The 57,671-nt window shown below is 57.5% G+C and carries 46 protein-coding genes (2 of these 46 only partly in view); 23 read left to right on the top strand and 23 right to left on the bottom strand.

The features are described 5' to 3' along the window. The 6 genes from QRN55_RS21015 to QRN55_RS20990 form a co-directional block, all read right to left on the bottom strand. Window positions 1–362, bottom strand: partial view of a bifunctional diguanylate cyclase/phosphodiesterase gene (locus QRN55_RS21015; RefSeq protein ID WP_284778176.1) — the start only. It extends 1,978 nt beyond the left edge of the window; the window shows 362 of its 2,340 coding nt (coding positions 1–362); its start codon is at window positions 360–362; its stop codon lies off the left edge, out of view. Between the two features lie 158 nt (window positions 363–520). Then, window positions 521–856, bottom strand: coding sequence for a hypothetical protein (locus QRN55_RS21010; RefSeq protein WP_112501494.1), 336 nt, complete (start codon window positions 854–856; stop codon window positions 521–523). Between the two features lie 121 nt (window positions 857–977). Further along, a complete protein-coding gene (locus QRN55_RS21005; RefSeq protein ID WP_284778175.1) occupies window positions 978–2,588 on the bottom strand; it encodes an ABC transporter ATP-binding protein in 1,611 nt (536 codons plus the stop codon). Window position 2,589: 1 nt separating this feature from the next. Further along, the gene (locus QRN55_RS21000) at window positions 2,590–3,720 is read right to left on the bottom strand and encodes an ABC transporter permease (protein ID WP_284778174.1); all 1,131 of its coding nucleotides are present in this window, start codon (window positions 3,718–3,720) and stop codon (window positions 2,590–2,592) included. Next, window positions 3,713–4,636 (bottom strand): oligopeptide ABC transporter permease OppB, encoded by a 924-nt coding sequence (gene oppB, locus QRN55_RS20995; RefSeq protein WP_112501497.1) that lies wholly within the window; start codon window positions 4,634–4,636, stop codon window positions 3,713–3,715. The genes QRN55_RS21000 and oppB overlap by 8 nt, the downstream gene beginning before the upstream one ends. 146 nt (window positions 4,637–4,782) lie before the next feature. After that, the gene (locus QRN55_RS20990) at window positions 4,783–6,381 is read right to left on the bottom strand and encodes a peptide ABC transporter substrate-binding protein (RefSeq protein ID WP_284778173.1); all 1,599 of its coding nucleotides are present in this window, start codon (window positions 6,379–6,381) and stop codon (window positions 4,783–4,785) included. Between the two features lie 213 nt (window positions 6,382–6,594). Here QRN55_RS20990 and QRN55_RS20985 point away from each other — a divergent pair, with 213 nt between their 5' ends. From QRN55_RS20985 to QRN55_RS20950, 8 genes are all read left to right on the top strand, one after another. After that, complete coding sequence (locus tag QRN55_RS20985) at window positions 6,595–7,374, top strand: DeoR/GlpR family DNA-binding transcription regulator (RefSeq protein ID WP_284778172.1); 780 nt, start codon at window positions 6,595–6,597, stop codon at window positions 7,372–7,374. A gap of 103 nt (window positions 7,375–7,477) precedes the next feature. Then, on the top strand, window positions 7,478–8,986 hold the full coding sequence (glpD, locus tag QRN55_RS20980; protein WP_284778171.1) for a glycerol-3-phosphate dehydrogenase: 1,509 nt from the start codon (window positions 7,478–7,480) through the stop codon (window positions 8,984–8,986). Between the two features lie 72 nt (window positions 8,987–9,058). Then, window positions 9,059–10,141, top strand: coding sequence for an ABC transporter ATP-binding protein (locus QRN55_RS20975; RefSeq protein ID WP_284778170.1), 1,083 nt, complete (start codon window positions 9,059–9,061; stop codon window positions 10,139–10,141). A gap of 12 nt (window positions 10,142–10,153) precedes the next feature. After that, on the top strand, window positions 10,154–11,224 hold the full coding sequence (locus tag QRN55_RS20970; protein ID WP_284778169.1) for an ABC transporter ATP-binding protein: 1,071 nt from the start codon (window positions 10,154–10,156) through the stop codon (window positions 11,222–11,224). Between the two features lie 3 nt (window positions 11,225–11,227). Beyond that, window positions 11,228–12,094, top strand: coding sequence for a carbohydrate ABC transporter permease (locus QRN55_RS20965; RefSeq protein WP_284778168.1), 867 nt, complete (start codon window positions 11,228–11,230; stop codon window positions 12,092–12,094). 14 nt (window positions 12,095–12,108) lie between these two features. Continuing rightward, window positions 12,109–12,927: a carbohydrate ABC transporter permease gene (locus QRN55_RS20960; RefSeq protein ID WP_284778167.1), complete on the top strand. Its 819-nt coding sequence runs from the start codon at window positions 12,109–12,111 to the stop codon at window positions 12,925–12,927. 15 nt (window positions 12,928–12,942) lie between these two features. Continuing rightward, window positions 12,943–13,224 (top strand): DUF2160 domain-containing protein, encoded by a 282-nt coding sequence (locus QRN55_RS20955; protein WP_045229359.1) that lies wholly within the window; start codon window positions 12,943–12,945, stop codon window positions 13,222–13,224. A gap of 78 nt (window positions 13,225–13,302) precedes the next feature. After that, window positions 13,303–15,024 carry an ABC transporter substrate-binding protein gene (locus tag QRN55_RS20950; RefSeq protein WP_284778166.1) on the top strand — a complete coding sequence of 574 codons (1,722 nt, stop codon included), beginning with the start codon at window positions 13,303–13,305 and terminating at the stop codon, window positions 15,022–15,024. A gap of 295 nt (window positions 15,025–15,319) precedes the next feature. On the opposite strand, the gene fba is transcribed toward QRN55_RS20950, so the two are convergent. Further along, window positions 15,320–16,384 carry a class II fructose-bisphosphate aldolase gene (gene fba, locus QRN55_RS20945; RefSeq protein ID WP_284778165.1) on the bottom strand — a complete coding sequence of 355 codons (1,065 nt, stop codon included), beginning with the start codon at window positions 16,382–16,384 and terminating at the stop codon, window positions 15,320–15,322. A 366-nt stretch (window positions 16,385–16,750) separates the two neighbouring features. On the opposite strand from fba, the gene QRN55_RS20940 reads away from it, so the two are divergent. Further along, window positions 16,751–17,773, top strand: coding sequence for an LLM class flavin-dependent oxidoreductase (locus QRN55_RS20940; protein WP_284778164.1), 1,023 nt, complete (start codon window positions 16,751–16,753; stop codon window positions 17,771–17,773). A 45-nt stretch (window positions 17,774–17,818) separates the two neighbouring features. Here the strand turns inward: QRN55_RS20940 and QRN55_RS20935 are convergent, their stop codons facing one another. Continuing rightward, on the bottom strand, window positions 17,819–19,633 hold the full coding sequence (locus tag QRN55_RS20935) for an ABC transporter ATP-binding protein (protein WP_284778163.1): 1,815 nt from the start codon (window positions 19,631–19,633) through the stop codon (window positions 17,819–17,821). A 516-nt stretch (window positions 19,634–20,149) separates the two neighbouring features. Here QRN55_RS20935 and QRN55_RS20930 point away from each other — a divergent pair. Beyond that, on the top strand, window positions 20,150–20,809 hold the full coding sequence (locus tag QRN55_RS20930; RefSeq protein ID WP_111841392.1) for a peroxiredoxin: 660 nt from the start codon (window positions 20,150–20,152) through the stop codon (window positions 20,807–20,809). 418 nt (window positions 20,810–21,227) lie between these two features. On the opposite strand, the gene iolB is transcribed toward QRN55_RS20930, so the two are convergent. From iolB to QRN55_RS20905, 5 genes are all read right to left on the bottom strand, one after another. Continuing rightward, complete coding sequence (gene iolB, locus QRN55_RS20925; protein WP_284778162.1) at window positions 21,228–22,037, bottom strand: 5-deoxy-glucuronate isomerase; 810 nt, start codon at window positions 22,035–22,037, stop codon at window positions 21,228–21,230. 15 nt (window positions 22,038–22,052) lie between these two features. Continuing rightward, a complete protein-coding gene (gene iolE / locus QRN55_RS20920; protein ID WP_284778161.1) occupies window positions 22,053–22,952 on the bottom strand; it encodes a myo-inosose-2 dehydratase in 900 nt (299 codons plus the stop codon). Window position 22,953: 1 nt separating this feature from the next. Beyond that, window positions 22,954–24,777: a 3D-(3,5/4)-trihydroxycyclohexane-1,2-dione acylhydrolase (decyclizing) gene (gene iolD / locus QRN55_RS20915; protein WP_284778160.1), complete on the bottom strand. Its 1,824-nt coding sequence runs from the start codon at window positions 24,775–24,777 to the stop codon at window positions 22,954–22,956. Further along, window positions 24,774–26,696: a bifunctional 5-dehydro-2-deoxygluconokinase/5-dehydro-2-deoxyphosphogluconate aldolase gene (locus QRN55_RS20910; protein ID WP_284778159.1), complete on the bottom strand. Its 1,923-nt coding sequence runs from the start codon at window positions 26,694–26,696 to the stop codon at window positions 24,774–24,776. The genes iolD and QRN55_RS20910 overlap by 4 nt, the downstream gene beginning before the upstream one ends. A 118-nt stretch (window positions 26,697–26,814) precedes the next feature. Then, the gene (locus QRN55_RS20905) at window positions 26,815–27,630 is read right to left on the bottom strand and encodes a MurR/RpiR family transcriptional regulator (protein ID WP_284778158.1); all 816 of its coding nucleotides are present in this window, start codon (window positions 27,628–27,630) and stop codon (window positions 26,815–26,817) included. Between the two features lie 148 nt (window positions 27,631–27,778). Between QRN55_RS20905 and QRN55_RS20900 the strand changes: the two genes are divergently transcribed. Next, window positions 27,779–29,401 (top strand): ABC-F family ATP-binding cassette domain-containing protein, encoded by a 1,623-nt coding sequence (locus QRN55_RS20900; protein ID WP_284778157.1) that lies wholly within the window; start codon window positions 27,779–27,781, stop codon window positions 29,399–29,401. Between the two features lie 41 nt (window positions 29,402–29,442). Beyond that, on the top strand, window positions 29,443–30,612 hold the full coding sequence (locus tag QRN55_RS20895; RefSeq protein WP_284778156.1) for an acetyl-CoA acetyltransferase: 1,170 nt from the start codon (window positions 29,443–29,445) through the stop codon (window positions 30,610–30,612). A 75-nt stretch (window positions 30,613–30,687) separates the two neighbouring features. On the opposite strand, the gene QRN55_RS20890 is transcribed toward QRN55_RS20895, so the two are convergent. From QRN55_RS20890 to QRN55_RS20880, 3 genes are all read right to left on the bottom strand, one after another. After that, the gene (locus QRN55_RS20890; protein WP_111841399.1) at window positions 30,688–30,921 is read right to left on the bottom strand and encodes a DUF2171 domain-containing protein; all 234 of its coding nucleotides are present in this window, start codon (window positions 30,919–30,921) and stop codon (window positions 30,688–30,690) included. A 107-nt stretch (window positions 30,922–31,028) separates the two neighbouring features. Further along, window positions 31,029–32,774 (bottom strand): methyl-accepting chemotaxis protein, encoded by a 1,746-nt coding sequence (locus QRN55_RS20885; protein WP_284778154.1) that lies wholly within the window; start codon window positions 32,772–32,774, stop codon window positions 31,029–31,031. Between the two features lie 162 nt (window positions 32,775–32,936). Further along, window positions 32,937–33,713: a helix-turn-helix transcriptional regulator gene (locus tag QRN55_RS20880; RefSeq protein ID WP_502871357.1), complete on the bottom strand. Its 777-nt coding sequence runs from the start codon at window positions 33,711–33,713 to the stop codon at window positions 32,937–32,939. Between the two features lie 853 nt (window positions 33,714–34,566). On the opposite strand from QRN55_RS20880, the gene QRN55_RS20875 reads away from it, so the two are divergent. The 5 genes from QRN55_RS20875 to QRN55_RS20855 all read left to right on the top strand — a co-directional run bounded on the left by QRN55_RS20875 (window position 34,567) and on the right by QRN55_RS20855 (window position 41,883). Next, a complete protein-coding gene (locus tag QRN55_RS20875) occupies window positions 34,567–35,547 on the top strand; it encodes a fibrinogen-binding protein (RefSeq protein WP_284778153.1) in 981 nt (326 codons plus the stop codon). Between the two features lie 160 nt (window positions 35,548–35,707). Then, window positions 35,708–37,726 (top strand): hypothetical protein, encoded by a 2,019-nt coding sequence (locus tag QRN55_RS20870; RefSeq protein WP_284778152.1) that lies wholly within the window; start codon window positions 35,708–35,710, stop codon window positions 37,724–37,726. Between the two features lie 24 nt (window positions 37,727–37,750). Continuing rightward, window positions 37,751–39,928, top strand: a complete 2,178-nt coding sequence (locus QRN55_RS20865) for a type I secretion system permease/ATPase (RefSeq protein ID WP_111841405.1) — start codon at window positions 37,751–37,753, stop codon at window positions 39,926–39,928. A 5-nt stretch (window positions 39,929–39,933) separates the two neighbouring features. Beyond that, entirely contained in the window at window positions 39,934–41,286 is a 1,353-nt protein-coding gene (locus QRN55_RS20860) for an HlyD family type I secretion periplasmic adaptor subunit (RefSeq protein ID WP_284778151.1), read from the top strand. A gap of 105 nt (window positions 41,287–41,391) precedes the next feature. Beyond that, window positions 41,392–41,883 (top strand): hypothetical protein, encoded by a 492-nt coding sequence (locus QRN55_RS20855; RefSeq protein ID WP_284778150.1) that lies wholly within the window; start codon window positions 41,392–41,394, stop codon window positions 41,881–41,883. Here QRN55_RS20855 and alkB read toward each other — a convergent pair. Together alkB and QRN55_RS20845 are read right to left on the bottom strand one after the other, a co-directional pair. Beyond that, window positions 41,878–42,522, bottom strand: coding sequence for a DNA oxidative demethylase AlkB (alkB, locus tag QRN55_RS20850; RefSeq protein WP_284778201.1), 645 nt, complete (start codon window positions 42,520–42,522; stop codon window positions 41,878–41,880). The genes QRN55_RS20855 and alkB overlap by 6 nt on opposite strands. Further along, window positions 42,522–43,160, bottom strand: a complete 639-nt coding sequence (locus tag QRN55_RS20845) for a hypothetical protein (RefSeq protein WP_284778149.1) — start codon at window positions 43,158–43,160, stop codon at window positions 42,522–42,524. The genes alkB and QRN55_RS20845 overlap by 1 nt, the downstream gene beginning before the upstream one ends. A gap of 172 nt (window positions 43,161–43,332) precedes the next feature. Between QRN55_RS20845 and QRN55_RS20840 the strand changes: the two genes are divergently transcribed. Further along, complete coding sequence (locus tag QRN55_RS20840; RefSeq protein ID WP_284778148.1) at window positions 43,333–44,067, top strand: metallophosphoesterase; 735 nt, start codon at window positions 43,333–43,335, stop codon at window positions 44,065–44,067. Window positions 44,068–44,273: 206 nt separating this feature from the next. Here QRN55_RS20840 and QRN55_RS20835 read toward each other — a convergent pair whose 3' ends face one another. After that, window positions 44,274–46,094, bottom strand: coding sequence for an IlvD/Edd family dehydratase (locus tag QRN55_RS20835; protein ID WP_284778147.1), 1,821 nt, complete (start codon window positions 46,092–46,094; stop codon window positions 44,274–44,276). A 493-nt stretch (window positions 46,095–46,587) separates the two neighbouring features. Here QRN55_RS20835 and ytfQ point away from each other — a divergent pair, with 493 nt between their 5' ends. From ytfQ to QRN55_RS20810, 5 genes are all read left to right on the top strand, one after another. Continuing rightward, a complete protein-coding gene (gene ytfQ, locus QRN55_RS20830; protein ID WP_284778146.1) occupies window positions 46,588–47,547 on the top strand; it encodes a galactofuranose ABC transporter, galactofuranose-binding protein YtfQ in 960 nt (319 codons plus the stop codon). Window positions 47,548–47,614: 67 nt separating this feature from the next. Next, window positions 47,615–49,138, top strand: coding sequence for a sugar ABC transporter ATP-binding protein (locus QRN55_RS20825; protein ID WP_284778145.1), 1,524 nt, complete (start codon window positions 47,615–47,617; stop codon window positions 49,136–49,138). Next, window positions 49,138–50,181 (top strand): ABC transporter permease, encoded by a 1,044-nt coding sequence (locus tag QRN55_RS20820; RefSeq protein ID WP_284778144.1) that lies wholly within the window; start codon window positions 49,138–49,140, stop codon window positions 50,179–50,181. The genes QRN55_RS20825 and QRN55_RS20820 overlap by 1 nt, the downstream gene beginning before the upstream one ends. Then, entirely contained in the window at window positions 50,178–51,158 is a 981-nt protein-coding gene (yjfF, locus tag QRN55_RS20815; RefSeq protein WP_284778143.1) for a galactofuranose ABC transporter, permease protein YjfF, read from the top strand. The genes QRN55_RS20820 and yjfF overlap by 4 nt, the downstream gene beginning before the upstream one ends. Window positions 51,159–51,176: 18 nt before the next feature. Then, entirely contained in the window at window positions 51,177–51,908 is a 732-nt protein-coding gene (locus tag QRN55_RS20810) for a FadR/GntR family transcriptional regulator (protein ID WP_045229338.1), read from the top strand. Between the two features lie 23 nt (window positions 51,909–51,931). On the opposite strand, the gene QRN55_RS20805 is transcribed toward QRN55_RS20810, so the two are convergent. From QRN55_RS20805 to QRN55_RS20790, 4 genes are all read right to left on the bottom strand, one after another. Continuing rightward, on the bottom strand, window positions 51,932–55,189 hold the full coding sequence (locus tag QRN55_RS20805; protein WP_284778142.1) for an error-prone DNA polymerase: 3,258 nt from the start codon (window positions 55,187–55,189) through the stop codon (window positions 51,932–51,934). Next, on the bottom strand, window positions 55,186–56,703 hold the full coding sequence (locus QRN55_RS20800) for a Y-family DNA polymerase (protein ID WP_284778141.1): 1,518 nt from the start codon (window positions 56,701–56,703) through the stop codon (window positions 55,186–55,188). Before QRN55_RS20800 ends, QRN55_RS20805 begins: the two co-directional genes overlap by 4 nt. Further along, entirely contained in the window at window positions 56,618–57,379 is a 762-nt protein-coding gene (locus tag QRN55_RS20795; RefSeq protein WP_111841415.1) for an ImuA family protein, read from the bottom strand. Before QRN55_RS20795 ends, QRN55_RS20800 begins: the two co-directional genes overlap by 86 nt. 129 nt (window positions 57,380–57,508) lie before the next feature. After that, a protein-coding gene (locus tag QRN55_RS20790) for an O-antigen ligase family protein (RefSeq protein WP_284778140.1) crosses the window boundary here: on the bottom strand, window positions 57,509–57,671 show its final stretch. The gene runs 1,109 nt beyond the window's last position; 163 of the gene's 1,272 nt are visible here — the last part of the coding sequence; the start codon falls outside the window, past its right edge; the stop codon is at window positions 57,509–57,511.

The following is a 57,671-nucleotide window of genomic DNA, read 5'->3' as shown; positions in this document are numbered from 1 at the left end:
ACGGCGACAGTGATGGCAATGCCGGAGAGGACGACGGCGCCGGTTTTTTCCCAAAGGAATTGCAGGCTGAGCCAGAAGCCGAAAACGGCGACGATGGCAGACAGCGCCGTGAACGGAAAATCGAAACCGATGGGAACGCTGCCCTGATAGGCAAGCATGGCAATGAAATGCGTTGCCCAGACACTGAGACCGGATGCAAAGGCGGCCACAACGACCCAATAGGGCCTGCGCTTCAGGGGGCTCTCATCCGCTCGAAGAAGAAGGTGGTAGAAGGATAGCATTCCGAGAAGTGCAATCACGGCAGCCAGAACGACAATCCGTCGATCATGTTGTAACGCAACACATTCAAGTACGGCGAACACTGCGGAATACCCCCAAATAAAGTGCAACCATTATGCTTATTAGTACATTTAAATTTAGAAATTACTAATCCAAATTGTAGTGGATGGCCTAAACGCAAAGAAACTCGCTAAACGCGAGTTTCAATTTAGTGCAACTTATTTTCTGAAAGGTTTACTTCTCAGATTTCCGGGCAGCCACGTTCGTTTGCGAACGTAATGGTGTCGGAACCACGGCGTGTGTAGCCTTCGACAACGATGCGGCGCGGCGTTGCGCGAACGATCTGCGGATCACGAAGGCCGGAAGCGCGGGCTGCTGCACGGGCTTCGCGCTCGCTGCAACCACGCATTGGCGGGCCTCTACGGTCCATATCACGGTCGCGATCACGGATTACTGGACGCACGCCATCACGACCGATTCTCAATTCCATATCCTGCGCACTGGCAGTGCCTGTCATCGCAAAGCCCGAAACAGCCATAGTGACAGCGAGTCCAGCAATCTGAATAACCTTGAACATATTCCCTCCACGGTGCCTTACCGGCACACATCTATTTTCACGAAGTCATAACGCAGATGTGAGGGCCTTGTTCCCCTGCCGGTCACGGATAAGCGCCCGACCATGATGGCCGGGCTACGTTTTATGCAGCCACGTCTGCCGTGAAGGCGGACTGGATCAGCGTCTTGGTATAATCGGCTGTCGGATTGTTGAAGATCGCGTCGGTAGCGCCCTCCTCCATGATTTTCCCATCCTTCATGACAATGACGTAATCAGAGATCGCCTTGATGACTGAAAGGTCATGGCTGATGAAGATGTAGGACAGCCCATGCGTCTTTTGCAGCTCTCGCAGCAGATCGATGACCTGCCCCTGAACCGAACGGTCGAGCGCTGATGTCGGCTCATCGAGAACGACGACATCTGGCTTGAGAATGATCGCACGTGCGATGGCGATGCGTTGGCGCTGGCCACCGGAGAACTCGTGCGGATAGCGGTTGCGGGCAGCGGGATCGAGCCCGACTTCCGTCAGCGCCTCGATGGCGCGCGTGTCACGCTGCGCCCGGCTCAGTTCCGGTGCATGCACGAACAGGCCTTCGGTGATGATCTCTCCGACCGTCTGGCGCGGCGACAGCGAGCCGTAGGGGTCCTGAAACACCAGCTGAAGCTGACGACGCATGGGTCGCATGGCTTTTCTGCCGAGACTGGAAATATCCGTCTTGCCGAAGAACAAACGTCCGGTAGACGGCGTCAGCCGCAGAAGCGCACGACCCAGCGTGGATTTGCCCGAGCCGGATTCCCCGACGATACCAATCGTCTGGCCCTGGCGCAGATTGACATTGACGCCATCGACCGCGCGAAACGCGGTGGCTTTCGTGAACAGGCCACCCGGTATCTCGTAATCCACCGTCACGTTCTGGCCGGACAAAACCGTTGGCGCTTCCGGGCCGACAGGTGGCTTGTGACCGCTGGGCTCGGCATCCAGCAGCATTTTGGTGTAATCAGCCTGCGGACGCTCGAAGATGTCTTCCGTCGTTCCTGTCTCCACGATCTCACCGCGACGCATGACGGCAACGCGGTCGGCAAAGTGCCTGACGACGCCCAGATCGTGGGTGATTAGCACGATGGCCATGCCGAAACGCTGTTGCAGGGATTTCAGCAGATCGAGAATCTGGGCCTGAATGGTGACGTCGAGCGCGGTTGTCGGCTCGTCGGCAATCAAAAGGTCCGGCTCGTTGGCAAGCGCCATGGCAATCATCACGCGCTGGCGCTGGCCGCCGGAAAGCTCGTGCGGATAGCTGTCTATGCGCCTGCCCGGATCGGGAATGCCGACAAGCTGCATCAGTTCCAGAACCCGGGTTCTCGCCTCTGCCTTGGTGCATCCGCGGTGGTGAATGATGGGTTCGGCGATCTGCTTGCCGATCTTGTAGAGCGGATCCAGCGAGGTCATCGGTTCCTGAAAGATCATGGTGATCTTAGCGCCCCTGATGGCGTTCAGCTCATCGACCGGCAGTCCGATCAATTCACGTCCACGATATTTGGCTGAGCCCTGAACCTGGCCATTGGCGGCCAGCAGGCCCATGATGCCCATCATGGTCTGGCTTTTGCCGGAACCGGATTCCCCGACTACGGCCAGTGTTTCACCCGGCTTCACATCGAGATCGATGCCTTTCACGGCGCTCACGGCACCATCCGGCGTCGTGAAATCGACTTTAAGTCCACGCACGGAAAGAATGGTTTCAGATGTCGTATTCATATCAACGATCCTTGGGATCGAGCGCGTCACGCAACCCGTCACCCACAAAGTTCAAAGAAAACAGCGTCAGCACGAAGAATGTCGCCGGGAATATCAGCAGCCACGGGGCCGACTGCATATTGCTGGCACCTTCGGAAATCAGCGCGCCCCAGCTGGTCAAAGGTGCCTGAACACCGAGGCCTAGGAAGGACAGGAAGCTTTCCAGCAGGATGACCTTCGGCACCACGACGGTCACAAACACGACGACCGGACCGATGGTGTTGGGGATGATGTGACGGCGGATGATCTGCCAGTCCGTGAGGCCCAGCGCCTGTGCGGCCCCCACGAACTCGCGTCGCTTCAAAGCCAACGTCTGTCCACGCACGATACGCGCCATGTCCAGCCATTCCACCGCTCCGATGACGAGGAAGATGAGAATGAAACTTCGCCCAAAGAACACGACGAGCACGACGACGAGAAACACAAAGGGCAGCGAATAGAGGATTTCCACGAAACGCATCATCGCATTGTCGACACGCCCGCCAATGTAACCGGCTGTTGCGCCATAAACGACGCCGATGCCGAGCGAGACGAGGCTGGCGAGAACGCCGACCGCGATCGAGATCTGGCCGCCTAGCATGACGCGCACGAGAAGATCACGACCATTGCTATCGGTGCCGAAGAAGAAATATTCGCGGTTCACATCGCCTTCGATTTTCAGCGTGCGACCATCGTCTTCAGCAGCGACGACCTTGGTGTTTTCGAATTCGTTGGCACGATCGAAATAACGCGTCGTACGCGGATCGATCTGGCTGGCGGAGGTAACGGTTGCCGTAAATTTCTGGCCTTCAACCGCGAATTCCTTGAGATCGACGCGTGCGCGACCGGCAACACCTTCCATAACGCCCTGAAGACTATCTGCATCGGGCCGGGCATCAAGACTAGGCGCAACGGAAACGTAGGACGAAAACACCTGATCATAGGTGTGCGTGAGGAAATGCGGCCCCAGAAACGAGAATAGCGTGATCAAAACCAGCATGACCGAACCAGCCATGGCCGCTTTATTGCGGCGGAAGCGCATAGTCGCGAGCTGGAAGAGGCTTCGGCTTTTCACCGAAGGAGAAACGGCTGATGTGCCGGGGATATCAGTCATGTCTGACCCTCGGATCAAGAAGGCCGTACAGAATATCGACCACAAGATTGAAAACGATGACGAAGAGCGCGATGAGAACGACGGTTCCCATGACAAGCGTATAGTCACGATTGATGGCGCCAAGAACGAAATAGCGACCGACACCGGGAATGGTGAAAATCGTTTCGATGACGGCGGAGCCGGTTAGAAGTGCGGCAGCGCAGGGCGCGAGATACGATACGACCGGCAGCATTGCCGCGCGCATGGCGTGGACGATGACGACGGTCCGGCTTGGAAGTCCATAAGCTTTTGCCGTACGAATATGGTCCATGCGCAGGGCTTCGATCATCGAACCGCGCGTGAGGCGGGCAATGACGGCGAGCTGCGGCAAGGCGAGCGCAATCATCGGCAGCAACAGATAGCGCAGCGAACCGTCACCCCAGCTTCCGGCGGGCAGAAGACCCAGAAGAACGGCAAAGACTAGCGTCAGCACGGGTGCCACGACGAAGTTCGGAACTGTAACGCCGACTGTCGACACAGACATCAGAGAAAAGTCGAACAGGCTGTTCTGCCGCAATGCCGCAAACGTACCAGCCAAGACGCCGCCGATCAAAGCCAGCAGTAACGCGTAGAAACCAAGCTCAAGCGAATAGGGCAGACCCTTGCCAATCAGCTGGGCAACGGTGTTGTCTTTGTAAATGTAACTGGGGCCGAAGTCGCCGGTGACGGCATTTTTCATGTAGATCAGATACTGACGCCACAATGGTTCATCCAGATGATAGGTTCTCATCAGGTTTTCCATGGTCTGCGGTGGCAGCGGACGTTCAAGGTTGAACGGGCCGCCGGGTGCAAATCGCATCAGAAAAAAAGAAATCGTGACGACGATAAACAGCGTCGGCACGGCGCTCGCCAAACGGCGCAGGACAAAAGATATCATAATGTTTCAGGCTCCGGCATGGCACGGCGGCTTAGCATATCGCGACCTTATCATCGCGTTTACGCTTTCGCCCGTTCTTTCAGCATGTCGCGCAAAAGCCTAGAGCCGTTGCGCGACATGTTTCAAAACCACCGTGGCAGCACTGCTTATTCGGAAACGCTCAGGAAGCGGCTGAGGTGTTCGTTGGCCGCATTGTCTTCCCAACCCTTGACGCGGTTGGATACCAGCCAGAGATCGGCCTGCGTTAGCAGCGGCGCAACCGGCTGCTCCTTCATCAGGATGGCTTCAGCATCATGCAGCAGCTTGGAACGCGCAGCAGGGTCTTTCTCATCATAAGACTTCTTCATCAGCGCATCGAATTCAGCATTGTTGAACTTCGAATAGTTGAACGTCGTGTTGGACGAGACAGACAGGTTAAGGAAGTTTTCGGCATCAGCATAGTCAGCAACCCAGCCAGCGCGCGCGACATTGTACTTGCCGCCTTCCTGCAGGTAACCGTAGTGCGAGGCGACATCGAGATTCACCAGTGAAACATTCGCGCCGAACGTGGTTTTCCACATGTCCGCAATGGCGGTGGCGACACGCTCATGGTTAGGGTTGGTGTTGTAGCGGATTTCGATGGATAGAGGCTTAGCACCTTCACCGTAACCGGCTTCCTTCATCAGCTTGAGCGCTTCATCTTCACGATCTAGCTGCGACATGGCGGCGAAATCGGCCTTTGCCGGTTCGCCATAGCTGTCCATGCCGGGCGGAACCATGGAGTAAGCAGGAACCTGCGAGCCGCTGTAGATTTCCTTAGCCAGGAAGTCGCGGTCTACCGACATGGAGAGAGCCCGGCGGACGCGAACGTCGCTATAAGGCGCTTCGCGCGTGTCGAAGGTGTAATAATAGGTCGCAAGCGTCGGAGAGACGTGCACCTGTTCACCATAGGACTTCTTCAAACGCTCCAGCTGGTCTGCGGAGAAGTTGAACGCAAGGTCCATTTCTTTGGCTTCAAAGCGACGAACGGATGCAGCCTGGTCATCGATTGGGTAGAAGATCACCTTATCGATCTTGGTGTTGGCGGCATCCCAGTGGTTAGGGTTCTTGACGACAATCAGGCTGTCGTTGGGAACATGGGACTGCAACGTATAGGCACCGTTAGAAACCATGACGCCGGGCTTGACGAAGTCAGCACCGTTCTTCTCGACGCTTGCTTTGGAAACAGGGAGCGCTGTCTGGTGTGCGAGCAGCTCCAGAAAGAATGGGGTCGGGCGCTCGAGCGTGATTTCCAGCGTCTTTTCGTCGACGGCCTTTATGCCGAGATCATCTAGCTTGCCTTCGCCCTTGTTGAGCTTTTCGGCATTTTTGATGGGGTAAAGAATATTGGCGTATTTCGCGGCGGTCTTCGGGTCTTCGACGCGCTTGAAGGAGAATACGAAGTCCTCTGCGGTAACAGGCGAACCGTCCGACCACTTGGCGTCGGCGCGAATTTTGAATGTGTATACGGTGCCGTCGTCAGACAGCGTCCAGCTTTCGGCTGCACCAGGAACGATCTTACCGGCGGCATCATAAATGGTCAGACCTTCATAAAGGTCCTTCAGGATGAAGGCTTCAATGTTGATCGAGGTCTGTGCCTGATCGAGGGTTTGTGGTTCCCCGGCGTTACCACGGTGCAGGACCGTTTCCGCAAGAGCTGAACTGGCGCCAATCAGAAGCGAGCCTAGCAGGATTGCGGCACGCGTTGTTGTTTTTATAGAATTCATTTTTTTAATTTCCCCATAAAGTGTGAGAACGCGCAAACAAGGACAAAATGCGCCGGGGCGCAACCCCAATATTTATCAGGCGGACAAAATGGAGCATTCACAAGCGCGTCGATTGTGGAAAACCTTGCTCCTATGCGCGAGTCAGCGCACTTTCGTTTCTCAAAAAAATGAAATATAACGAAAGTCCACAGATATTGACGGGTAGAAGCTTCCATGTTTTTCTCATCGCGCCAGATTGATATCATCGAACTTGCGAAATCCGAAGGCAAGGTCAGCGTGGATGATCTCGCCTCGCGATTTTCAGTCACTGCACAGACGATCCGCAAGGATCTGAACGATCTGTGCGAGGCCCGCGCACTGACGCGAATCCATGGCGGCGCGATCTTTCCCAGCAGCACCGAAAACGTGAAATATGAAGCCAGACGCTCGATTGCCGCGACGGAAAAACAGGCGATAGGTCGCGCTGCAGCCGGGCTCATTCCCCATAAATCGTCACTCTTCATCAACATCGGCACAACGACTGAAGCCGTCGGTGAGGCGCTGGTAGATCATCAGGAACTGATGGTAATTACCAACAATATCAATGTTGCCAACAGGTTACGGATATTTCCCGGTATTGAGGTCGTCATTGCCGGTGGTGTGGTGCGCGGTACCGATGGCGGCATTGTCGGTGAAGCTGCCGTGGACTTCATCCGCCAGTTCAAGGTGGACTATGCGGTGATTGGTGTCTCGGCCATCGACAAGGACGGCGCGCTGCTGGACTATGACTTTCGCGAAGTGAAGGTGGCGCAGGCCATCATCGCCAATGCACGGCATGTCATTCTCGTCTCCGACTCCAGTAAATTCGACCGCACGGCACCGGTGAGAATAGGTCATCTCTCGCAAGTCCACACCTTCATTACGGACCACTGTCCGCTTCCATCAGTCAAAGCCATCTGCAAGGAAAACGACGTTCGGCTGATCGAAACCGAACGTTTACAGCCTGAAAATTGAAACGATTAACATTCGTTTGACATTCACTTTATTTTCATTTTAACTCGCCCCAATTTCGAATTCCAACAATAAGCGGCGGAATGTCGCGTCAGGGAGAGACAAGGTGAGTGAGCAGGCGGTCCGCGATATTTTCGTGATCGGTGGTGGCATCAACGGCTGCGGTATAGCCCGTGATGCTGCCGGTCGCGGCTATTCGGTGACCCTTGCCGAGATGAACGATTTCGCCTCCGGCACCTCGTCTGGCGCAACCAAGCTCATCCATGGTGGCCTTCGCTATCTCGAACATTATGAGTTCCGCCTTGTGCGTGAAGCTCTGATGGAACGCGAAGTGCTCTGGGCCATGGCACCGCACATCATCTGGCCGATGCGCTTCGTTCTACCGTTCCACAAGGGCGGCATCCGCCCGGCTTGGCTCATCCGCCTTGGGCTGTTCCTCTACGATCATCTTGGTGGCCGCAAGCTTCTGCCCGCCACGAAATCCCTCGACATGCGCCGCGACCCCGCTGGCAAGCCGTTGAAGCCACTGTTCACCAAGGCATTCGAATATTCGGACGGCTGGGTGGATGATGCACGTCTCGTGGTGCTGAATGCGCGGGATGCCGCCGACAAAGGTGCCGACATCATGAGCCGCGCGAAGGTGGTTTCGGTTCGTCGCGAAGGCGGGCTTTGGAATGTTGATGTGAAGGAAAATGCGACCGGTGTGGTCAAGACCGTGCAGGCGCGTATGCTGGTCAACGCCTCCGGCCCATGGGTCGACAATGTGCTGTCCAATGCGGCAGGCAAGAACCAGGTGCACAATGTGCGCCTCGTTCAGGGCAGCCACATCATCGTGAAAAAGAAGTTCAACGATGTCAGGGCCTATTTCTTCCAGAACCCTGACAACCGCATCATTTTTGCCATTCCCTATGAGACGGATTTCACGCTGATTGGTACCACCGACCGGGATTACACGGGTGACCCGGCGGATGTGAAGATCAGCGGCGAAGAAACGGATTACCTCTGCAACGCCGCCAGTGAATATTTCGCTGAACCGGTAAAGAAAGACGATATCGTCTGGACCTATTCGGCGGTGCGCCCGCTGTTTGACGATGGCGCGTCCAGTGCGCAGGAAGCCACGCGCGACTATGTGCTGAAACTTGAGGATGCGTCCGGAGAAGCGCCTTTGCTGAACGTCTTCGGCGGCAAGCTGACGACCTATCGGCGCCTGGCGGAACATGCCCTTGAGAAAGTGGCGGAAGCTATTGGCGACAAGGGCAAGCCATGGACGGCGAAAAGCTCGCTTCCGGGCGGTGACTTCGCTGCCACCGGCTACGAGGCCGAAGTTAAAAAGCTCAACACAAAATATAGCTTTCTATCCGAGCGTCAGGCGCGCAGACTGGTTCGCCTCTACGGAACGAAAGCAAACGCTATTCTCGGTGATGCGACCAGCATGGAGGCGCTGGGTCAGCATTTCGGAGGTGATCTTTACGAGCGCGAAGTCGAATGGCTAATGCGCCAGGAATGGGCCAGAACCAGCGACGACGTGCTGTGGCGCAGAACCAAGCAGGGCCTGCATTTTTCCAAGGAAGAAGCAGCCACACTCGACAGTTACATGGCGTCTATCGCGGCATGATGAGCGCCCGAAAGGGCGTAAAAGACCGATATTGAAGCAGATATCTTGCAGGTTGGGAGGCCTCGGGACAGCATGCTGGAATTACGCAACATTGCCAAGATGGTGGGTGGTGAATACCATATCTACCCAACCAATCTGACCCTCAAGCGGGGCACGCTCAACGTGCTGCTGGGGCCGACGCTGTCTGGAAAAACATCGCTGATGCGGCTGATGGCCGGTCTGGACAAACCGACCGAGGGCCAGTTGCTGTTCGATGGGACGGATGTCACCGGCAAGCGCGTGCAAGACCGCAGCGTGGCCATGGTCTATCAGCAATTCATCAATTATCCCGCTCTCACCGTCTACGAAAACATCGCCTCCCCCATGCGGATCGCCAAGAAGGACAAGGCAACGATAGACCGTGAAGTGCGGCGCGCTGCCGATCTTCTTCGGCTCACGCCCTATCTCGACCGCACACCGCTCAACCTTTCCGGCGGGCAGCAGCAGCGCACGGCGCTTGCCCGTGCCATCGTCAAAAATGCCAGCCTCGTGTTGCTGGATGAGCCGCTTGCCAACCTCGACTACAAGCTGCGCGAAGAATTGCGCGAAGAGTTGCCGAAGATTTTCGCTCAATCCGGCGCGATCTTCGTTTACGCCACGACCGAGCCATCCGAAGCCCTGCTTCTGGGCGGCAATACGGCCACCATGCATCAGGGGCATATCGCCCAATATGGCAGCACGATTGATCTTTACAGAAACCCTGTCGATCTCGTGTCGGCAAAGACCTTCGCTGATCCGCCCCTCAATATCATCGCGCTCACCCGCTCCGGCCCTTCGTTTCTGCACAATGGTCAGCCTGTTTTCGACGTGCCAGCGCACCTCTCAGGCGTTGCAGACGGCCCTGTGACGGTGGCGTTCCACCCGCACCATCTATACCCGACGCCCACCCATAGTGGCGCGGTGAAGCTCGGCGCGAAGACGCTGATCTCCGAGATCGCGGGTTCCGAAAGCTTCATTCACGTCGATTTCGCCGGCAATCGCTGGGTCATGCTGACGCGCGGCATTCTGGATATCGAGCCCGACCGCCAGATCGATATCTATCTGGATACACGCCATCTGATGGCGTTCGATGCGAATGGCCGCTCGCTTGCCACCCCGCAACAAGCAGCCGCGTGAGGAGAAGAGACCATGGCACGCATCAGTCTCGACCACATCCGCCACGCCTACAATGCCAAAGCCAGGGCGGCCAATGATTACGCCCTGAAAGAAGTGAATTACGAGTGGAGCGATGGCGGTGCCTACGCGCTGCTCGGGCCATCCGGCTGCGGCAAGACCACCCTGCTCAACATCATTTCCGGCCTCATCAATCCGTCCGATGGCCGCATTCTGTTCGATGGCAAGGACGTGACGAACCTGCCGACGGAGCAGCGCAACATCGCACAAGTGTTCCAGTTTCCAGTCATTTACGACACGATGACCGTCTACGACAATCTGGCTTTCCCGCTGCGCAATCGCGGTGTTTCGGAGCCGGATGTTGACAGGCGCGTCAATGAAATTCTTGAGATGATCGATCTCTCATCCTGGGCCAAGCGCCGCGCGCATCGGCTGACAGCGGACCAGAAGCAGAAGATTTCGCTGGGTCGCGGTCTCGTGCGCAACGACGTCAACGCCATCCTCTTCGATGAGCCGCTGACGGTCATCGACCCGCACATGAAGTGGGTGCTGCGCTCGCAATTGAAGCGCCTCCACAAACAATTCGGCTTTACCATGGTCTATGTCACGCATGACCAGACCGAGGCCATGACCTTCGCGGACAAGGTGGTCGTGATGTATGACGGCCAGATCGTGCAGATCGGCACGCCCGCCGAACTGTTCGAGCGGCCAAGCCACACCTTCGTCGGTTATTTCATCGGCTCGCCCGGCATGAATTTCATGCCGGTTTCACTGGATGGCGCACAGGCGAAAATAGGCGATCAACATGTCTTGCTTGACGCGGCACCAAATGTTGAGACCGGCGCAAAAACCGAACTCGGCATTCGCCCGGAGTTCATCTCGCTCGGTCGAGAGGGGATGCCTGTTACCATCAGCAAGGTCGAGGATATCGGCCGCCAGAAGATCGTTCGCGCCAGCTTTGCCGGTCATCCGCTGACCGTGGTGGTGCCTGAAGATGGTGACATTCCGTCTGAACCCCGCGTCACTTTCGATCCCAAGGCTATCGGCATTTACGCCGATAGCTGGCGCGTTGGCACGGGAGCTTGAGCCATGGAAAAGACGTTCAACAACAAGGCTTGGTTTCTGGTCATCCCGGTTCTGATCCTGGTCGCATTTTCCGCCGTCATCCCACTGATGACGGTCGTCAACTACTCGGTTCAGGATACATTCGGCAACAACCAGTTCTTCTGGGCCGGAACCGACTGGTTCGTGCAGATGCTGCATTCGCCCCGCTTCTGGGATGCGCTGATGCGCAACCTGATTTTCTCGATGGTCATTCTGGCGATCCAGATTCCGCTCGGCATTCTCATTGCGCTCAACATGCCGAAAACAGGTTTCGGCGTGCCGGTCTGCCTCGTCCTCATGGCGCTGCCGCTTCTCATTCCGTGGAATGTGGTGGGCACTATCTGGCAGGTTTTCGGGCGCGTCGATATCGGCTTCCTTGGCCATTACCTGTCCATGCTCGGCATCGACTACAACTACACGCAGGATCCGGTCGATGCCTGGGTAACCGTCATCATCATGGATGTCTGGCACTGGACGAGCCTTGTCGTGCTGCTGTGCTATGCCGGTCTCGTATCGATTCCCGACGCCTATTATCAGGCGGCCCGCATTGATGGAGCATCGCGCTGGTCGGTGTTCCGCTATATCCAGTTGCCGAAAATGAAGCGCGTGCTGCTCATCGCCGTACTGCTGCGCTTCATGGACAGCTTCATGATCTACACCGAACCCTTCGTGGTGACCGGCGGCGGCCCCGGCAATTCCACCACCTTCCTGTCCATCGACCTCGTGAAGATGGCAGTCGGCCAGTTCGATCTCGGGCCAGCGGCGGCGATGTCGATCATCTACTTCCTGATCATCCTTGCTCTGTCTTGGATTTTCTACACCGTCATGACCAACAGCGACGAACAGGCTTGAGAAAGGAGAACACCATGAGCAATTCCAAATCCATCACCCGCTTCTCCTTTCTCATCCCGACGATTTACATCGTCTTCCTGTTGCTGCCAATCTACTGGCTCGTAAATATGAGCTTCAAGGAAAACGGTGAAATTCTCGGTGCCTTCTCGCTCTGGCCGCAGAACCCGACGCTTCGCAACTACACTATTATCTTCACCGATCCCGCTTGGTACAACGGCTACATCAACTCCATCATCTATGTGGTGATGAACACGGTGATTTCGGTCGCCGCTGCCCTGCCTGCCGCCTACGCGTTTTCGCGCTACCGCTTTCTGGGCGACAAGCACCTGTTCTTCTGGCTGCTGACCAACCGCATGGCACCCCCTTCCGTCTTCGCCCTGCCCTTCTTTCAGCTCTATTCCGCTTTCGGCTTGATCGACACGCATATTGCGGTCGCGATTGCCCACTGCCTATTCAACGTTCCCCTGGCAGTGTGGATTCTCGAAGGCTTCATGTCAGGCGTTCCCAAGGAAATCGATGAAACCGCCTATATCGACGGCTACTCCTTCCCGCGCTTTTTCGTGAAGATCTTCATGCCCCTGATTGCCAGCGGCATTGGTGTCGCAGCCTTCTTCTGCTTCATGTTCTCGTGGGTGGAACTGCTGCTGGCCAGAACGCTGACGACAACCGCCGCCAAACCGATTGCCGCCACCATGACCCGCACTGTTTCTGCCTCCGGCATGGACTGGGGCGTGCTGGCCGCCGCCGGTGTGCTGACCATCATACCCGGCGCTCTCGTCATCTATTTCGTCCGAAACTACATCGCCAAGGGCTTTGCCCTCGGCCGCGTCTAAGAAAGGAGAAGGTCGATGAATTTTTCCTGGATGGCATGGACGTTGCCTACGGCGCTGTTCTTTCTGACCATATTGCTGCTGCTGATCGGCATGGCGGTTTGGGAATATGTCTCGCCCGGCGGCAATCCGCGCGTTGGGATCTTACGCTTCGAGACGACACGTGGCGACAGGCTGTTCGTGTCACTGCTCGGCTCCGCATTCATTCACCTCGGTTGGCTCGGCCTCGTCGGCCCCGGCCTTTGGTGGGCACTGGCTCTTTCGGTTGTCTATGCGATTGGCGTGTTCCGCTTCGTTTAGTTCAACCGACGGGAATACCGGGAGGGAGGACCGCCCGGATATGGACTGCAAGCAATCGTAAACATTGGGAGGATGATCATGCGAGCGCATCTATTAGCAACCACGGCAGCGGCGCTGCTGGCACTGACCGGCGTGGCAAACGCCGGAATGAACGAGGCCAAGACCTTTCTGGACAAGGAAATCGGCGATCTCTCAAGCTTGAGCCGCGCCGAACAGGAAAAGGAAATGCAGTGGTTCATCGATGCCGCAAAGCCTTTTGCTGGCATGGATATCAAGGTCGTCTCGGAAACGCTGACCACGCATGAATACGAATCCAAGGTGCTGGCCAAGGCATTTTCGGAAATCACCGGCATCAAGCTGACCCACGACCTCATCGGTGAAGGTGACGTGGTGGAAAAGCTGCAGACGCAGATGCAGTCTGGCGAAAATATCTATGACGCCTTCGTCAACGACAGCGACCTGATCGGCACACACTGGCGTTATCAGCAGGCCCGAAACCTGACCGACTGGATGGCCAACGAAGGCAAGGACGTGACCAATCCCGGCCTCGACCTGAAGGATTTCATCGGTACGAAATTCACGACAGCACCTGACGGCAAGCTCTACCAGCTGCCCGACCAGCAATTCGCCAACCTCTACTGGTTCCGGTATGACTGGTTCAACGACGAAAAGAACAAGGCAGATTTCAAGGCGAAATATGGCTACGATCTCGGCGTTCCCGTCAACTGGTCAGCCTATGAAGACATCGCCGCCTTCTTCACCGGTCGCGAAATCAACGGCAAAAAAGTCTATGGCCATATGGATTATGGCAAGAAAGACCCGTCGCTCGGCTGGCGCTTCACCGATGCGTGGCTGTCCATGGCTGGCAACGGCGACAAGGGCCTGCCGAACGGCCTGCCCGTCGATGAATGGGGCATCAAGGTCAATGAAAAATCGCAACCCGTCGGCTCTTGTGTCGCGCGCGGTGGTGATACCAACGGACCTGCCTCTGTCTACGCGATCCAGAAATACCTCGACTGGTTGAAGGCCTATGCGCCTCCAGCAGCTGCGGGCATGAACTTCTCTGAATCCGGCCCCGTTCCGGCGCAGGGCGAAGTCGCGCAGCAGATTTTCTGGTACACGGCGTTTACGGCTGATGCAGTCAAGAAGGGCTTGCCCGTCGTCAACGAGGACGGCACGCCGAAATGGCGCATGGCTCCTTCCCCGCATGGCGTCTACTGGAAGGATGGCATGAAGCTCGGCTATCAGGACGTGGGTTCCTGGACGCTGATGAAATCCACCCCCGACGACCGCGCCAAGGCTGCATGGCTCTACGCGCAGTTCGTGACATCGAAGACCGTTGATGTGAAGAAAAGCCATGTCGGCCTGACCCTCATCCGCGACTCCTCGATCAACCACGAAAGCTTTACCAAGCGCGCCAAGGACCTCGGCGGCCTGATCGAGTTCTACCGTTCGCCAGCGCGCGTTCAGTGGTCTCCAACCGGCACCAACGTTCCTGACTATCCAAAGCTAGCACAGCTGTGGTGGCAGGCCGTGGGCGATGCATCCTCCGGCGCAAAGACCGCGCAAGAAGCGATGGACTCGCTGTGCGCCGAACAGGAAAAGGTCATGCAACGTCTGGAACGCGCAGGCGTTCAGGGCGAAATCGGACCGAAGCTGGCTGAAGAGCACGATCTGGAATACTGGAACAAGGACGCCGTTTCCAAGGGCCACCTTGCGCCGCAGTTGAAGATCGCGGAAGAAAAAGAAAAGCCGATGACCGTGAACTATGATGAGTTGGTCAAGAGCTGGCAGAAGTAATTCTGCGGAATTGAAAGCATGCCGGAGGCAGTTCGCTGCCTCCGTTTTTTTTGTGGCACCACCCCCGCGTTCGTCACCCTTGGGCCTGTCCCGAGGGTCTACTGCCGCTCAAGCAGGCTTCGACGCGGGCTTGTGCCAGAAACGGAAAAAGCCGGAGGCGAATTCATCGCTTCCGGCTTTTTTGGTTTTCTTATCTGCTTCGAGAGCCCACTACCGTCGCGAAAGACGGACCTTCGCAGATGCTCGGGACGAGCCCGAGCATGACGATTGAGAGGCTTAAGCCTCCCTCAACCGCTTAGGAAACAACCGGGTCGAGTTCACCCGACGCATACCGCTTCGCCATATCCCGCAGCGGAATAGGCGTGATCTTCGACGCCTGTCCAGCCGTCCAGAATAACTCGAAGCGTTCCTTACAGAGCTTCGTCATAGCCTCGCGCGCGGGCTTCAGATATTTGCGCAGATCGAATTCCGCCGGATCTTCCGCCATAACCTTGCGGATTTGGCCGGTGATGGCCATGCGGCAGTCGGTGTCGATGTTGATCTTGCGAACGCCGTTCTTGATACCGCGCTGGATTTCCTCGATCGGCACGCCCCAGGTCGGCTTGATGGCGCCACCATAGGCATTGATAATGTCCTGCAAATCCTGCGGCACCGTGGATGATCCGTGCATGACGAGGTGCGTGTTGGGCAGCTTGTTATGGATTTCCTCGATGACGTTCATGGCCAGCACGGAACCGTCAGGTCTGCGGGTGAACTTGTAAGCACCGTGGCTTGTGCCCATGGCGACGGCCAGCGCATCGACTTTGGTTTCCTGCACGAATTTAACGGCTTCATCCGGGTCGGTCAGCAATTGATCGTGCGAGAGAACACCTTCGGCACCGTGGCCGTCTTCCGCCTCGCCCATGCCGGTTTCCAGCGAGCCGAGAACACCGAGTTCACCCTCGACGGAAATGCCGCCGTAATGCGCCATGGTCGTGACCTGGCGCGTGACGTCCACGTTGTAATCCCAATCGCCGGGGGTCTTCCCGTCAGCCTTCAGCGAGCCATCCATCATGACGGATGTGAAGCCTGCCTGCATGGCCGTCATGCAGCTTGCCGCCTCATTGCCATGGTCCAGATGGACGCAGACGGGAATATGCGGGTAGATTTCAACCACCGCATCCATCATGTGCTTGAGCATGATGTCGTTTGCATAAGCACGTGCGCCGCGCGATGCCTGCATAATGACGGGCGAATTCGTCGCATCCGCCGCTTCCATGATTGCCAGCGCCTGTTCCATATTGTTGATGTTGAAAGCAGGCACGCCATAGCCGTGTTCGGCTGCGTGATCGAGCAATTGGCGGAGCGTAATTCGTGCCAAGGTATTTCCTCCTCGTTAATGTTTACCGTCGTTATCGATGACCTCTACAGAGCAGATGATCGATTTCTCATCACGGGAAACACTATTGTCTTGAAGGAGATAACTATCCAAGCCTTTTTTGGCGTCAAGGATTTTTCAAACGATTTGGATCGAATCTTTTTTGTGTGGCACCTCAAAACAGGCTGTTAGAGGGGGCGAATTGCCGCCCGGCGACACCGACTCGACACTCTCACTTGCGGATAAGCGGCGAAACTATACCGCCCTATTGGCGAGGTCTGAACAGACTGTTCACAATCTTGGCCGGACATTCCCCGATTTGCACACTATATGTCTGGCAACGAAACATATGCAATTCAGGTGAATATCATGAAGAAGATTGGCTTTCTGTCTTTCGGTCACTGGAGCCCAGGCGCGCATTCGCAGGCGCGCACCGCCAAGGACGTGCTGAAACAATCCATCGAACTTGCTGTGGCCGCAGAAGAGATCGGCGTCGATGGCGCGTATTTCCGCGTCCACCACTTTGCCCGTCAGCTTGCCTCGCCCTTTCCGCTGCTGGCAGCCGTTGGCGCCCGGACGAAGACCATCGAAATCGGCACCGGCGTGATCGACATGCGCTACGAAAACCCGCTCTACATGGCTGAAGATGCGGGCTCTGCGGACCTGATTTCGGACGGTCGTCTGCAACTGGGTATCAGCCGCGGTTCGCCGGAACAGGTCATCGAAGGCTGGCGCTATTTCGGCTTTCAACCGAAGGAAGGCACGAGTGATGCCGATATGGGCCGCCACAATGCCGAGGTGTTTCTGGAGGTGCTGAAAGGCGAAGGCTTTGCCGAGCCCAATCCACGCCCGATGTTTCCCAATCCGCCCGGTCTGCTCCGTCTTGAGCCGCATTCGGAAGGTTTGCGCGACCGCATCTGGTGGGGTGCGAGTTCCAACGCGACCGCGATATGGGCGGCCAAGCTGGGCATGAACCTGCAAAGCTCGACGCTGAAGAACGATGAGACGGGCGAGCCCTTTCACGTCCAGCAAGCGGCGCAAATCCGCGCTTACCGCGAGGCATGGAAGGAAGCGGGCCACACCCGCACTCCGCGCGTCTCCGTCAGCCGCAGCATTTTTGCGCTGGTGGATGACCGTGACCGCGCCTATTTCGGCGGTGGCAGTAAGGAAAGCGACAGCATCGGATACATCGACGCGTCAACCCGCGCCATATTCGGTCGGTCATATGCCGCTGAGCCGGATGCGCTGATCAAGGAACTGGCGCAGGACGAGGCCGTGGCCGAAGCCGATACATTGCTGCTGACGATCCCCAACCAGCTGGGCGTCGACTACAATGTCCATGTGCTCGATTCCATTTTGAAATATGTCGCGCCAGAACTTGGCTGGCGCTGATCCATTGGGCCCACGCTGCATCCCTGCAGCGTGGGCCATTTTCTATCAGTTGACGTCCATGACCAGACCCTTGGTCAGCTCCAGCGCCTGCCGTTCGAAAAGGCCGCGATAGATGCCGCCCTTCTTTTGGATGAGGCTGACATGCGTTCCTTCCTCGGCAATCTCGCCATGATCGAACACCAGCAGCCGGTCCAGCGAGCGAACCGTCGACAGGCGGTGCGCCACGACCAGCGTCGTGCGGCCTTGCATCAGACGTTCCATCGCAGTCTGGATCAGCATCTCCGATTCCGAATCCAGGCTCGATGTTGCCTCATCGAGGATGAGGATGGGTGCATCCGCCAGAAAAGCGCGGGCAATGGCAATACGCTGGCGCTCGCCACCGGAAAGCTTGATGCCGCGTTCCCCCACCAGCGTGCCATACCCCTTGGGCAGCGCCGAGATGAAGCCATGCGCGCTGGCAAGCTGTGCCGCATGCTCGATCTGCCGCTGCGTCGCGTTGGGTCGCGCATAGGCAATGTTTTCGGCCAGCGACCGATGAAACAGGATCGGCTCCTGCTGGACAATGGCGATCTGCTGGCGCAACGATGCCTGCGACACCCTCGATATGTCCTGACCGTCGATGCTGATCGTGCCATGGCTGACATCATGAAGCCGCTGAATGAGCTTGATGAATGTCGTCTTGCCCGAACCGGAATGCCCGACCAGACCCACGCGCTCGCCCGGCTTGATGGTGACGGAGAAGTCTTTGTAGAGCGGCGCGAGATGCTTGCCGTAATGGAAGCTTACCCGATCGAACTCGATCTTCCCCTCATTGATCACAAGCGTTTTCGCGTCGGGCACGTCTTCAATGCCCAGCGGCTGCGAATGGATGGAGACGAGTTCCTCCATGTCATTCACCGAACGCTGCAAGTTACGGATGTGCATGCCGATTTCACGCAAATATCCTTGCAGGATGAAGAACGCCGTCAGCACGAAGGTGATATCACCCGCATTGGCGTTACCGCTCGCCCACAGCATCAATGCAAGCCCGATCACGCCTGCGCGCATGACGCTCAGCAGGCTGGCCTGAAGTGTGCCGTTGATGGTGCCCCGCGTCCATGTGCGGCGGGTCCGGTCCTTCCATTTGCTGACGACACGCGACAGGCGCTGGTCTTCCCGCTCCTCGGCTCCGAAGGCCTTGACGACAGCGTTGCATGTCACGGCATCGGCAAGCGCGCCACCCATGCGGGTGTCCCAGTTGTTGGCAAGACTGGCCATGGGCGCAACGTAGCCCAGTGCCATGCACACCGTGATGATGACAAACAGCAGCGAGCCAAGCCCGACCAGCAGACCCATCATTGGCCAGTACCACGTCATCAAGATCGTTGATCCGACCAGCATGATGATGGATGGAAACAGCGCTACGAAGACCGTATCGTTGAGAATATCCAGCGCCCACATGCCGCGCGTGACCTTACGCACAGTCGATCCGGCAAAGCTGTTGGCATGCCAGTCGGACGAGAAACGTTGGATACGATGAAACGAGTCGGCTGCGATATCGGTCATCGATCTCAGCGTGAAGCTGATGATGGTCATAAACGTCGCATGACGCAGGATCACCGCGAGCACGGCAAGGCTCATCAACCAGGCGAATGCCGAGAGCGCGCTGTTCCACGCCGCTGCGTCAGTGGCGCTGCCAGACACGACGGCATCGACCAAACGGCCCGCGAACATGGGTGTCAGCACATCGGCTAGCGTTGAAAACAGCACGGCGCAGAGCATGAAGGTCACACGGCCGGGCTGTTGACGCCAATGGGTCCAACAGAAGCGAAAAACGCTGCGAAACGCCTGACTACGGCGCATTTTCAAACCAAAAGACATGACTAGCTTCCGGCACTTGCCGGTCCCATAGATAGATTGAAAGAGGAAAATCGCGCGACGTGGCAGCGCGATAAAATTCAGGAAAAACTAGACGAAACCGGACCAGCCGGTCGTCACGCGATTGCCTCTCCGCACGGAAGAGAAACAGGCTCTTGATGAAAAGAGAAAGAGCGTCTCAGGCCAGATCGGCTGACGCCACCGGGGAGTTGGAAAAATATGCCATAAAATACCTCCCTCGTTAGGTTGATGCAGGCACTCTAGGAGAAGTGGCGGGGAACGCCAACCCTGTTTATAGGCCCCGCGCCAACTAAACCTCTAGGTGCGGCAGAGTTGCCACAATGATGTGCGAGCAATTGCGCGGAATCGACGTGTGAATGGTGACGCAAAACCATTCCCTCAGACGATGCGGACGAGGATTATGATCCTAGTCTGAGCCGTTTCGCTGGTCGTTTATCCGGTGACATAAGTCTTACAACACGTCAAACTCAGTGTCTAACCCTATGCTTGGAGCATGCCATGACGTTGCGTATCAACCAGACAGCCCCCGACTTCACTGCGGATACAACTCAGGGACCTATCAATTTCCATGAGTGGATCGGCGATAGTTGGGCTGTTCTGTTCTCTCACCCGAAGAACTTTACGCCCGTCTGCACGACGGAACTTGGCGCGATGGCGGGGCTGGATGGCGAATTCCAGAAGCGCAACGTCAAGGTTATCGGCATTTCGGTCGATCCGGTGGAAAGCCACTCCAAGTGGAAGCAGGACATCCAGACCGCCACGGGCTTCGAGGTTGCCTATCCGCTGATTGGCGATAAGGACCTCAAGGTCGCAAAGCTCTACGATATGCTGCCGGATGATGCGGGCGAAAGTTCCGAGGGACGTACCCCCGCCGATAACGCCACCGTGCGCTCGGTCTACGTCATCGGCCCCGACAAGAAGATCAAGCTGATCCTAACCTACCCGATGACGACAGGCCGCAACTTCGATGAAATCCTACGCACGATCGACTCGATCCAGCTGACAGCGAAGCATCAGGTGGCGACGCCCGCAAACTGGAAGCAGGGCGAGGATGTGATCATCACGGCGGCAGTTTCGAACGAGGATGCGATTACGCGGTTTGGTTCGTTCGATACGGTACTGCCGTATTTGCGAAAGACGAAGCAGCCGCAGGGTTGATGTGTCGGGGCGCACTCTGTTTTGTTTGGCGGGCGGCGTTTTACGCACGTTCGCCAAGCGGCAGGGTTGCGTCCCCTTCCGCCCCTCCTGCATAATCATTAGCTTGTCTAAGGATGGTGGATGAGGGTAACTGCGTTGCGTCCTGTTATCCACTCCATGTGATCTAGTCGCTAACCACACCCTCCGTCCTCATGCTGAGGTGCTTTGGCCAAAGGGCAAAGCCTCGAAGCATCCGCCGCGCACTCTGCGCTCTCGTCCCGCAACCCTCGTCCTTCGAGGCCCCTCAGTATGAGGGTTGCTACCGTTGCAGCCTGTCACGCAATTAATGCAACAGATCAAACAATTGCCGTCAGCCCGATCTCCCCCTTAAGGGGGAGATGCTTGGCAAGGCGGAGGGGATGAGCCGCGTGTGCTACCCTCACCCATTATCCCGCTGAAAAATCCAATCATGATCCGGGTGGTTCTTGAAACGCCATTTGCGCATCGGCCCTGCCATGACGTTGAGATAATACATCTCATAGCCATAGGGCGCACCGCAGGGGTGATGGCCCTTGGGCACCAGCACGACATCGCCATCCGAAACCGCCATGGTTTCATCCAGCGAGCCATCCTCCGTAAACACCCGCTGGAAGCCGAAGCCCTTGTTAGGGTTGAGGCGGTGGTAGTAGGTTTCTTCGAGATAGGTCATGTCGGGGAAATTGTCCTCGTCATGTCGGTGCGGCGGGTAGGACGACCAGTGGCCGGAGGGGGTGAAAACTTCTGTGACCAGCAGGCTATCGGCCACATCGCGGTCTTCCATGGCGATGGGGAAGATGTAGCGGGTGTTGGCGCCCTTGCCGCGTTCGCTGAGTGAAATGCCGGTGGGGCCGATGACCTGCGCTTGCCTGCCCGGCTTGGCGGGTGCGGTGCAGACGCCGATGGTGCAATCGCTCGTGGCTTTGACAGACCAAGACGAACCGGCGGGAATATAGACGCAATGCGGCGGCTTGCGCTCGAACACATTCATGCGGTCGCCAAGTTCGCCGAAGTTCTTGTCTTCGGACGAGACCTCCGCCTTGCCTTCCACCAGAACCAAAATGACTTCGGTATCCCCGGTTGCCTCGCTGGCGGTCTCGCCCGGTTTCAGCCGGTAGAGACCGAAACCGACATAGCCCCATTCCGCACTCTCAGGCGTGATATCATGGACCTTGCCAGACTGACCGGTCGGCTTGCGCAGCAGATTTGCCATCACTCATCTCCTCATTCAGGCTTTATCAAGCCCGGCTTCTCTGGCATATGCCCGAAGCGATTTAAGCCCGAGGCTCTGGTATTCGAAGGGATTGCGAACGTCTGGATCCTGCTCAGCCTCGATGACTAACCAGCCGCTGTAGCCATGCTCGGCAGCAATTTTCAGGACGGATGGAAAATCGACGCCGCCGTCCGTATCGCCAGGAACGGTGAACACGCCGCGGCGCACACCTTCAAGGAAGGATAGATTTTCGTTGCGCACCTGGGCTGCAATCTCAGGCCGGACGTTTTTCGCATGGATATGGCCGACGCGATCCATGTGCTTGCGCGCAAGACGTGCGGGATCACCACCGCCGAATAGCGTGTGACCGGTGTCCAGCAGCAGCTTGGTGTGCGGGCCGGTGGCTTCCATCAAGCGGTCGATCTCGTCTTCGCTCTCGATGATGGTGCCCATGTGGTGATGGTAAACCAGCGCAACGCCCTGTTCGGCGGCAAATGCCGCCAGCGCTTCCACGCCTTCACCGAAGTTTTTCCAGTCAGCATCGGCAAGCTTTGGACGGTCATTGACCGGCTTGCCGTCATCGCCGTGAATGGCGTTGGAGGTCTCGCAGACAATGATGACCTTTGAGCCCAAGGCTTTCAGAAGATCGAACGCGGGCTGCATGGCCGCCTTCTCGTCTTCGATGGAGTTGGTCAGAAGGTTGAGCGAATGCCAGCCCGAAACGAAGCGCAGGTTGCGGGGCTCGAGCACCGCCTTCAGCGCATCTGGCTGCTGCGGGAACTTGTGGCCTTTTTCGATGCCATCGAAACCGATTTTCGAGGTTTCATCCAGGCATTGCTCGAGGCTGATGTGCGCGCCCAGAGTGCGGTCGTCGTCATTGCTCCAGGCAATGGGGTTGGTGCCGTAAAGGATCATCTCACTGTCTTTCCTTCAACGCGGCTTCATAAGCGGCGCGTGCATTGTTGACTTCCGTTCGGTCTGACACTTCCGGCACCGCCACATCCCACCAGTACCCACCGGCATCCGGTGTCGGATAGGGGTCGGTATCGATGACGATGACGGTCGTGACCGTCGCTTCACGCGCCGCATTCAGTGCTGTTTCCAACTCCGCAACCGAGGACACCTTGTGGGCATCCGCGCCCATGCTGGCGGCGTGGGCGGTGAAATCGATGGCGATGGGGTTGGTGTGGTTGGTGTGGGCGTAGAGGTTGTTGAACTCCGCGCCGCCGGTGCCCATTTGCAGACGGTTGATGCAGCCGTAACCCCTGTTATCGGTAATCACGAGGGTAATTTTCACGCCCATGGCGACGGCGGTGGCAAGCTCCGAATTCATCATCATGTAGGAGCCGTCGCCGACCATGACGATCACGTCACGATGCGGCTCGGCCATCTTGATGCCAAGGCCACCGGCGATCTCGTAACCCATGCAGGAGAAGCCGTACTCCATGTGGTAAGAGAGCGGCAGTTTGGCCTTCCACAGCTGGTGCAGTTCTCCGGGCATGGTGCCTGCCGCACACATGACGACGGTGTTGTCACGCGAGGCCCGCTGCACGGCACCGATGACCTGCATGTCGGTTGGCAGGCTGTTGGCTTCCGTGGGAGCAGCCGTCACGGCATCGGCCTTTGCGAACCATTGCTGTTTCAACGCGGTGTCGGGTGCCGCAAAACGATGACTGCCCAAGGCGGCTGAAAGCTTCTGAAGCCCCACCTTGGCATCCGCCGTGAGGCTGATGGCGTTGTGCTTGGCGCTGTCATAGGGCTGGACGTTGAGCGCCAGCAGCTTGCGGTCCGGGTTCTTGAACAGCGCCCAGGAACCGGTGGTGAAATCCTGAAAGCGGGTGCCGATGCCGAAAACGAGATCGGCCTTTTCGGCGATGGCATTGGCGCTATCTGCACCGGTGACGCCGACGGGGCCGAAGTTCAGGTCGTGATCCCATGCGAGTGCAGATTTGCCCGCCTGCGTTTCGATAACCGGAATGGAGTGCGTTTCGGCAAAGCGTTTGAGCGTTTCCGTCGCGCCGGAGAAATGCACGCCACCACCGGCGACGATGACCGGATTTTTGGCGGCTTTCATGGCGGCGACGGCTTCTTCGAACTCTGCGATGTCGGGCTCAGGACGACGCTGACGCCAGACTTTTTTCTCGAAGAAGCTGGCTGGATAATCGTGAGCTTCCGCTTGCACATCCTGGCAGAAAGCCAGCGTGACGGGGCCACAATCGGCGGGGTCGGTCATGGTGCGCATGGCGCGCGGCAAGGCTGTCAAAAGCTGTTCAGGACGCGTGATGCGGTCGAAATAGCGGCTGACGGGTTTGAAGCAATCATTAGCCGACACGGTGCCATCGCCAAAATCCTCTATCTGCTGCAAAACCGGGTCGGGGCCGCGATTGGCGAAGACATCGCCGGGGATGAGCAGAACAGGCAGGCGGTTGACATGGGCCAGTGCGGCAGCAGTTACCATATTCGTCGCACCGGGGCCGATGGAGGATGTGACCGCCATCGCGCGGCGGCGGCCAAGCTGCTTGGAATAGGCGATGGCGGCGTGGGCCATGGATTGTTCGTTCTGGCCGCGATAGGTCTTCAGATCATCACGAATGCCGTAGAGCGCCTCACCGAGACCGGCGACATTGCCGTGGCCGAAGATGGCCCAGACACCGGCGATATAGGTGTCGTCATCCTCGTTCAATTGTGCGGCCAGATAGCGCACCATTGCCTGCGCTGCCGTCAAACGTAGTGTCGTCACGCTGCCTCTCCCTTGTTTCCTGCGGCCCGCGCCTCATCCCAGATGCGGCAGAGCGCACTGTAGCGATCCGCCATTTGAGCGACGGCCTCCTCGTCACTCATCTCGCCGGAAAGCCATGCCCGACCAGCATCCGCAAAAATCGTGCGGCCCACGGCAAAGCCTTTGACCAGATCGAAACCTGCTGCCAGACGGAAGCTCTCCTCCAGCTCCGCCTGTGGTGCATCCAGGCCCAGCACCACGATACCGCGCACATAGGCGTCGTTGCGCTGCACCGCGTCAGTCGCATTCTTCCACGCGGCCTTGCTTTTCATCGGCTCCAGCTTCCACCAGTCCGGATAGACGCCGATCTCGTAGAAACGGTCGATAATCTTGGCCGTCGTCGTGTCATCCACGGCACCGACTTTGGACGGAATGACTTCCAGCAGCAGCTCCAGCCGGTTGCGACGGGCGGCCTGGAACAGGCGCAGCACCGTGTCTTCCTGCTCCTTGCGCAAATCCTCGGCATCATCTGGGTGATAGAAGCACAGAACCTTGACGACATTGTTGGCAGGCCATTCATTCAGGCCGCCGAAATCGAGGCCGAGTTCCGGCTCCAGCGTCAGGGGCCGAGAGCCGGGCCATTCCACGGGCCTGCCGATCCAGAGGTTCGTACCGCTCGCCTCATAAAGCGCGTCGCGGCCCAAGCGGCTGTCGCAGAGAATGCCGTATCCGGCTTCGCCGCCGGACACCTGAAGGGCGGCTTGCAGGCAAAGTGTCTTGAAGTCGCCAATCTTGCCATGATCGACACCGGCTTCATCCGCCATCGTTTCCAGTTGCATGCGGTGGTCGAAGGCGAAGACGCGCATGGTGTTCCAGTCGCCCTTGCGGTTGGTGGCCCAATGCACCTGTTCCAGCGCTTCATCCTTGCGCAACGCCTTGTTCTTGATCCCGGCGCGGAAGAAATATTGCAGCTCTTCCCAGCTTGGGTAAGCGGGGGTGCAGCCGTGGCGAGACACCGCGAAGGCACCGCAGGCATTGGCATATTTCAGTGTCGTCGGCCAATCTTGGCCGCGCAGCCAGCCGCGGAACAGGCCAGCCATGAAGCCGTCGCCTGCACCCAGCACATTGAAGACCTCGATGGGGAAACCTTCCCCGGAGAGGCCGTCATCGAGGCTGGCCGGAATATCGCCAGGGAATACGACCGCGCCCATGGGACCGCGCTTGCAGACCAAGGTCGCCTTGGAGACCTTGCGCACCGCGTTCAACGCCGCCAACGTATCCGTCGATCCGCCTGCAATATGGAACTCCTCTTCCGTCCCGACAATGAGGTCGAACAGATGCAGGGTCGATTGCAGCTTGGCCGTGACCTTCTGCGACTCCACGAAGCGGCTTTCGCCATCGCCATGGCCCGCAACGCCCCAGAGGTTGGGGCGATAGTCTATATCGAGCGCGGTCCTGGCACCATTTTCCCGGGCAAGCCGCAGCGCCTTCAAGACGGCAGCTTCGGTGCGCGGATGGGAAAGATGCGTCCCCGTTGCGCAGACGCATTCGGCGCTGGCAATGAAGGCCGGATCAATGTCGTCTTCGCACAGCGCCATGTCTGCACAGTTCTCGCGATAGAAGATCAGCGGAAATTGCGACTGGTCGCGAATGCCAAGGAGAACCAGCGCCGTCAGGCGTTCCGGGTCGGTGGTCACGCCTGCGACATCCACCCCTTCGCGCACCAGCTGTTCGCGGATGAACCGGCCCATATGCTCATCGCCCACGCGGGTGACGACGGCGGTCTTCAGGCCCAACCGTGCAGCGCCTGCGGCGATGTTGGTGGGGGAACCGCCGATATATTTGTTGAAGGAAGACATGTCCTCCAGCCGACCGCCGACCTGCGCGCCGTAAAGATCGACCGACGAGCGGCCAATGGTAATGAGATCGAGCTTTTTCACGACCGTCCTCCCTCGCTCTAACGCGAATCCTGCCTCTAGGAATGACACTCCACCATCATTCCATTTCAGGTTATTTTTGGACTATAAATTCCATTTTCCCTGCTTTCAACATAAATATTCAATTTTGACGGTGCGTGCCCACGCCCACTGCCAACGCTATGGCAACACAAAGCGTGGCCGAAAGCGAGCGAAACGCGCCAAAATCGACTTCCGAAACGGCCAAAATCGTCGCTCCGAGTTTGCGCATCGGACTGACTGCCGTATCGGTCAGCGCCACGACCGGGATGCGTCTTGAAAGGCTGGAGGAGACGAGGTCCATCGTCTCCGCCGAGTAGGGTGAGAAGGTTATGGCCAGTACGACATCGCCGGTGCGGATTGCGCTTTCATTGTGCAATTGCCCCACCGAAGCATGCAGCATGGCAGGAACGCCCATCTTTTCAAACGCATAGGCCAGATAACTGGCGACCGCGAATGAACGACGCAAACCGATGATGTGAATGGTCGAAGCTTTGGCGAGAACCTCGATCGCGGTTTCGAACTCCTGCGGATCGACGGTGTTCAACACACTTTCCAGCGAGGCGCGGCCCGCATCCACGAATTCGGCCAGCAGCAGTGCACCGCCGTCTTCGCCATTGTTGCGCAGGTTGCTCAGTCGCGTCGTGTAATCCGGCCAGCCGCCGGTGTAATGCTCGCGAAACAGCTTCTGCATCTGCGAATAGCCTGAGAACCCCATGATCTGGCTGAACCGCATGACGGCGGATGGCTGAACGCCAGCGACTTCCGCCAGCTCTGCCACCGTCGAGACGGCAATGCGGTCCGCATTGGAAGCGATGTAGTCAGCGCATTGGCGGAGGCGTTTCGGCAGGCTGTCAGTCACCTCCAGCAACCGTTCCTGAAAGGCTTCCACCGTTGCTGGGGCCGCGTTTGCGATCATGACATCTCCCTTGTTTTTCATCCCACCTGCAATATGGAATATCCATTCCAAAAAATTTCACAAGTATTCCACGGCGATTCATCTGATGACAGTGACGGCCTGACATGGCATAGGGACGCCAAACTCCCAGCTTATCGGTTAGACCTCCATGATCCGCATCGAAAACATCAGCAAATCCGCCAGCCATCGCATCCTCTTTATCGAGGCCTCGGCTGCGCTCAATCGCGGAGAAAAGGTCGGTCTGGTCGGCCCAAACGGTGCAGGCAAGACCACGCTGTTTCGGATGATCACGGGTCAGGAACAGCCGGACGAAGGGCAAGTCGCCTCCGACAAGCACGTCACCATCGGCTACTTCAATCAGGATGTCGGCGAAATGGCGGGCCGCAGTGCGGTGGCAGAAGCCATGGAAGGTGCAGGCCCCGTCAGCGCCGTGGCGACCGAACTGCGTGAACTCGAGGCACGGATGGTCGATCCCGATCAGCTCGACCAGATGGACGAGATCATCGAGCGTTACGGCGAGGTGCAGGCGCGCTACGAAGAGCTGGATGGCTACTCGCTGGAAGGCCGCGCACGCGAAGTCTTGGCAGGCCTGAGCTTCAGCCAGGAAATGATGGATGGCGATGTCGGCAAGCTGTCGGGCGGTTGGAAGATGCGCGTGGCGCTGGCCCGCATTCTGCTGATGCGGCCCGATGTGATGCTGCTCGACGAACCGAGCAACCACTTGGATATCGAGAGCCTCATATGGCTCGAAAATTTCCTGAAGACCTATGACGGCGCGCTATTGATGACGTCGCATGACCGCGAGTTCATGAACCGCATCGTCAATAAAATCATCGAGATCGATGCGGGCTCGCTGACGAGCTACACCGGCGACTATGGCTTTTACGAGCAGCAGCGCGCCCAGAACGAAAAGCAGCAGCAGGCCCAGTTCGAGCGCCAGCAGGCGATGCTTGCAAAGGAAATCAAGTTTATCGAGCGCTTCAAGGCGCGCGCCTCGCATGCTTCGCAGGTGCAGAGCCGCGTCAAGAAGCTGGAAAAGATCGACCGCGTCGAGCCGCCAAAGCGCAGGCAGAGCGTTGCATTCGACTTCCTGCCAGCACCACGCTCCGGTGAAGACGTCGTTTCACTGAAACAGGTTAACAAGACCTATGGCTCGCGCCGCATCTATGAAAGCCTCGACTTCATGATCCGCCGCAAGGAGCGCTGGTGCATCATGGGTGTGAACGGCGCGGGTAAATCCACGCTGCTCAAACTGATCGCAGGCACGGCAAAGCCTGATAACGGCACCGTCACCGTAGGGGCCAGCGTCAAGCTCGGCTATTTCGCGCAGCATTCCATGGATTTGCTGGATGGCGACAGCACCGTGCTGCAATGGCTGGAGCAGCGCTTTCCCAAGGCGGGACAGGCGCCGCTACGCGCGCTATCCGGCTGCTTCGGCTTTTCGGGTGACGACGTCGAAAAGAAGTGCCGCGTTCTCTCGGGTGGCGAAAAGGCGCGTCTGGTCATGGCCGCCATGCTGTTCGACCCGCCAAACTTCCTCGTTCTGGACGAACCGACCAACCACCTTGATCTCGACACCAAGGAAATGTTGATCAAGGCGCTGGGTGAATATGAAGGCACTATGCTTTTCGTTTCGCATGATCGCCACTTCCTCGGTGCACTGTCCAACCGCGTGCTGGAACTGACACCTGATGGCATCCACCAATATGGTGGCGGCTATACGGAGTATGTCGAAAGAACAGGCGCGGAGGCTCCGGGGCTGCTATCATAGGTTTTGCATAGGGCACACTGAGGTTTTGGGAGGAACCGAGGATGGGTAAAGCGCAAATCGTGGGCTGGGCGCACGGACAGTTCGGCAAATCACCGCTCGAAAACACCGAACAACTCATGGCCTCCGTGCTTGCCCCGGCCATGGAACATGCCGGTATCGACGCCGGAGATATCGACGGCATCTTTGTCGGCGTGATGAACAACGGCTTTTCCAAGCAGGACTTTCAGGCGGCCCTTGTGGCCATGGGCGATGAACGGCTGACGCACACACCGGCTGTGCGTTTCGAAAATGCATGTGCCACCGGCACCGCGGCGCTCTACAGCGCCATGGATTTTATCGAAGCCGGTCGCGGGCGCATCGCCCTTGTGGTGGGTGCAGAGAAAATGACCGCTCTGCCGACAGCGGAAGTCGGAGATATACTTCTGTCCGCCTGCTACCGCGCCGAGGAAGCCGATATAGACGGCGGTTTCGCGGGACAGTTCGGGCGCATCGCCCAGACCTACTTTCAGCGTTACGGCGACCGTTCGGAAGAGTTGGCGATGATTGCGGCCAAGAACCACGCAAACGGAGCAGCCAATCCCTACGCTCATATGCGCAAGGATTTCGGCTTCGAGTTCTGCAACGCGGTTTCCGACAAGAATCCCTATGTGGCAGCGCCATTGCGCAGAACGGATTGCTCGCTGATTTCAGATGGTGCAGCCGCCATTGTGCTGGCAGATGAGGAAACCGCGGCAAGTCTTCAGCGCGCCATCGGTTTTCGTGCGCGAACGCAAGTCAACGACATCATCGCCCTCAGCCGCCGCGATCCGCTTGCATTCGAGGGTGCACGGCGGGCTTGGTCGAAGTCGCTGGATAGCGCGGGGATCGATATTTTCGATTTGTCGCTGGTGGAAACCCACGACTGCTTCACCATCGCAGAGCTGATCGAGTACGAAGCCATGGGGCTCGCCGCACCCGGTGAAGGCTACCGTGTGGTGCGGGATGGGACGACACGCAAGGACGGGCGCCTGCCGATCAACCCATCCGGCGGCCTCAAGTCCAAAGGGCATCCGATTGGCGCGACCGGCGTTTCGATGCACATCATGGCGGCCATGCAGTTGGTGGGAGAGGCACAGGGCATGCAGGTGCCGGATGCAAGCCTTGCAGGCGTTTTCAACATGGGCGGAACGGCTGTGGCGAACTATGTGTCGATCATGGAACGGATGAAATAGGCCAAAGCGCCTGCGTTCCAGAAATAGAAAATGCGGCCAGAGGGCCGCATTTCAAATATTCATCTCATAAATAGATCAGTTCATTGTTTCCCAGCCGCTGCGGACATCCGATGCAGACTTGCTGAGGTGCACGTGGGCGTCTACATGATCGACCCAATCCAGCGGGATGAGGTGGTGTTTGCCATCCTGCGAGTCGGTTCTGGTCAGCTTTATGCGGCTTGTGCCTTCCATGTGATCGACGGTGCCGACGTGGCTGCCATCTGCGGAAAGAACTTCCATATGCTCGCGGATTTTATCTTCAGAAATCATTTCTGTTTCCTCCGTTGTTTTATTGAACTGCGGGGAGGAAACAGAAATGCGGGCGTTTCGTTCCCGCTTTTCATGACAAAGAATGGAAAGCCGACGCGGCGCGCTTTCTAGAAAAGAGCGTCGGCGAAGAGATCGTCGTCATCTGCTGCGGCTGGCTGGCTGGCAGGCGCGGCTGACGATGTCGCTGCATTGGCAGGCAGGAAACGCAGGTGAATATCGCGTTCCTGCGCCATGGTGTACAGCTTGTAGACGCGCAGGCTGAAGGGTTCGATCTTTTCGCTGAAACCTGAAACGTCTGCGTTGAAGCCCTGCGAAAGCTGGGCAGCGATCTGGCAGCATTCGTTGAATGTGTTGCCCAGCTCGCTTTGGAAATCCAGCGTGACGACGGCGGCGCTGATACGGCTGAACACCGCCTGCCCTTCCTCGGCCAGCGCTTCGATGCCCGTTTCCATCTGGGTCTTGGCGTGGCGAACCGATTCCAGCGCTTCGTTGAGCGGTGCGGCAAGATCGGCGGACAGTCCACGCCCTTCCTTGGCCAGTTGCTGCGTGGTGGTTTCCACACGGTGCAATTCTTCCACGATGGCATCGGCTGGCGTTTCCAGTTTGCCTGCGAACACCCGCATTTCACCACTGACCACGTTCACGGAGCGACCAGCGTCGCCCAGCTTCGAGCAGCGAAGGTTGGAGTTGAGCGCCATGTAATGAATGTCGATCTTGATGGAACGCAGGATTTCGATGCCGCGCGACAGTTCCTGCGCGCTGTTGGTGACAGACTGCACCACCTTGTCCGCGTCGGCACTGCTTTCCTGAACGCGGGCCACGAGAGCGCAGGCTTCAACAATGCCCTGCTCCATCAGCGCCAGCACGTTACGTTCGCCGTTCTTGGTTCTATCGACCAGTTCGTCGCGCAGCGAAAGAATGCGGGCGGCATCGTCGGCGAAGCTCGAAATGCTGGTGAAAATCTTGCCGCAGTCTCGATGGAAATCAGCGGCGGTTTCATCCATCTGCGCGCTGGCCAGCTGCAACACGGCTTCCTTTAGGATGACATGTTCGTTGTGATCCAGTTCCTTGCCTTCAGGCGAGGCCACGAAATCATCCAGCAATTGCAGTGAGCTTTGGATGTGCTCGATACGCTGGCGGGTTATATCGCCGATCTGGAGAGATGAAAGAACGGACCCGATCTTGCCCTGAATGGTCTGGGCGATCTTTTTGACCTGAGCGGCGATGTCCGCCATCTCCTGGTGCTGCTGCGAAATGCGCGCGGAGTTTTCGGTCAGGCCCTTGATGATCTGTGGAATGGTGTCATCGAAATCGGACTTGGTATGGGACGAGAAGGACAGCGCCTTGATGAGCTGCGTGCGCATGACATCCAGGTTCTTGGCGAAGCGACCAACTTCATCGGCACCGGATTGAATGCGTTCACGGATTTCATCAGCAAAGCCGGCGAATTCGGCAAGACCGGCACCGGTGATCTTCACCGTGATCGCGAAGGTCTTGAGGTAACGGATGGTCTCGTGGATATCGTAAATATGTCCACCGGTGGACTCGCACATATCGGCCAGCGATTTGAAACCCGCCTGACGCTTTTCTTCGGTCTTCGGCAATTGCGCCAGATCGTCGATGGTCTTGCGCAGACCTTCGACGTTGCTTTTGGCGGTCTTGCCATCCAGCGTGCCGGTCATCCCGTCCAGAATACCGGTGAGATTGCCCAGAATGTCCATCACGGAAACAAGAACAGCGCCGCCATCGAGAAATCTCTTCTCGATTTTTGCATGGGCAGCGGTCAGCTTGGCGCTGAATTCAGCCTGCTGGTCAAGTTGGTAGGTCGTGTTGGACTTCAGCACAGTATTCATGGTCGCTTCCGATCTCGCGTTGTGATTGCACGCTAGGCGGATTTAGAAAACGACTGGTAAATCGCACGCATCTTTGGAGGCTAAAAACCAAACACAGTTAACAGTTGTGGTAACAACGCTGGTTAATTAAAGTTGTATCCAGCGATGACACAACTGACCGGGTCAGTTGCGCCACTTGTTGGTATCGACATGTGCATCGTCTTTGCCGAAGAACCGCGAGGCGGCTTCGGTGCGGTTGCGCACGTTCATCTTCTTGTAGATGTTGCGAACATGGACCTTAACCGTGTTTTCAGACAGGTGCAGCCGGTCTGCGATGATCTTGTTCTGGGTGCCCTTGCACAGGAGATCGAGGATCTGCACTTCGCGGGTGGTCAGCGCGCAGAACTCGTTCTTGCGTGCTGCCAGCGCATCGGCGCGGTTGGCAACGACGGCACGGGTATCATAGACCGTGCTTCTGGACACTTCCGGTCCGGCGGTCAGCCTGCCGAGCAAGGCGGATGGGAAATGCTCGCCACCCTTGATGAGAAGATCGACCGCCGCCATGAACACATCGAGACGCAGATTGAGTGGCAGGACACCATCGATGATGCGTGTCTCGACCAGTTGCTTGAGATAGGTCTCGATCATATCGATCGCGTCGATCACAAGGGCGATGCGGGCGAGCGGGTGCTTGTGGCGAACATCCGCCAGAAGATCTCCCAGGCGCGGGCCTGAGATCTTGTAGAAAAGGACCAGCCTTACGTCTTGCGTATGCGGCTCGGCGATGGATGCCGAGGGGGCAGCGCTGACCATGTCGCAAGCCGGGAACTTTTTGCCCAATGCCTCGACAAGACATTCGGAAAAGAGATCTTCATTGGCCACCACAAGTATAGTGCCCACTGACGATAAAGCTCCGTTGCTATGTTTTGTGTCTATTACTCTAGATGCAACCATGAACATATACGCCTCCCTGTAGCGTTACGCAGATACTTTGTGTCATGTGTTAGCACGGTGATTGGGTGTAGCGCCGACCAAAGACGTTTCCACCTCCCCCAGCTATTAATCGTTAGCTATTTATTAATCACGAAAAATAGTACGGAAAAAATACAAAGGAAATTGCCCAAAGGGGTTAGTGTGCCCGAATCAGCATAATAATCAGGGAATTTTTCATTTTCCTAATGCAATTTGTTAGTTCACACTAAAACAATCTTTAAAACTTGCATTGTTCAGTTGTATTAATACTCTAATATAATTTTCGATTGCCGTATTCTCGGTCGCTTCATGGACGTCAAGAATATTTACAGTCTTTTTTTTCTGTCCAAAAGAACTGTTTTTTTCACCCACTCGGCGAAAAAGTGCTCCGACAGCGCGAAAAAGAACTCTAATCCTTCTGACAATAGCTCTTGGCGGCACATCGTGGTTACGGATTGCTTAATCCCATTTAGCAACTGGTAAGCGTCCATCAACTCGGACACATTCGGCCCCGTTGCAACAGACCGCAACCGGTTCGACACAGTCTCATCATCTTGTATCTGCGTAACGATGTGACCTGCCAGCCGACACAACAGTCCAGACAAACCGAAGCATGAAATCTGCAATCGCTTGCGATTGCGGAGCTGGATTTGCGCATGTTCGTATCAGCGTCCTGTGCATTCCAAAAAACAACGACCGGTAAATCCGGGCCTTGAACCGCAGACGAAACGTCCTGCGTACGTCTGCACCATGTGAACATCGGAGTGAGCGCGAGTAAAATCCCATTTAAGATGAGAGGGATTTCGAAAGCTGCTCCGAACTTTTTCGGAGGGAATTCAAAATGACTCAGAACAATCATCAGCAGCCAGCGGGCGACGACATCACGAAGATCGGCGCGCTTGCAGAAGGCTTCGCCAACACATCGACGAACAACAGCGATGTGGATGACAGCAACGTCGGAGTGGGGAACGGCGGCAACCGCGACAACACCTACACCGACAACAGCCAGAACCTGGATGTCGATGCCAAGGTACAGGTCGCGACAGACAATGGCGACAACCGCGACAACAGCTATGACTGGGACTACGACAGCAAGTCTTACAGCTATAGCGACAACGACACCAATTCCAACAACAAGACCGTCAGCGTCAACGATGCCGACACCAGCATCAAGAGTGACTACGACTGGAGCTACGAAAGCAAAACGGATAGCCACGACGAAACCAAGGTCATCACGACCTCGGACAACGACACCAAGACGTTCAACTATTCCGACAACGATACCGACACTGACATCAAGACGACGACGGACAGCTTCAACTCGAGCTTTGCCAAGACGGACACCGATTTCTCCACGATGGAAGACATCAAGGACATCGGCAACCTGGGCGTTGCTGGCGGCGACATCGCGTTCAATCTGGGCGACGACTTCTCCTTCTCTCTCAGCGTCGACAACATTCTCAACAACTCGTTGAACGGTGACGGCAACGACAGCGCGTTCAGCCTTGTTCAGGCCAGCCATCTGGCTGATCAGGACAGCGCATATAACATCACCATGGAAAACCAGAACGCCGAGAACCACCTGAGTGCCAATGGCGGCGACGCCCAAGGTGCGCAGGGTATGGATATGGACGGCAAGGGTTGGGACCTCAAGGCAGGCGACGACGTCGCGGGCAGCAGCTCGGCCAATGCCTCTGCGATCCTGGCAAACTCCGGCTTCCATCTGGAACTGGTACAGGGTGCAAACCTGCTTACCAACTCCTTCGACGGTAGCGTTATCGGTGGCGATTCCCACCATGTCGGCGAAGACGGCGGCGCTTGAGCCCTCGCTCTCTCAATTGAAAGGATTGCACCGGCTTTTGCCGGTGCAGTTGCCGGTTGGGACAGCCGGTAGACCCCATCGACGGGCAGCAACATCGGAAGCCGGATTGGCCCTCTGAACGTGCGCCTGATCACAGCGGGTCTGAAGAGGAGGGACAGCCATGTATATGGACAGAATTTCCGACATGATCGCCCATTTCATCGGGCTTTTCGAATCTGAAATCGAAGACGCGCGGATGAGAAACCACTACGCCGAAGGTCGCGGCCTGCACAGTGATGCACAGATGCCAGCGCCCGGTGAAGCCGGAGCGGATGACAAGGATTACGATGTCGCCTTGCAGGATTACGATCCCGGCGTGAAATACCGCTCGGGCCATTTCGAATTCACCGCCATACGCACCCACCACGGCCACAGCTTCGAAGACTCGCTGCACAGATTGCACGACATCGCCTCACGGGACCTCAGCGCGCCACACTACAGAATGCCGGGTCATGGTGGCGGCTACGGGGAAGATCAGGCTGAACTCGTGCTCTATCAGGGCCCGGGCTCGGTCATTGCCCATGTCTCGCAGCTGACGCTGTTGCAGGATGACGACTTTCTTAACATGACGGATGGCCCGAACATTCTGCGCGACACGACCTTCGCGACAGAGAGGACCATGGAATTCTATAGCGAAGCATCACATCTGACGCCGTTTGAAAGCTACCACCGCACCGACACCTATGAAGGTTTGCAGGCGGTCGCCAGGAATGTGCACGATTTTATTGACGAGGCACGCGACAGCGACACCACCTCGCTCGGCACCGGCGCGACGCAGGATTTCGTGCTGGCTGGTCACTCCATCAATGGCATCTACATGAACGGCGCATCCGTCAGCGCTCTGCCTGACGTTGACGATTTCATGCCCGATCGCGGTATTGCCAAACCACCCGTGGAGCCGGAAGAGAGCAATGTGCCACTGGAAAGCCATGGCGGCGCGGGCAACAGTCTCGATGTGGCGGCGGGTGCCAATGTGGTCGCCAATATCGTGTCGGTCGTCAATACCGGCATTATGGCTCCAGTGACGGCGGTGATGGGCGATTACCACCAGATCGACGCCATCACGCAATCCTATATCTATAGCGATCGCGATGAGATCGGCTCGTCTTTCACGACCCATGAGGACCATGCCGCAACGGTTGCCAACAACATCGCGGCCTTTCAGAGATCGACATATGGCGAAAGCGCCGACGGCTCTGATACGGACGGCACGGCAGATGCGACGATTTTCCCGACGGCTTGGCGGGTGAGCTATGTCGAGGGCGACGTGTCCTTCGTCCACTGGATCGAGCAGTACCACTTCGTTACCGACAACGACACGATGACCGTGACGACATCGGGTGCCGATGTCAGCGTGCTGACGGGCGGCAACGGTGCGGTCAATCTGGCGACCTTCCTCGGCATCGGCATGCAGTATGATCTGATCATCGTCGGCGGCAATGTGCTCGACATGAACATGATCTCGCAGATCGCCGTTCTCTACGACAATGACTGGGCACGCGCCCTTTCCGGTGGTACCTCCGGGGCAACGGTTCAGTCCGGCAACAACCTCATCTGGAACGAGGCTTCGATCCACAATGTCGGCGCCAGCGACCGGTTCGACTCGATGCCCGACTATATGGTCGAGGCAGCGAAGGCAATCAACGAGCGCGATCCGCATATGCCGGACGGGCTTTCGACAGACCCCAATTTCGCAGGCTATGCCGGTCTCAACGTCCTCTACATCACCGGCAATCTCTACGATGTCACCTACATCAAGCAGGTCAGCGTACTCGGCGACTCCGACGACGTGACACAGGCCGCCGCCAAGGTGCTTGCCAACAACGAGAACGCGACCATTCACATCGATACCGGCAGCAACGCCGTCGTCAACGTGGCGCAGATTGTCGATTACGACAGCTTTGGTGGCTCCACCTATGTCGCCGGTCATCTCTATTCCGACGCCGTGCTGATCCAGGGCGGGTTGGTGGAGAACGACACGTCACAGCCGCATCCCAACGGACTGGCCAACGAGGTCATCGCCTTTCTTCACGACGATAACCCCGCCGACGACCATGTCGATGCCGTGTTTAACTCCGGTCACGATCTGTCGTGGTCGCAAGCCCATCCCGTCGACGTCATGCAGACCGCCGTCGCGTGACAGGCCATTCAGGGGACTGTTGAAATGGACCATATTTCAAAAGATAGCATCGATCAGGCCCGCGCTCTGAACGGGACAGGCGCTGGAGATGCAGACACCGATAAGAACCTGACCGAGGCCTGCATCTCGGCGATCGATGAGGCGGTCGATAATTTGCGCCAGCTTTCCGCCGCATCCGCCAAGCCTGACGTGGCAGCGGAACCGGTCAGACGTCCACCGCCGCCAGTCATCGAGGCGCGTGTGACGCCGGAGCAGGATATCCCACCGGTCCAGCCCGCATCCCGCGAGGCACCTACCGAAAAGATCGAGCTGAAATCCAGCCCCGAACCGCAATTCATAAAAACCATCGACAACAATGATGGGCCAATCCGCGAAAACGAACGGCGGCCAATCGCCGGTGGCGGTGGCAACGGTAAAGAGCCCGACCTGACCGGCGGCGGCGGTGGAGGCGGTGGCGGAAGCCACAGCGCTTTCCACAAGCGTAGCGAACCCGTCAACTTCGCGACCAGCCTTGCCAAGGGCATTGCTGCCGTGCGCCGCAACATGGTGATCGTGATGATGTTCACGGTCGCCATCAACGTCCTGCTTCTGGCGATCCCCCTCTATCTCTTCCAGATTTCCGACCGCGTTCTGACCAGCCGATCCATGGATACGCTGGTGATGCTGACGATTGCGGTGATTGGCGCTGTGCTGTTGCAGGCCTTCATGGACTCCATCCGCCGCTTCATTCTTATGCGCACGGCGGTGGAACTTGAGGTCCAGCTCGGTGCACCCATCCTGAGTGCTGCCGCTCGCGCTTCCTTGCATGGCAGCGGCAAGGATTACCAGATACTTCAAGACCTTCAGCAGCTTCGTTCATTTCTGACATCCGGCACGTTGATCGCGTTTCTGGATGCGCCGCTGATGCCGCTGTTCGTCTTGGTGGTCTATCTGGTGCACCCGCATCTGGGCATCATCATCATGGCCTGTTGCGTGGTTCTGTTCATCATCGCCTGGCTGAACCAGAAATTCACGGCAAAACAGTTTTCGGAAGCGAACGGTTATCATAGCCGCGCGAACTTCCACCTCGACAGCATGTCTCGCAATTCGCAGATCATCAACGCTCTGGCGATGATACCGGAAGCGGTGAAGATGTGGGGTCGTGAGACGGCGGGATCGCTCAAGTCCCACGTCGCTGCGCAGGACCGCAACATCATGTTCTCCGGTGTCTCCAAGGCGTGCCGGATGATTACCCAGATCGCCCTTCTGGGCTGGGGCGCACATCTGTCTCTGGCTGGCGAACTGACCGGCGGCATGGTGATCGCCGCCTCCATCGTATCTGGCCGGGCGCTCGCGCCCATCGAAGGTGCTATCGAAGGTTGGCACCAGTTCAACAAATCCGCCTCGTCCTATGGGCGGATCAAGCAGCTTCTCATCACCTCGCCACTCAATTTCCCGCGCCTGCGCCTGCCCAACCCCGAGGGGCGGCTGGATGTAGAGCGCATTCTGTTCGTGCCTCCACCCCAGAAGAAGGTGATCCTCAACGGCATTTCCTTCTCCCTGAAAAAGGGGGAGTCGCTGGCCATCATAGGCAATTCCGGTTCAGGTAAGACGACGCTCGGCAAGATGCTGGTCGGCTCCATCCTGCCCACCTCCGGCAATGTGCGCCTCGATCTGATGGATTTGCGCAACTGGGATCAGCGGCAGTTCGGTGAAAGCATCGGCTATCTGCCGCAGGACGTGCAGCTGTTTCCCGGCACCATCAAAGCCAATATCTGCCGCATGCGCGACGACGTCGAAGACGAGCAGATTTATCACGCAGCGGTGCTTGCCGATGTGCACGAGCTGATCGCAGGCTTTCCGCAAGGCTACGAGACGGTTGTCGCCGCCGATGGCGCACCGCTTTCTGGCGGACAGAAGCAACGCATAGCGCTGGCTCGCGCCTTCTTCGGCGATCCGAAATTCGTGGTGCTGGACGAGCCGAACTCCAACCTCGACACGCAAGGCGAACAGGCGCTGGCAAAGGCGCTGCTGCATGCCAAGAAACAGGGCATCACCACCGTCACGATCACCCAGCGCCCTGCCCTGCTGCAATGCGTCGACAAGATCATGGTTCTCAAAGACGGCTCGGTGGCGATGTTCGGTGAGCGTATCGACGTTCTCAAGGCGCTGTCAGGAAACCGGGGTCCACAGCCGAACCAATCTTCGCAGATAGAGGGATGAAAGCCATGGCGTTGCGAAAGAAACAAAAGCCTGTCGAGCAGGGCCCGGTCGAGTGGTACAGCGAAGTGCCCCGCTCCATCCGCATGTACAGCGTCACGGGTCTGGCCGTTCTGTTCGCCTCGTTCGGCGGCTTCGGTTACTGGGCGGGCACGGCACCGCTGGCCTCGGCAATCATCGCCCAAGGCAGTTTCGTTGCCACCGGCAACAACAAGATCATCCAGCATCTCGAAGGCGGCATCATCAAGGAAATGAGGGTGAATGAAGGTGCTGTGGTGAAGGAGGGCGACATTCTCGTCGTTCTCGACAAGACGGCAGCCCTTTCCAATCAGAAGATGATCAACCTGAAGCGGCTTCGCCTCGAAACGATCGTTTACCGCCTGCGCGCCGAGGCTCAGGGCGAAAAGACGTTCAAGGTTCCCGCTATCGTGATGGCGGAAGCCAGCGACCCGGATGTGAATGCCATCATCCAGGGCCAGAACGTCGTTTTTCATAGCAAGCAGATCAAACTGGAAGAGCAACTCAATCTGGTCGAGAAAAACATCCGCTCCCTCGAGTTCCGCTTTGTCGGCTACAAGGGACAGAAAGCATCCTTTGAGCGACAGCAATCACTGCTGGAGCAGGAGCGCGATTCCAAGGCCAAGCTCGCCCGGGACGGCGTGATCCGCAAGACGGACATGCTGGCGCTAGAACGTGCCATTGCCGATGCGATGGGCGACATTTCGCGTCTGGACGGTGAAATGAACCAGAGCGAAGCCGAAATCGCGAAATTCCGTCAGGAAGCCGTGATTGCCGTCAACTCCAACAAGCAGGCCGCGCTCGATGCACTCGAAACCGCCGAGGCCGACCTCGACGGTGTGCGCCAGCAATTGCGCGAAGCGGAGCAGGTGCTGGAGCGGACGATCATCCGCTCGCCTGTCAACGGCACGGTCATTCGCTCCTACTACCATACGGCAGGCGGCGTCATCACCACGGGCAAGCCGATCATGGAAATCCTGCCTGCCCATGTGCCGCTCATTCTGGAAGCGCAGGTGTTGCGAACCTCCATCGACCAGCTTCATGAGGGACAGATGGCATCCATCCGTCTTTCAGCGCTCAACCGCCGCACGACACCGGTGCTGGACGGCAAAGTATTTTACGTTTCGGCAGACAGTATTGAAGAAAATGCCGGGATGCAGGTCAAGGACGTCTATATCGTGCGCGTACAGATATCGGACGAGGAACTGGCCAAGGTCCACGGCTTTCACCCCGTTCCCGGCATGCCCGCCGATGTGATGATTCAGACATCGGAGCGCACGTTCTTCGAATATCTTACGAAGCCGATTGCCGACAGCATGTCACGGGCGTTCAAGGAACGCTGAGACTGAAGCCAGCGTCCTCCTTGCCAATACACCGGCCCGAATATCCTTATAGATATCAGGGCCGATGCTGTATGATCGTTTCATACTGAGGCTGGAGGGTTTAAGATGGCGGCTATGTCTGATGTCCTGCTGCTGGTCGGTCGCCTCAACTATGTCTGGACCAACACCGAAAGCCTGCTGATCTATATCATCGCCCATCTCTTGAAGGTCGAGAAGGAGGCTGCGATCATCGTATTCCTGACGCTGAATACGACTCGCGCACGCATGGATCTGGTTGAGCGCCTTGCCAAGCTCCGGTCCACGCCGGTCCCTGAACGAAAAGCCATTCTCGGCGCGATGGCGCGACTGAAAAAAGAGTCAAAGACCCGCAACAAATACAATCATTGCATCTACGCTTTTGATGAAAACGGAGACATTTCCAGCACGCAGTTGATGCGGCTCGTGGAGGATGAGAAGCGGGTTCGTTACGGCAAGGTCGAGCCAGTGGATGCCGCCGAAATCAAACTTTTGGAACAGTCGATTGCAGCGATTACCTCCATCAGCAAAGATATGTGGATCTTCATCAAGAACAGCAAATACGTGTCCGGCGATCTATAAAGCCGCGCGTCTGAATGTCAGATTGAAGCGGGCGCGTCCTGCCTCCTCGTGCGTGCCTTCTTTCAACGGCATAATGCCATGAAAAAACAGGCGAGACGGACCGCCCCAGACCACGACGTCACCATGGCTCAGCAGGTATTTGCGCACCGGATCACCTCTGTTGATGCCGCCGAACTGGAAGGTGGCAGGCAGGCCAAGAGAGACGGATACGATGGGATTGGTGAAATCCTTCTCATCCTTATCCTGATGCAGCGCCATTTTCGCACCCGGCTCATAGCGGTTGATCAGGCAGGCATCTGGCACGAAGTCTGGATATCCGGCTTGTTTGGCGGCATTGATGGCGAGAGACATAAAAGCGTCCGGCATGGCGGGCCAGGGCTCGCCGCTCACAGGATCGGTGTTTTGATAGCGGTAGCCCTTGCGATCCGTCACCCAGCCGAAGGGTCCGCAATTCGTCATGCCGACAGACATGGAGAAGCCACCGGGTGTGACCATATGTCGGAAGGGAGCAGATGCCGATATCTGGTTGATCTGCTTCAGCAAATCATCTGCGTGTGTGGACGCGTAGCGGCGCAGCAACCAAGCGCCTTGCGCCATCTCCTCATTGGTACTATCAAGCCCTGAGAAAAGATCGTCCATCATGCCAGTGCCTTCTCGGCCATCGCCATGACCGAGGGGTGGACCAGCGGGCGATATCCGGCTTTCAAGGCACGCAGCGTCGAGGGTGGCGTCAGCAAGCCATCCACGAAAGGCAAGGCATTGGTAGCCTCATATCCATCAGCGCTCCACCTGTAAGCCTCACCCTTCATGATAAGATAGGCGTCTCCAGCAGCAGCGATCATCACGCCATCTGGCAACTCGTCCAAGGTCAGGAGCAGCATGTTCAGACGCTTGCGCCGTGACTGAAGTCTTTCCCTGTGCAGGACGATGTCTATATCTCCGGCACTGGGGAGAGATGTGCCATTGCCCTCGGCCCACGCCGCCTGGAACTTGTCCGCATCCGGCCTGCGGCACTGGAAGCAGGGCCGGTGTCCCGCGGCCAATGCCGTTGCCTCATCGAAAAAGAATAGCTCGGTCCAACTGCGTGTCCCCATGACATCCCGGCGCGTGTTCTTGTACTCGCAACTGCACACGAGCCACGCCTTCGACGTCCAGCGTTTCGTCGTCAGCGTCTTGGTCTCGGGATCATGCAGAATACCGCGATTGCCAGTGAAAAGGCCGCGCATGGGCAAGTCAACAATATCGCCAAACGGATCGACGCGATTCTGTAGCGGCATACTGTTCTCCCTGACGACAATGAGCAATTCGCTCAAGTCACATGCAAAAAGAGACGATTTTAGGGAGCTGGCGTGCCGCGATTTCGTTGTAAATGCGGCGTTAAGCATAATGGTCCATAGCTTGTAAGTGAATTCGTGGCCACGGCGTCACTAGTTGAGAAGGTTCACTTATATGTCCGCTCCGCAGATGCGCCGGAAGTTGTTTTCCCACGACAGACCCGACATCGTCTACGCCATCGGCGATGTTCACGGCTGCTTCGACCTGTTGCAGGCGCTGCAACAGAAGATTCTGAACGACGCGGCACAGCAACAGGGCTCCAAATGGATCGTGATGCTGGGCGATTATGTGGATCGCGGGCCGAAATCCTCCTACGTTATCCACGAGTTGATGCAGCCTATGACCGGCGACATCGAACGCTTCTGCCTTGCAGGCAACCATGAACAGACGATGCTGGATTTTCTTGTCGATCCGCGCAAGGATCACCTCTGGCTTCAGTTTGGCGGCATGGAAACGTTGCGGTCCTACGGCATCGGGGCGATTCCCGATGACATGAAGGCGTTCCGCGCGCAACTTCACGAGATGATTCCCGCCGACCACATCTCGTTCATGACCTCTCTGCCGTCGCTGCTGGCAGTGCCGGGCCTTTGCTTCGTACATGCGGGTGTCGTGAATGGCGTTCCGCTGCAAAGGCAGGAAGACGAGAATTTGTTGTGGATACGCCCCAAGGATCAGACCATGCCGGGCGCCGACAACCTGTTTTTGACCGTGCACGGCCATACGCCGGTACGTACTGTGTCTTTGATGGACAACAGACTGAACGTCGACACCGGTGCGTTCATGACCGGTCGACTGTCCGCGGTGAAGATCACGCGTGATGGAACCGTGACGGTGATGCACGCGGAATAGCGACTGGCCCACCTCGCCCTCCGTCATTCCGCACTCGATGCGGAATCCAGTGCGATCAAGTCTTTGATCGCGGAACGACTCTTTCGCGCCGCAGACGCAGCGCGCTGGATACCGGCTCAGGGCCGGTATGACGGAAAAGAGAAAGTTAGCCAAAATAAAACCACCGCCTGGCATTCAGACGGTGGTTTGTATTCATGCAGCCACTTTTAGTGGTTATCGCGTGGCACGCCCTTGGTCTGGGCAATGCGCTGATACTTGACCGCATTTTCCAGAACCGCACCGGTTTCCATCTGGCCGACGAGGCCGCGCTGGATTTCCTGCCATGGGGTCTGGTGATCGGGGAACTTATAGCCGCCTTCGGCCGCCAGCGCTTCATAACGCTTGGCCAGTTCTTCCGGCGAAATCAGAATGTCCGCCTTGCCCTGACCAACGTCGATGCGAACCCGGTCGCCAGTCCGAAGGATGGCGAGGCCGCCACCGGCAGCCGCTTCTGGCGATGCGTTCAGAATGGACGGGCTGCCCGAAGTGCCGGACTGGCGACCATCACCGATGCAGGGAAGCGAGGTGATGCCCTGCTTGAGCAGGTAATCAGGCGCACGCATGTTGACGACTTCGGCGGCACCCGGATAACCGATAGGACCGGCACCACGCATGAACAGAACCGTGTTGGCGTCGATGCCGAGCGACGGATCGTCGATGCGGTGGTGGTAATCTTCCGGGCCATCGAACACCACGGCCTTGCCTTCGAAGGCTTCCGGATCATTCGGGTTGGACAGGTAACGTTCGCGGAATTCCGGCGAGATAACGCTGGTCTTCATGATGGCAGACGAGAACAGGTTGCCACGCAGAACGCGGAAACCGGCACGTTCCTTCAATGGCTGATCGAACGGACGAATGACCTTTTCGTCTTCGATGATGGCGCCACGGCAGTTATCGCCAATGCTCTTGCCGTTGACCGTCATCGCGTCTTCCTTGATGAGGCCCTGCGTCATCAACTGGTTGACGACCGCTGGTACGCCGCCAGCATGGTAATAATCTTCGCCGAGATATTCACCGGCAGGCTGAAGATTGACCAACAAAGGCACTTCTTCGCCATAGGTCTGCCAGTCATCGACCGTCAGTTCGACGTCGAGGTGACGGGCCAAACCGTTCAGGTGGATCGGTGCGTTGGTGGAACCGCCGATGGCCGAGTTGACGCGGATGGCGTTAATGAACGCATCCTTCGTCATGATATCGGAAGGCTTCAGGTCTTCGCGAACCATTTCAACGATGCGCAGGCCGGTGAGGTAGGAAATTTCCTGACGGTCGCGATACGGCGCAGGGATCGCAGCAGAACCGGGAAGCTGCATGCCGAGGGCTTCAGCCAGCGAGTTCATGGTCGTTGCCGTGCCCATGGTGTTGCAATAGCCGGTCGAAGGCGCTGAGGAGGCAACGAGCTTCACAAAGCCCGCATAGTCGATCTCGCCCTTCGCCAGAAGTTCGCGGGCCTTCCAGACGATGGTGCCGGAGCCGGTGCGTTCGCCACGGAACCAGCCGTTCAGCATGGGGCCCACGGAGAGGGCGATGGCAGGAATGTTCACGGTGGCCGCCGCCATGAGACAGGCAGGCGTGGTCTTGTCACAGCCGATAGTCAGAACGACGCCGTCAAGCGGATAGCCGTAAAGCACTTCCACGAGGCCGAGATAGGCTAGGTTACGGTCAAGGCCCGCTGTTGGGCGCTTGCCGGTTTCCTGAATGGGGTGAACCGGGAATTCGATGGCGATACCACCCGCTTCTCGGATGCCTTCGCGCAGACGGTGAGCAAGCTCGAGGTGGTGGCGGTTGCACGGCGACAGGTCCGAACCCGTCTGGGCAATACCGATGATCGGGCGATCCGATTGTAGTTCCGCCTGGCTGAGGCCGAAGTTCATGTAGCGCTCGAGGTAGAGCGCCGTCATATCCGCATTGTCAGGGTTATCGAACCAAGCGCGAGAACGCAGCTTACCGCCCTTGCCTTGCGTTGCGGGTAGGTTGTTCTGGTCTTTCATGATTCTGGTCTCCAGCCGGAAGTGGCGAATGGGTACGACTATAGGATTGCGACGACCTTGTGATGAGCGAAAGAGAAAAGAGCCCGGCGACTGTGCGCGCAAGCATCATCAGGCTGGGGACATCGCCCCAGACGACCCGTTTTCTGAAAGCAGTCGATACCGATTGCCACGAAGTTTCCGCCCTGAATTTTTCTTTTACGCCCGCTCATCTGCGGCAATTGACTTCATCGGTCAACACCTCGGATCAGCTTTCGTATTCATATTACTATTTTGCCGGGCAGCGCCTTGTCAAGTAAAGCATCAGGGCGATCCGTTCGCCCGAGAAGAAAAATTTCGACACGGATTTATATTGAAATATAACGAGAATTTCTCGTTTTCTCAGATTTTCAGCACCTAACAACATAAGAAACTGCTTAGGGAGCTCTTTTCAAAGATAATACTATATGCTCATATCACCCTCGTCATAGCCAATTCATCTCTGGGAGGATATAAGATGAAATTAGCACTTGCGGCGGTCACCGTCGCTCTTTCCGCTTGTCTGGCATCAGGCGTATCAGCAAAATCTCTCACCGTTGGCTTCTCGCAGATCGGTTCCGAATCCGGTTGGCGCGCCGCTGAAACGACGGTGACCAAGCAGCAGGCCGAAAAACGCGGCGTGACGCTGAAATTTGCCGATGCGCAGCAGAAGCAGGAAAACCAGATCAAGGCCGTACGCGGCTTTATCGCACAGGGCGTCGATGCGATCTTCATCGCACCCGTCGTCGCAACTGGCTGGGATGCCGTGCTGAAAGAAGCCAAGGAAGAGAAGATTCCCGTCATTCTTCTCGACCGCCAGATCGAGGCTCCAGACGGCCTGTATCTGACAGCCGTGACCTCCGATCAGGTCCATGAAGGCAAGGTTGCCGGTGAATGGCTGGCCAAGGATGTCGGCTCCAAGGACTGCAAGGTGGTCGAGCTTCAGGGCACGACAGGTTCTTCGCCTGCCATCAACCGCAAGAAGGGCTTTGAAGAAGGCATTGCATCGCATGCCAACATCAAGATCGTTCGTTCGCAGACCGGCGACTTTACCCGCACCAAGGGTAAGGAAGTCATGGAAAGCTTCATCAAAGCTGAAGGCGGCGGCAAGGATATCTGCGCAGTCTACGCCCACAATGACGACATGGCTGTCGGCGCAATCCAGGCCATCAAGGAAGCTGGCCTGAAGCCGGGCACGGATATCAAGGTCGTGTCCATCGATGCCGTTCCTGATATCTTCAAGGCGATGGCTGCCGGTGAAGCCAATGCGACGGTGGAACTGACACCGAACATGGCTGGCCCTGCCTTCGATGCGCTCGACGCGTATCTGAAGGACAAGAAAGAGCCTGCAAAGTGGATCCAGACAGAATCCAAACTCTACACCGCGTCTGATGACCCGATGAAGGTTTACGAGGAGAAGAAGGGACTGGGCTACTAAGCCGGTCTCCGCTTCTGGAGCGGCGTGAAAGCGCCGTTCCAACCTACTGTCCGTGCAGGAAACGATCATGTCCGAAACCAGCCCCCTTCTGGAAGCGTGCGCTATTGGAAAGTCTTTCCTTGGCATTCCCGCTCTGGATAATGTCGATATATCGCTCAACCGAGGTGAGGTTCATGCCCTTCTTGGTGAAAACGGTGCGGGGAAATCGACGCTCATCAAAATATTGACCGGCGTCTACAGCCGGGATCGCGGCACGATACGCCTGGAGGGAAACGAAATTTCCCCTGCGAATGTCGCGGAAGCACAGAACCTTGGCATTGGGACTGTCTATCAGGAGGTCAACCTTCTTGAAAACCTGACAGTTGCCGAAAATCTCTTTCTGGGCAGACAGCCCCGCCGTTTCGGCTTGATCGACAGACGCGAGATGCGCGTGAGATCGCAGACGCTGCTCGCCCGTTATGGGCTCACAATCAATGTCGATGCGCTACTCTCCAGCTACTCGGTCGCCATCCGCCAGATTATCGCGATTGCGCGTGCCGTTGATCTCTCCGGCAAGGTTCTGGTGCTGGACGAGCCAACGGCCAGTCTCGACAATCATGAAGTCGAGATGCTGTTTACGGTGCTGCGGCAATTGCGCGCCGAGGGTCTCGGCATCGTCATCATCACCCACTTCCTCAACCAGGTCTACGACATTGCCGACCGCGTGACCGTGCTGCGCAACGGCAAGCTCGTCGGCACCCGGACGATTTCCGAATTGCCGCGCGGTGAACTCATTTCCATGATGCTGGGCCGCGAATTGCAAAGCGTGACCCATGACCGCCAGGCGCCGGAAGCAACCGTTGCGGAGGGCGAAGCACCCATTCGCTTTACCGGTTACGGAAAGCGCGGCAGCGTCGAGCCCTTCGATCTCGACGTGCGCCCCGGTGAAGTCGTCGGCATCGCCGGTCTCTTAGGCTCTGGCCGCAGCGAGACGGCGTTCCTTCTGTTCGGCATCGACAAGCCGGACGGCGGACAGGCTAGCATCGATGGCAAGACGGTCGCTATCACCTCGCCGGAAGCCGCCATCGAAAACGGCTTCGGCTTTTGCCCGGAAGAGCGCAAGACGGATGGCATTATCGGTGATTTTTCCGTGGCGGATAACATTGCGCTCGCCCTGCAAGCCAGACAGGGATGGATGCGCCCACTCTCGCACAAGCAAAAAGCCGTATTAGCGGATGGCTTCATCAAGTCGCTGGATATCCGTCCAGCGGATCGCGAAAGGCCGATCAAATTTCTCTCCGGCGGCAATCAGCAAAAAGCAATCCTGGCCCGTTGGCTGGCGACCGATCCACGCCTTCTCATTCTCGATGAACCCACACGCGGTATCGATATCGGTGCCCATGCGGAAATCCTGAAAATGATCGAGCGTCTCTGTTCCCAGGGCATGTCGCTCATCGTCATATCGTCGGAACTGGAAGAACTGACGGCTGTCGCACACCGCGTCATCGTGCTCTCCGACCGCCGCCATGTGGCTGAACTCAAGGGCGAAGACGTCACCGCCGACAACATCATGCAGGCCATTGCCAGTGCGGCCAGAACGGAGGCCGCATAATGAATGTGATCACCCACCGCCTGAAACGGCTGGCACCGCAGCTTGCTGCCCTCGTCATCATTCTCGCAGCTATCGCCGCGATCTCGCCCGGGTTTCTCAACGTCTCATTCCAAAATGGACGCCTCTATGGAAGCGTCATCGACATTCTGGTGCGTGCCGCACCCGTTGCCCTGCTAACCATCGGCATGACACTGGTGATTGCCACAAAGGGCATCGACCTTTCCATCGGCGCGGTCATTGCCATCTGCGGTGCGGTTGCGGCGATGTTGATCAGCGGAGGTCATTCGATCCCGGTCGTCATTGCCGTATCGCTGGCTGTCGGCATTGTCTGCGGCATCTGGAACGGCATTCTCGTCGCCATCCTCGACATTCAGCCCATCATCGCGACACTCATTTTGATGGTCGCGGGGCGCGGTATTGCGCAGCTGATTACCGAAGGCGTCATTCTGACCTTCAACAATGACAGCTTTTCCGCCCTCGGTTCCGGCTCGTTTGCGGGCATTCCGATGCCGATCGTCATCTGGGTTCTCACCGCCTTGCTGATCGGTATCCTCGTGCGCAAATCGGCGCTCGGCTTCCTCATCGAAGCAACTGGCGTCAATCGTCGCGCCGCAGCCTTGGCTGGTGTGCGAGCACGCTTCCTGCTGTTCTTCGTCTATGCCGTCTCTGGCCTCTGCGCCGCCGTTGCGGGCATGATCGTAACTGCCGACATCAGAGGTGCGGACGCCAACAATGCCGGGCTGTGGCTGGAGCTGGACGCCATTCTGGCCGTGGTCATCGGTGGGACATCGCTGAATGGCGGGCGTTTTTCGATAACCGCGTCGCTCATCGGTGCCTTGATTATCCAGACAATCAACACCGGTATTCTCGTGTCCGGCTTTCCGCCGGAGTTCAACCTCATCATCAAGGCAGGCATCATCATCGTCGTGCTGACATTGCAATCCCCGGCCATTGGCACCCTCATCGGCTTTGCCAGATCGCGCAAAGCTGATGGCCCTGCTCCGCACTCCAAACCCGTGAACCATGAGGGAGCCGCGCGATGATCCACACCCGCAATCTGCCCTTCCTGACGACGCTCGCGGTCTTCATCGTCGCCTATGCGCTCTGCGTCATGCAATATCCCGCGATGTTTTCGACCCGCGTGGTCGGCAATCTTCTGACGGACAACGCCTTTCTCGGCATCGCCTCTGTCGGCATGACCTTCGTCATTCTGTCCGGCGGTATCGACCTTTCCATCGGTTCGGTCATCGCGTTTGCTAGCGTCTTCGTGGCTGTGCTGGTCGGCACGTACAATGTTCATCCACTGGTGGCCTTTGCCGCCGTAGTGGTCATTTCCACCCTGTTCGGTTGTCTGATGGGCGCGATGATCCGCTTTCTGAGCATACCGCCCTTCGTGGTGACGCTGGCGGGCATGTTTCTGGCGCGTGGTGCGGCCTACCTCATCTCCACGGATTCAGTGCCGATCTCGCACCCCGTCATCGATGCCATCCAGGGCTTCTATTTCCGCTTTCCCGGCGGCGGGCGGCTGACGGCGCTGGCCATTTTAATGCTGATCGTCTTTGCTGTTGGCATCTTCGTGGCAAGCCGTACCCGCTTCGGTGCCAATATCTATGCGCTGGGCGGAAACCAGCAATCGGCGGAACTGATGGGTGTGCCCATCGGCAAGACGATCATCGGCATCTATGCCCTATCGGGCTTTCTTTCCGGGCTGGCGGGTATCGTCTACACGCTTTACACCTCGTCAGGCTATTCGCTGGCGACGGTTGGTGTCGAACTCGATGCCATCGCAGCGGTGGTTATCGGCGGCACGTTGTTGACGGGCGGCACCGGGCTGGTGGCCGGAACCTTCATCGGCCTGCTGATCCAGGGGCTGATCCAGACCTATATCGTTTTCGAAGGCACGCTGTCCTCTTGGTGGACGAAAATCGTGATCGGCATACTATTGTTCATATTCATCGTGTTGCAACGCACAATCATCTGGTATTCAAACAGACGATTGACCGGGGGACATCCGGCGTAAACGGAAGCGGAGAGTTTGTTGGGGCTGCTGGAAACGACGATTACCGGACGAAAGCGGCGTAGCAGCCACGCGCATGTCGTGGCTGAACTCGGCAGCGCAATCGTTTCAGGCCGCATCCCCGAGGGATCGCTTCTGCCGAACGACGCAGAACTTTCCCTGCGCTTCGGCGTCTCGCGCACCGTGCTGCGGGAAACGATGAAGACACTGGCCGCCAAACGACTTGTCGAGCCCAAAGCCAAGGTCGGCACGCGTGTTCTGGAAAAATCCAGCTGGAATTTCTTCGATCCTGACGTTCTGGGCTGGCGCTGTGACGCCGGGCTTGACCCAGAATTCATCAATCATCTGGCCGATATCCGCTTGGCGCTGGAACCCGCCGCGGCAGCGGCAGCAGCCCGCCATGCCTCCAGCGAAGACATCGTCTCGCTCTACACCATCGCCGCACAATTCGACAATGTAAACCACACCCCGGAAACCATCGCCAAGGTCGATCTGGAGTTTCACCTGGCGGTCGCCCGCATTTCCGGCAATCCGTTCATGCGCTCTGCCAGCGGCCTGATCGAAGCGGCACTCGCCATTTCCTTCCAGCTCTCGTCGCCCGCGTCTTCGCCAGAGACGATTTCGGAGATCGCCTCCAACCACCTGCGCATCGTCCACGCGATTGCCGCCCGCGATGAAGCTGCTGCCATCAAAGCCATGCGGCAGGTCATCCTGGTGGGCAAAGACCGGATCAAGAACGCGATCTCCGAGTGACCTTCTGAGATATCCGGCACGCCTCAATGAAAATTGCGGCCTTTGACGGTGATTTGGTCCCCTCCATCCTCCTGCATCTCGGATCGTTTCGGTAGGCGGCGGCGGTCTGCGGGTGGAATTCCGTGATGAAACTCATCGCCCCGACCATGCGGCAACGGAAACGGCCCTTCTCTCTCACCCACGCTTCTCAGCACATCGGAAAGATCGGTCACCCGATGGGCCACCAGATGCACGACCTCGCCCTCACGCTGGATTTTGCCGTAAATCCCAACCATTCCAGCCGATAGAATAACGCGACGATACTTCTCGAAGGTTTTGACCCAGACGACGGCATTGGCGATGCCAGTCTCGTCCTCCAGCGTCATGAAGATGACGCCCTTGGCAGAACCCGGTCGCTGACGCACCAGCACAAGCCCCGCGACCTCCAGCCAGCGCCCGTCTTTTGCGTCCACGGCCTGCGCGCAAGTCGCAATGCGCCGCTTTGAAAGATCATCCCGCAGAAACGCCATGGGGTGCTCGCGCAAGGTCAAGCCAACATGGCCGTAATCCTGCACCACCTCCCCACCCGCCGTCATGGGCCGCAGGGCAACGTCGGGCTCGTTCAGTTCCGCAATGACGCTGTTCTGGCTTGCAGCAGCAGCGGCAAACAACGGCAGCGGCTCATCCCGCAAAGCCTTGATGGCCCACAAGGCCTGACGACGCGAAAGCCCAAGCGATGGCAAAAAGACATCCGCTTCTGCAAGAGCGACTAAAGCATCGACCGGAATACCCGCCCTACGCCAAAGATCATCGATGGATACAAATGGTTGGTTCTCACGGCACGCTATGATGCGGCCTGCGCGCTTGTTGGACAGCCCCTTGACCATGCACATGCCGAGACGAATGGCATTTCGCTCCGGGCCGACAGGCTCCTCAAGTGTACAATCCCACCGGCTGGTGTTGATGCAGACCGGGCGTACGACAACACCATGACTTTGCGCATCGCGGACAAGTTGTGCCGGGGCATAAAACCCCATGGGTTGGGAATTAAGGAGAGCAACGCAAAATATATCCGGATGATGGCATTTCACCCATGCGGATGCGTAGGCAATCAGTGCGAAGGAGGCAGCGTGGCTTTCGGGAAAGCCGTAGCTTCCGAAACCCTTAATTTGCTCAAAAAGCCGTTTCGCGAACTCCTCAGGGAAGTTATTTTTGATAAGGCCACTGACCAGTTGCTTCTCAAAACCGGCAATGGTTCCAACATTCTTGAATGTTGCCATTGCTCTTCTAAGCTTGTCGGCTTCGCTGGGTGTAAAACCTGCACAATCGATTGCAATACGCATCGCATGTTCTTGAAAAAGAGGAACACCTAGCGTTTTATGGAGAACTTTTTCGAGATCAGCGTGCTCGTATGTGATTTTTTTACCCTGAGCTTTTTCCGCACGCCGCTTGAGGTAGGGATGCACCATATTCCCCTGAATGGGACCGGGTCGAACGATCGCTACTTGAATGACCAAGTCGTATAGTTCACGGGGTCTTAGTCTCGGTAGCATCGACATTTGCGCGCGACTTTCGATCTGGAACGTGCCTATCGTGTCAGCCTTGCAAATCATGTCGTAGGTAGGATCGTCACCATTTTCTATGCTGGTAAGCCCGAATGTCTTGCCCTTTCGAACTGTTAGCATATCGAACGCCCGACGCATGCAGGACAGCATGCCGAGTGCCAGGCAATCCATCTTCATGAAATCCACGACCTCGATATCATCCTTGTCCCATTCGATGATCCGTCGGTCATCCATGGCGGCGGGTAAGATGGGAACGAGTTCGTCCAGACGGTCATGGGTCAACACGAAGCCACCCGGATGCTGGCTGTGATGGCGCGGTGTGCCAATGAGTTGGCGGGCAAGATCAAAGGCCAGCTTCACGCGGCGGTCATTCAGGTTGATGTTGAGGTCCTTGGCTTCCTTCTCCCCCGCATCCTCCGTCCACCACCAGATTTGCGAGGACATGAGCTTGGTCAGATCTTCCGGCAGGCCCAAAACCTTACCAACATCGCGAATGGCGCCCTTGCCGCGATAACGGCTGATGACGGAACACAGCGCTGCTTTGTCGTGCCCATAGTGATTGTAAATCCACTGGATGATCTCCTCGCGTCGCTGATGTTCGAAATCGACATCGATATCGGGTGGTTCATCGCGATCTTCCGAGACGAAACGTTCGAACAGAAGGTCGCTTTCCTTGGGATCGATGGCGGTGATGCCGAGCACGAAACAGACGGCGGAATTGGCCGCCGAGCCTCGACCCTGGCACAGAATCTCCATTTCCCGAGCTTGACGAACGATGGCGTTAACGGTGAGAAAATAAGGAGCGTATTTCTTCTTGGCGATGATCGCCAATTCATGTTTGAGGGTCTTTTCCACCTTCTCAGGCAAACCATCCGGATATCGTCCCGGCACCTCGTCCCATACATATTTTTCCAGTGCCTCTTGCGCAGTTAAGCCAGGCAGGATGTTTTCTTCTGGATATTGGTATTGCAATTCTTTGAGCGAGAATTTGCAGCGCCTTACAATCTCCAGCGTTCGGCGCAGAGCGCCGGGGTAAGCGGAAAACAGCCGGTGCATTTCCTGTGTTGGTTTCAGGTAGCGGTCGGCGTGCCGTTCGCGCCGGAAACCGGCATCGTCGATGGTGCAATTGTGGCGGATGCAGGTGACGACATCCTGTAACATGCGCCGTTCCGGTTCGTGAAACAGCACGTCATTGGTGACGACGGTGGCAACGCCTGTGCGCTCTGCCATGCGCGAGAGATCGTAGAGCCGCACATGGTCGTTCGGGCGGCGGCGCAGGCTCATGGCCACATAGGCGCGGTCCCCGAAATCTGCTTTCAGCCGACGCAGCCGAATGGATAGGGTTTCATCCACAAGGTCTGGCAAGAGGATAACCAGCAACCCCTCACCATAGGCGACCAGATCGCTCCATGTGAGGTCGCAATTTCTGTTAGTGGGGTCTCTCTTGCCATGGGTGAGCAGACGGCAAAGGCGGGCATAGGCAGCGCGGTCTGTTGGGTAGACCAGCACCGAGATATCCTCCGCCAGATCAAGCCTGCAACCGATGACGAGCCGGACACCGGTTTTTTCCGAAGCTTGGTACGCGCGTGGGATGCCTGCCAGGCTGTTACGATCCACGATGCCGAGCGCTTCTATGCCAAGGGCTTTCGCTTGGGCGAACAAATCCTCGCAAGAGCTGACGCCCCGCAGAAACGAGAAATGCGACGTCACCTGAAGTTCGGCATATTGGGCGCTCATCCGAAGAACCCGTGCAGGAACCAGCCTTGGGAGCCGGTATTGACGTGTTCGCCATCACCGGAGCGGAAAATCCAGAAGCGCTCGCCGACTTCATCTTCCACGGTGAAATAATCGCGGACTGCTGCCTGCTCGCGGTCGCGTTTCCACCATTCGCCGAAGACCCGTTCCGGCCCATCGGCGCGTTTCACCAGACGGCGGACGCCGCGCCAGGTAAAGCTTTTGGGTGGATGGTCCGGCAGCAGCGCCATGGTCTGTATTGGTTCCGGGCGGGCAAGCAAACGGACGGGGCGGGGCCAGTGGTCCGGCCAACCGAGAGGGTCATCAGCAGATTGGGCAGCAACGATCTGGACGGAGCGTTCGGGCACGTCGCTGGCGACGGCAGCGTAACGATAGACCTTGTGACCGCGGTTGATGATGACATCGACGGTTTCACCGATATCCGCCTTTGCATCATCCAGCAGTGTGGAACGCACTTGCCCCACCACCAGCGCTTCTGCGTGAGTGGCCGTCAGGGTCATTTTCTCGATGCCGAAACCGGGATTGATCGTGTCGATCCGGTCGCTCAACAGGCGGGTCAGTTGCTTGACGTCGCGAACCGGTTTGGAGGTACCGGCGCGGATGGCCTGCACACCGCTATCGACCCGGTGCAGCACCAAATCGACGCGGCGTGCGCCGAGGCCACGTTTTTCGAGCCTAAGACAAAGCTGGCTAACGAGCTTTTCGGTGTAGCGCGCAATGGTCTCGGCTGCGGAAATAGGTTCGGCAAAAAATCTGAAGACTTCGACCAGTTCCGGCACGCGGATCGGCTCGATGGGTTCCGACAGCAGACCATGGGCCTGATCCAGCCTGCGCCCGACCTGCGGGCCAAAGCGCAGTGTGAGTGGCGCACGCGCCGTGGCCATGAGGTCTGCGATCTGGCGAAAGCCCAGCACTTTCAGATCAGCCAATATCCTTGTCTCAAGGCGCAGTGCTGCCAAAGGCAGAGCAGCGAGCGCGGCGGTGGAGCCGTTTTGCGGCACGATGGTCACGGGCTCTTTTCCGAAACGGGCAAGCGCGTGTGCCGCACCCCAGCTATCGGCAATCGCGGCACGCGCCGTAAAGCCGAGCCCGTGCAGGCGGTTGACCATGCCGGTCAGCATCATCAGCTCATTGCCGTGCAGATGGTCTGCCCCTGTCGTATCCAGCACCAGACCGTCGGGCGCATCAGGCGCGACGATGGGCGCGTAGATGCGCAGGAACCAGAAGGCGAGATCGCGCAGTGCCTTGGCATCATCGGCTGCCTGCAAGTCTTCAACGATGAGTCCGGGAATGATGGCCTGCGCCTTGCTGACCGGCATGCCAAGCCGCAGGCCCATTGCCGCCGCCGCCACATCCTGCGCGGCAATAACGCGACGGCTTCCCTGACGACCGATCATCACGACTGGCCTATCAAGCGGTGGCGCCTGCTTGCCAAGCGTCCTGCGGTATCGGTCTGTCGACCATGTCGGCAGGTAGAGCGAGACGACCCTTTGCATCACAGGCTTCCACTTCAAAATTGGCACATTCGCCACCGCGACACCTCAAAAGCTCCAGAGCCCAGCGCGCTCGACCCACCCCCTTCACGGGCAGGGGTGTGGAAGGCCGCACGGATATGCGCCAGCGCGTTACGGCAGCAGTCGGCTGACCATACTCGACGGCACCGGAGGAATGACGCCAGCGCCGTACCGCAAGCCCGACCACACCGGATGTTTCCGCCGCCAACTGCAATCGCCGCGACGTGGTCATCGGCAGTTTCGAGACCTCGCCGATGACGGCACCGAAGCCGTTGCAGCGCAGCCCCTCCTCGAAACAATCCAGCACGCCCTTTTCATCACGGCATTCCACGATGATCAGCCGGTTTTGCGAAAGACCTGCCTGAGTAAGAGCAGGCATGAACAGATCGGGCCGTGTCACGCACCACAGGATTTTGCCTTTCACACGCGCGGCGATGCCTGCCGAAAACAGGGCGGATGCCGCTCCATCCACGGCACCGTTGCCGGCACCGCTGACTTCATGCAGGCTGCCCAGCTTCAGCCCACCACCTGGCAGATGATCATCGATGGGCTGAACCCCGAAGGGCAGATGGTCGTGGTGCCGGGCCGGACCTTGGGTGATCCGTTCCAGCCGCTCTCGCAATTCCTCCACAACAAGCTGTTCGGCGCGTTTATGCATGACACGGGACTTCTACAAAGCATGACGCTGAAAGATTATATGTTCACTTTTTGTTCCTTTTCCAGCAAAGAGTCAACAACCCATGCGATTCCCCTGTGGAGAACATAGTGCTGGTTTCATGCCAGCAGATTAGTGGCTGTTGATGGGACGCATATCCACGCCCGGAAAAGCATTGGAGCCGACAGACGCGCGCTGTGGCAATGTCAGCCTTCCAGCGGCGTAATACAGCAGGAACGAGCCGATCTGATAGGCGAAGATGATGTCGATTTCCACGAAGGAGCGGACGACGAAC

The organism is Agrobacterium sp. lyk4-40-TYG-31 (assembly GCF_030209855.1).
GTDB classification, from domain to species: domain Bacteria; phylum Pseudomonadota; class Alphaproteobacteria; order Rhizobiales; family Rhizobiaceae; genus Agrobacterium; species Agrobacterium vaccinii.
Note: the sequence above shows the minus strand (reverse complement) of the source record. Positions and strands in the feature narration are given on the sequence as shown.

Bases quoted from the DNA above. Each gene is read 5' to 3' on its own strand.
- QRN55_RS21010 (WP_112501494.1), bottom strand. From the start codon at position 856: ATGTTCAAGGTTATTCAGATTGCTGGACTCGCTGTCACTATGGCTGTT.
- QRN55_RS21005 (WP_284778175.1), bottom strand. From the start codon at position 2,588: ATGAATACGACATCTGAAACCATTCTTTCCGTGCGTGGACTTAAAGTC.
- QRN55_RS21000 (WP_284778174.1), bottom strand. From the start codon at position 3,720: ATGACTGATATCCCCGGCACATCAGCCGTTTCTCCTTCGGTGAAAAGC.
- oppB (WP_112501497.1), bottom strand. From the start codon at position 4,636: ATGATATCTTTTGTCCTGCGCCGTTTGGCGAGCGCCGTGCCGACGCTG.
- QRN55_RS20990 (WP_284778173.1), bottom strand. From the start codon at position 6,381: ATGAATTCTATAAAAACAACAACGCGTGCCGCAATCCTGCTAGGCTCG.
- QRN55_RS20985 (WP_284778172.1), top strand. From the start codon at position 6,595: ATGTTTTTCTCATCGCGCCAGATTGATATCATCGAACTTGCGAAATCC.
- QRN55_RS20975 (WP_284778170.1), top strand. From the start codon at position 9,059: ATGCTGGAATTACGCAACATTGCCAAGATGGTGGGTGGTGAATACCAT.
- QRN55_RS20970 (WP_284778169.1), top strand. From the start codon at position 10,154: ATGGCACGCATCAGTCTCGACCACATCCGCCACGCCTACAATGCCAAA.
- QRN55_RS20965 (WP_284778168.1), top strand. From the start codon at position 11,228: ATGGAAAAGACGTTCAACAACAAGGCTTGGTTTCTGGTCATCCCGGTT.
- QRN55_RS20960 (WP_284778167.1), top strand. From the start codon at position 12,109: ATGAGCAATTCCAAATCCATCACCCGCTTCTCCTTTCTCATCCCGACG.
- QRN55_RS20955 (WP_045229359.1), top strand. From the start codon at position 12,943: ATGAATTTTTCCTGGATGGCATGGACGTTGCCTACGGCGCTGTTCTTT.
- QRN55_RS20950 (WP_284778166.1), top strand. From the start codon at position 13,303: ATGCGAGCGCATCTATTAGCAACCACGGCAGCGGCGCTGCTGGCACTG.
- QRN55_RS20940 (WP_284778164.1), top strand. From the start codon at position 16,751: ATGAAGAAGATTGGCTTTCTGTCTTTCGGTCACTGGAGCCCAGGCGCG.
- QRN55_RS20935 (WP_284778163.1), bottom strand. From the start codon at position 19,633: ATGTCTTTTGGTTTGAAAATGCGCCGTAGTCAGGCGTTTCGCAGCGTT.
- QRN55_RS20930 (WP_111841392.1), top strand. From the start codon at position 20,150: ATGACGTTGCGTATCAACCAGACAGCCCCCGACTTCACTGCGGATACA.
- iolB (WP_284778162.1), bottom strand. From the start codon at position 22,037: ATGGCAAATCTGCTGCGCAAGCCGACCGGTCAGTCTGGCAAGGTCCAT.
- iolE (WP_284778161.1), bottom strand. From the start codon at position 22,952: ATGATCCTTTACGGCACCAACCCCATTGCCTGGAGCAATGACGACGAC.
- QRN55_RS20905 (WP_284778158.1), bottom strand. From the start codon at position 27,630: ATGATCGCAAACGCGGCCCCAGCAACGGTGGAAGCCTTTCAGGAACGG.
- QRN55_RS20900 (WP_284778157.1), top strand. From the start codon at position 27,779: ATGATCCGCATCGAAAACATCAGCAAATCCGCCAGCCATCGCATCCTC.
- QRN55_RS20895 (WP_284778156.1), top strand. From the start codon at position 29,443: ATGGGTAAAGCGCAAATCGTGGGCTGGGCGCACGGACAGTTCGGCAAA.
- QRN55_RS20890 (WP_111841399.1), bottom strand. From the start codon at position 30,921: ATGATTTCTGAAGATAAAATCCGCGAGCATATGGAAGTTCTTTCCGCA.
- QRN55_RS20885 (WP_284778154.1), bottom strand. From the start codon at position 32,774: ATGAATACTGTGCTGAAGTCCAACACGACCTACCAACTTGACCAGCAG.
- QRN55_RS20880 (WP_502871357.1), bottom strand. From the start codon at position 33,713: ATGTTCATGGTTGCATCTAGAGTAATAGACACAAAACATAGCAACGGA.
- QRN55_RS20875 (WP_284778153.1), top strand. From the start codon at position 34,567: ATGACTCAGAACAATCATCAGCAGCCAGCGGGCGACGACATCACGAAG.
- QRN55_RS20870 (WP_284778152.1), top strand. From the start codon at position 35,708: ATGTATATGGACAGAATTTCCGACATGATCGCCCATTTCATCGGGCTT.
- QRN55_RS20865 (WP_111841405.1), top strand. From the start codon at position 37,751: ATGGACCATATTTCAAAAGATAGCATCGATCAGGCCCGCGCTCTGAAC.
- QRN55_RS20860 (WP_284778151.1), top strand. From the start codon at position 39,934: ATGGCGTTGCGAAAGAAACAAAAGCCTGTCGAGCAGGGCCCGGTCGAG.
- QRN55_RS20855 (WP_284778150.1), top strand. From the start codon at position 41,392: ATGGCGGCTATGTCTGATGTCCTGCTGCTGGTCGGTCGCCTCAACTAT.
- alkB (WP_284778201.1), bottom strand. From the start codon at position 42,522: ATGGACGATCTTTTCTCAGGGCTTGATAGTACCAATGAGGAGATGGCG.
- QRN55_RS20845 (WP_284778149.1), bottom strand. From the start codon at position 43,160: ATGCCGCTACAGAATCGCGTCGATCCGTTTGGCGATATTGTTGACTTG.
- QRN55_RS20840 (WP_284778148.1), top strand. From the start codon at position 43,333: ATGTCCGCTCCGCAGATGCGCCGGAAGTTGTTTTCCCACGACAGACCC.
- QRN55_RS20835 (WP_284778147.1), bottom strand. From the start codon at position 46,094: ATGAAAGACCAGAACAACCTACCCGCAACGCAAGGCAAGGGCGGTAAG.
- ytfQ (WP_284778146.1), top strand. From the start codon at position 46,588: ATGAAATTAGCACTTGCGGCGGTCACCGTCGCTCTTTCCGCTTGTCTG.
- QRN55_RS20825 (WP_284778145.1), top strand. From the start codon at position 47,615: ATGTCCGAAACCAGCCCCCTTCTGGAAGCGTGCGCTATTGGAAAGTCT.
- QRN55_RS20820 (WP_284778144.1), top strand. From the start codon at position 49,138: ATGAATGTGATCACCCACCGCCTGAAACGGCTGGCACCGCAGCTTGCT.
- yjfF (WP_284778143.1), top strand. From the start codon at position 50,178: ATGATCCACACCCGCAATCTGCCCTTCCTGACGACGCTCGCGGTCTTC.
- QRN55_RS20805 (WP_284778142.1), bottom strand. From the start codon at position 55,189: ATGAGCGCCCAATATGCCGAACTTCAGGTGACGTCGCATTTCTCGTTT.
- QRN55_RS20800 (WP_284778141.1), bottom strand. From the start codon at position 56,703: ATGCAAAGGGTCGTCTCGCTCTACCTGCCGACATGGTCGACAGACCGA.
- QRN55_RS20795 (WP_111841415.1), bottom strand. From the start codon at position 57,379: ATGCATAAACGCGCCGAACAGCTTGTTGTGGAGGAATTGCGAGAGCGG.